General features: G+C 69.8%; 49 protein-coding genes (1 of these 49 running past the window's edge). 21 read left to right on the top strand and 28 right to left on the bottom strand.

Annotation, left to right across the window (positions count from 1 at the left end; genetic code table 11):
- The 4 genes from AB0B57_RS35115 to accC all read left to right on the top strand — a co-directional run.
- Positions 1 to 110, top strand: partial view of a TetR/AcrR family transcriptional regulator gene (locus tag AB0B57_RS35115; RefSeq protein WP_357080185.1) — the 3' end only. The gene continues 517 nt to the left of window position 1, outside the view; the window shows 110 of its 627 coding nt (coding positions 518-627); its start codon lies beyond the left edge, outside the window; it ends in the stop codon at positions 108 to 110.
- A 166-nt stretch (positions 111 to 276) separates the two neighbouring features.
- A complete protein-coding gene (locus AB0B57_RS35110) occupies positions 277 to 1419 on the top strand; it encodes a hydrolase (protein WP_357080182.1) in 1143 nt (380 codons plus the stop codon).
- A 27-nt stretch (positions 1420 to 1446) separates the two neighbouring features.
- Positions 1447 to 3150 carry an acetyl-CoA carboxylase carboxyltransferase subunit alpha gene (locus AB0B57_RS35105; RefSeq protein ID WP_357080179.1) on the top strand — a complete coding sequence of 568 codons (1704 nt, stop codon included), beginning with the start codon at positions 1447 to 1449 and terminating at the stop codon, positions 3148 to 3150.
- 1 nt (position 3151) lies between these two features.
- The gene (accC, locus tag AB0B57_RS35100) at positions 3152 to 4507 is read left to right on the top strand and encodes an acetyl-CoA carboxylase biotin carboxylase subunit (protein ID WP_357080176.1); all 1356 of its coding nucleotides are present in this window, start codon (positions 3152 to 3154) and stop codon (positions 4505 to 4507) included.
- A 47-nt stretch (positions 4508 to 4554) separates the two neighbouring features.
- Here accC and AB0B57_RS35095 read toward each other — a convergent pair whose 3' ends face one another.
- The gene (locus AB0B57_RS35095; RefSeq protein WP_357080173.1) at positions 4555 to 6117 is read right to left on the bottom strand and encodes an FAD-binding protein; all 1563 of its coding nucleotides are present in this window, start codon (positions 6115 to 6117) and stop codon (positions 4555 to 4557) included.
- Between the two features lie 892 nt (positions 6118 to 7009).
- Between AB0B57_RS35095 and AB0B57_RS35090 the strand changes: the two genes are divergently transcribed.
- Positions 7010 to 7795: an AfsR/SARP family transcriptional regulator gene (locus tag AB0B57_RS35090; RefSeq protein WP_357080170.1), complete on the top strand. Its 786-nt coding sequence runs from the start codon at positions 7010 to 7012 to the stop codon at positions 7793 to 7795.
- Positions 7796 to 7849: 54 nt separating this feature from the next.
- On the opposite strand, the gene AB0B57_RS35085 is transcribed toward AB0B57_RS35090, so the two are convergent.
- Together AB0B57_RS35085 and AB0B57_RS35080 are read right to left on the bottom strand one after the other, a co-directional pair.
- Complete coding sequence (locus tag AB0B57_RS35085; protein ID WP_357080166.1) at positions 7850 to 8386, bottom strand: acetyl-CoA carboxylase biotin carboxyl carrier protein subunit; 537 nt, start codon at positions 8384 to 8386, stop codon at positions 7850 to 7852.
- Between the two features lie 78 nt (positions 8387 to 8464).
- The gene (locus AB0B57_RS35080) at positions 8465 to 9247 is read right to left on the bottom strand and encodes an SDR family NAD(P)-dependent oxidoreductase (protein ID WP_357080163.1); all 783 of its coding nucleotides are present in this window, start codon (positions 9245 to 9247) and stop codon (positions 8465 to 8467) included.
- Positions 9248 to 9420: 173 nt separating this feature from the next.
- On the opposite strand from AB0B57_RS35080, the gene AB0B57_RS35075 reads away from it, so the two are divergent.
- Positions 9421 to 9852: a nuclear transport factor 2 family protein gene (locus AB0B57_RS35075; protein WP_357080160.1), complete on the top strand. Its 432-nt coding sequence runs from the start codon at positions 9421 to 9423 to the stop codon at positions 9850 to 9852.
- A gap of 144 nt (positions 9853 to 9996) precedes the next feature.
- Here the strand turns inward: AB0B57_RS35075 and AB0B57_RS35070 are convergent, their stop codons facing one another.
- The 13 genes from AB0B57_RS35070 to AB0B57_RS35010 all read right to left on the bottom strand — a co-directional run bounded on the left by AB0B57_RS35070 (position 9997) and on the right by AB0B57_RS35010 (position 22972).
- Positions 9997 to 10476 (bottom strand): nuclear transport factor 2 family protein, encoded by a 480-nt coding sequence (locus AB0B57_RS35070; protein WP_357080156.1) that lies wholly within the window; start codon positions 10474 to 10476, stop codon positions 9997 to 9999.
- Between the two features lie 206 nt (positions 10477 to 10682).
- Complete coding sequence (locus AB0B57_RS35065) at positions 10683 to 12074, bottom strand: nitrate/nitrite transporter (RefSeq protein WP_357080153.1); 1392 nt, start codon at positions 12072 to 12074, stop codon at positions 10683 to 10685.
- Positions 12075 to 12127: 53 nt separating this feature from the next.
- On the bottom strand, positions 12128 to 12457 hold the full coding sequence (locus tag AB0B57_RS35060; protein ID WP_357080150.1) for a Rieske (2Fe-2S) protein: 330 nt from the start codon (positions 12455 to 12457) through the stop codon (positions 12128 to 12130).
- On the bottom strand, positions 12457 to 15114 hold the full coding sequence (gene nirB, locus AB0B57_RS35055; protein WP_357080147.1) for a nitrite reductase large subunit NirB: 2658 nt from the start codon (positions 15112 to 15114) through the stop codon (positions 12457 to 12459). The genes AB0B57_RS35060 and nirB overlap by 1 nt, the downstream gene beginning before the upstream one ends.
- A complete protein-coding gene (locus tag AB0B57_RS35050; RefSeq protein ID WP_357080144.1) occupies positions 15114 to 15461 on the bottom strand; it encodes a molybdopterin oxidoreductase in 348 nt (115 codons plus the stop codon). Before AB0B57_RS35050 ends, nirB begins: the two co-directional genes overlap by 1 nt.
- A gap of 16 nt (positions 15462 to 15477) precedes the next feature.
- Positions 15478 to 17604 carry a molybdopterin oxidoreductase family protein gene (locus AB0B57_RS35045; protein WP_357080206.1) on the bottom strand — a complete coding sequence of 709 codons (2127 nt, stop codon included), beginning with the start codon at positions 17602 to 17604 and terminating at the stop codon, positions 15478 to 15480.
- A gap of 11 nt (positions 17605 to 17615) precedes the next feature.
- A complete protein-coding gene (locus tag AB0B57_RS35040) occupies positions 17616 to 18128 on the bottom strand; it encodes a MerR family transcriptional regulator (RefSeq protein ID WP_357080141.1) in 513 nt (170 codons plus the stop codon).
- Positions 18125 to 18457, bottom strand: a complete 333-nt coding sequence (locus AB0B57_RS35035) for a hypothetical protein (protein WP_357080138.1) — start codon at positions 18455 to 18457, stop codon at positions 18125 to 18127. The genes AB0B57_RS35040 and AB0B57_RS35035 overlap by 4 nt, the downstream gene beginning before the upstream one ends.
- Before the next feature lie 96 nt (positions 18458 to 18553).
- Positions 18554 to 19807, bottom strand: coding sequence for an MFS transporter (locus tag AB0B57_RS35030; RefSeq protein WP_357080135.1), 1254 nt, complete (start codon positions 19805 to 19807; stop codon positions 18554 to 18556).
- Positions 19807 to 21225: an FAD-dependent oxidoreductase gene (locus AB0B57_RS35025; protein ID WP_357080132.1), complete on the bottom strand. Its 1419-nt coding sequence runs from the start codon at positions 21223 to 21225 to the stop codon at positions 19807 to 19809. Before AB0B57_RS35025 ends, AB0B57_RS35030 begins: the two co-directional genes overlap by 1 nt.
- Positions 21226 to 21300: 75 nt before the next feature.
- Entirely contained in the window at positions 21301 to 22542 is a 1242-nt protein-coding gene (locus tag AB0B57_RS35020) for a M28 family peptidase (protein WP_357080130.1), read from the bottom strand.
- Positions 22539 to 22799, bottom strand: coding sequence for a hypothetical protein (locus AB0B57_RS35015; RefSeq protein WP_357080127.1), 261 nt, complete (start codon positions 22797 to 22799; stop codon positions 22539 to 22541). The genes AB0B57_RS35020 and AB0B57_RS35015 overlap by 4 nt, the downstream gene beginning before the upstream one ends.
- Before the next feature lie 23 nt (positions 22800 to 22822).
- Positions 22823 to 22972: a hypothetical protein gene (locus AB0B57_RS35010; protein ID WP_357080123.1), complete on the bottom strand. Its 150-nt coding sequence runs from the start codon at positions 22970 to 22972 to the stop codon at positions 22823 to 22825.
- Positions 22973 to 23056: 84 nt separating this feature from the next.
- On the opposite strand from AB0B57_RS35010, the gene AB0B57_RS35005 reads away from it, so the two are divergent.
- Together AB0B57_RS35005 and AB0B57_RS35000 are read left to right on the top strand one after the other, a co-directional pair.
- Positions 23057 to 23434, top strand: coding sequence for a metalloregulator ArsR/SmtB family transcription factor (locus tag AB0B57_RS35005; RefSeq protein ID WP_357080120.1), 378 nt, complete (start codon positions 23057 to 23059; stop codon positions 23432 to 23434).
- Between the two features lie 139 nt (positions 23435 to 23573).
- Complete coding sequence (locus AB0B57_RS35000; RefSeq protein ID WP_357080117.1) at positions 23574 to 24035, top strand: helix-turn-helix domain-containing protein; 462 nt, start codon at positions 23574 to 23576, stop codon at positions 24033 to 24035.
- Positions 24036 to 24350: 315 nt separating this feature from the next.
- Here AB0B57_RS35000 and AB0B57_RS34995 read toward each other — a convergent pair whose 3' ends face one another.
- On the bottom strand, positions 24351 to 27443 hold the full coding sequence (locus tag AB0B57_RS34995) for an NACHT domain-containing protein (RefSeq protein WP_357080115.1): 3093 nt from the start codon (positions 27441 to 27443) through the stop codon (positions 24351 to 24353).
- Between the two features lie 1012 nt (positions 27444 to 28455).
- On the opposite strand from AB0B57_RS34995, the gene AB0B57_RS34990 reads away from it, so the two are divergent.
- Positions 28456 to 29925, top strand: coding sequence for an NAD(P)/FAD-dependent oxidoreductase (locus AB0B57_RS34990; RefSeq protein WP_357080112.1), 1470 nt, complete (start codon positions 28456 to 28458; stop codon positions 29923 to 29925).
- Positions 29926 to 30037: 112 nt separating this feature from the next.
- Here the strand turns inward: AB0B57_RS34990 and AB0B57_RS34985 are convergent, their stop codons facing one another.
- From AB0B57_RS34985 to AB0B57_RS34955, 7 genes are all read right to left on the bottom strand, one after another.
- On the bottom strand, positions 30038 to 31870 hold the full coding sequence (locus AB0B57_RS34985) for an acyl-CoA dehydrogenase (RefSeq protein WP_357080109.1): 1833 nt from the start codon (positions 31868 to 31870) through the stop codon (positions 30038 to 30040).
- Positions 31871 to 31907: 37 nt separating this feature from the next.
- Positions 31908 to 32570 (bottom strand): TylF/MycF/NovP-related O-methyltransferase, encoded by a 663-nt coding sequence (locus tag AB0B57_RS34980; protein WP_357080106.1) that lies wholly within the window; start codon positions 32568 to 32570, stop codon positions 31908 to 31910.
- Between the two features lies 1 nt (position 32571).
- Complete coding sequence (locus AB0B57_RS34975; RefSeq protein ID WP_357080103.1) at positions 32572 to 33621, bottom strand: transposase; 1050 nt, start codon at positions 33619 to 33621, stop codon at positions 32572 to 32574.
- A 337-nt stretch (positions 33622 to 33958) separates the two neighbouring features.
- A complete protein-coding gene (locus AB0B57_RS34970; RefSeq protein WP_357080100.1) occupies positions 33959 to 35344 on the bottom strand; it encodes an NAD(P)/FAD-dependent oxidoreductase in 1386 nt (461 codons plus the stop codon).
- Positions 35341 to 37092, bottom strand: coding sequence for a thiamine pyrophosphate-binding protein (locus tag AB0B57_RS34965; RefSeq protein WP_357080097.1), 1752 nt, complete (start codon positions 37090 to 37092; stop codon positions 35341 to 35343). The genes AB0B57_RS34970 and AB0B57_RS34965 overlap by 4 nt, the downstream gene beginning before the upstream one ends.
- Entirely contained in the window at positions 37089 to 38114 is a 1026-nt protein-coding gene (locus AB0B57_RS34960; protein WP_357080094.1) for a 3-oxoacyl-[acyl-carrier-protein] synthase III C-terminal domain-containing protein, read from the bottom strand. The genes AB0B57_RS34965 and AB0B57_RS34960 overlap by 4 nt, the downstream gene beginning before the upstream one ends.
- Positions 38111 to 38650 carry an SRPBCC family protein gene (locus tag AB0B57_RS34955; protein WP_357080091.1) on the bottom strand — a complete coding sequence of 180 codons (540 nt, stop codon included), beginning with the start codon at positions 38648 to 38650 and terminating at the stop codon, positions 38111 to 38113. The genes AB0B57_RS34960 and AB0B57_RS34955 overlap by 4 nt, the downstream gene beginning before the upstream one ends.
- A 358-nt stretch (positions 38651 to 39008) precedes the next feature.
- On the opposite strand from AB0B57_RS34955, the gene AB0B57_RS34950 reads away from it, so the two are divergent.
- The 8 genes from AB0B57_RS34950 (at position 39009) to AB0B57_RS34915 (ending at position 46707) form a co-directional block, all read left to right on the top strand.
- The gene (locus AB0B57_RS34950) at positions 39009 to 39236 is read left to right on the top strand and encodes an acyl carrier protein (RefSeq protein WP_357080088.1); all 228 of its coding nucleotides are present in this window, start codon (positions 39009 to 39011) and stop codon (positions 39234 to 39236) included.
- Entirely contained in the window at positions 39233 to 40102 is an 870-nt protein-coding gene (locus AB0B57_RS34945; RefSeq protein ID WP_357080085.1) for a cyclopropane-fatty-acyl-phospholipid synthase family protein, read from the top strand. Before AB0B57_RS34950 ends, AB0B57_RS34945 begins: the two co-directional genes overlap by 4 nt.
- Positions 40102 to 41433, top strand: coding sequence for an FAD-binding oxidoreductase (locus AB0B57_RS34940; RefSeq protein ID WP_357080082.1), 1332 nt, complete (start codon positions 40102 to 40104; stop codon positions 41431 to 41433). Before AB0B57_RS34945 ends, AB0B57_RS34940 begins: the two co-directional genes overlap by 1 nt.
- Entirely contained in the window at positions 41430 to 42422 is a 993-nt protein-coding gene (locus AB0B57_RS34935) for an SDR family oxidoreductase (RefSeq protein WP_357080079.1), read from the top strand. The genes AB0B57_RS34940 and AB0B57_RS34935 overlap by 4 nt, the downstream gene beginning before the upstream one ends.
- Before the next feature lie 11 nt (positions 42423 to 42433).
- Complete coding sequence (locus AB0B57_RS34930; protein ID WP_357080076.1) at positions 42434 to 43369, top strand: SDR family NAD(P)-dependent oxidoreductase; 936 nt, start codon at positions 42434 to 42436, stop codon at positions 43367 to 43369.
- A complete protein-coding gene (locus AB0B57_RS34925; RefSeq protein ID WP_357080073.1) occupies positions 43366 to 44364 on the top strand; it encodes an acyl-CoA desaturase in 999 nt (332 codons plus the stop codon). The genes AB0B57_RS34930 and AB0B57_RS34925 overlap by 4 nt, the downstream gene beginning before the upstream one ends.
- A gap of 13 nt (positions 44365 to 44377) precedes the next feature.
- A complete protein-coding gene (locus AB0B57_RS34920) occupies positions 44378 to 46000 on the top strand; it encodes an AMP-binding protein (protein WP_357080070.1) in 1623 nt (540 codons plus the stop codon).
- A gap of 62 nt (positions 46001 to 46062) precedes the next feature.
- A complete protein-coding gene (locus AB0B57_RS34915) occupies positions 46063 to 46707 on the top strand; it encodes a hemerythrin domain-containing protein (protein WP_357080067.1) in 645 nt (214 codons plus the stop codon).
- Positions 46708 to 46749: 42 nt separating this feature from the next.
- On the opposite strand, the gene AB0B57_RS34910 is transcribed toward AB0B57_RS34915, so the two are convergent.
- A complete protein-coding gene (locus AB0B57_RS34910) occupies positions 46750 to 47319 on the bottom strand; it encodes a TetR family transcriptional regulator (RefSeq protein ID WP_357080064.1) in 570 nt (189 codons plus the stop codon).
- 236 nt (positions 47320 to 47555) lie between these two features.
- Here AB0B57_RS34910 and AB0B57_RS34905 point away from each other — a divergent pair, with 236 nt between their 5' ends.
- Together AB0B57_RS34905 and AB0B57_RS34900 are read left to right on the top strand one after the other, a co-directional pair.
- Positions 47556 to 48992: an MFS transporter gene (locus AB0B57_RS34905; RefSeq protein WP_357080061.1), complete on the top strand. Its 1437-nt coding sequence runs from the start codon at positions 47556 to 47558 to the stop codon at positions 48990 to 48992.
- Positions 48993 to 49142: 150 nt separating this feature from the next.
- Complete coding sequence (locus AB0B57_RS34900; protein WP_357080058.1) at positions 49143 to 49535, top strand: hypothetical protein; 393 nt, start codon at positions 49143 to 49145, stop codon at positions 49533 to 49535.
- A gap of 45 nt (positions 49536 to 49580) precedes the next feature.
- Here AB0B57_RS34900 and AB0B57_RS34895 read toward each other — a convergent pair whose 3' ends face one another.
- Positions 49581 to 50642: an NAD(+)/NADH kinase gene (locus AB0B57_RS34895; protein ID WP_357080055.1), complete on the bottom strand. Its 1062-nt coding sequence runs from the start codon at positions 50640 to 50642 to the stop codon at positions 49581 to 49583.
- A gap of 217 nt (positions 50643 to 50859) precedes the next feature.
- On the opposite strand from AB0B57_RS34895, the gene AB0B57_RS34890 reads away from it, so the two are divergent.
- Positions 50860 to 53907: a tetratricopeptide repeat protein gene (locus AB0B57_RS34890; protein WP_357080052.1), complete on the top strand. Its 3048-nt coding sequence runs from the start codon at positions 50860 to 50862 to the stop codon at positions 53905 to 53907.
- 20 nt (positions 53908 to 53927) lie between these two features.
- Here the strand turns inward: AB0B57_RS34890 and AB0B57_RS34885 are convergent, their stop codons facing one another.
- Positions 53928 to 55130: a low temperature requirement protein A gene (locus AB0B57_RS34885; RefSeq protein ID WP_357080049.1), complete on the bottom strand. Its 1203-nt coding sequence runs from the start codon at positions 55128 to 55130 to the stop codon at positions 53928 to 53930.
- 351 nt (positions 55131 to 55481) lie between these two features.
- Between AB0B57_RS34885 and AB0B57_RS34880 the strand changes: the two genes are divergently transcribed.
- A complete protein-coding gene (locus AB0B57_RS34880; protein WP_357080046.1) occupies positions 55482 to 56492 on the top strand; it encodes a mechanosensitive ion channel domain-containing protein in 1011 nt (336 codons plus the stop codon).
- Between the two features lie 91 nt (positions 56493 to 56583).
- Here the strand turns inward: AB0B57_RS34880 and AB0B57_RS34875 are convergent, their stop codons facing one another.
- Entirely contained in the window at positions 56584 to 57357 is a 774-nt protein-coding gene (locus AB0B57_RS34875) for a hypothetical protein (RefSeq protein WP_357080043.1), read from the bottom strand.
- Positions 57358 to 57671: the final 314 nt, after the last annotated feature.

Here is a 57671-nt window from a genome sequence, read left to right as displayed (position 1 = left end):
TGCTCGCGCCGGTCTCGGCCACCCTGATCAGTTACCAGCTGCGCGAGCGCGGCCTCGGCACCGACGTGCTCAAGAGCGGTCTCGACGACCTGCTGCGCCTCAACCTCTGAGCGTCTCCGCCGGCCGTCCCGCTCCCGCGTCGAGCCACCCTCCAGCCTTGGTCGAGCGGTCTTCGACCGCGCCGCGCCATGGTCGTCGGGCGGGCGCGGGCCCGGTCGGCCACGTCGCCGCATCCGCCTGCCGACCGCGGTCCGCACCGACGAGGAGGCCAACAGGATGCTCGTTCCATCGCCCAGCCCCACCGATCTCATCGCCGACGCCGAGGATCTCGCCGTGGTCGCGGCTCGCTGCGCGTCGCAGTCCGAGGCGGAGCGCCGGCTGTCCGGCGACGTCGTGGAAGCGTTGCGCGCCGGCGGCTTCGCGGCGCACTTCGTGCCCGCCGCGCACGGCGGCAAGGAAGGAACCTTCACCGAGCTGAGCGAGGCCGTCGCCCGGGTCGGGCAGTCGTGCGCGGCGACCGCCTGGTGTGCGTCCCTGGTGGCCAACCTCGGCCGGATGGCCGGCCTGCTGCCCGCCGCTGGGCAGGCCGAGGTCTGGGCCACCGGTCCCGGCGCGGTGGTCGTCGGGTCGCTGGCGCCGACCGGTACGGCGCAGCGGGTGAGTGGCGGCTGGCAGGTCTCCGGCGCCTGGCCGTACATCAGCGCCGTCGACTTCTCCGACTGGGCCCTGCTCTGCGCCCGGGTACCGGCCGACGGGCCGGAGGCGGCTCGGATGTTCGCGGTCCCGCGCTCGGCTTACCAGATCGCCGACACCTGGTCCAACGTCGGAATGAGCGGTACCGGTAGCAACACGGTGACCCTCGAGGCGACAGTGGTGCCCGAGGCGCGCTCCTTCGAAAGGCAGAACCTCTTCACCGGTACGCCCGCGGCTTCCACCGCCGCCTGCCACGTGGTTCCGCTGCTGGCGGTCAACGGACTGTCGTTCGTGGCACCCGTGCTGGGCGCCGCCCGCGGCGCCCAGCGGGCGTGGACCGCATATGTGGGCGACAAGATCCGCGGCGCGGCCGCCCGGCCCGGCGCGCCGGCCATCGAGCGCGGCCCGTACGACCTGGTCCTGGCGCGGGCCAGCGGCGAGATCGATGCCGCCGAGCTACTGGTACGGCGGGCCGCGCAGGTCGCCGACCAGGGCGCCGGCATCACGCCGTTCGAGGTCAGCCGCAACCTGCGGGACTGCTCGCTGGCGATGGAGACCACGGTCACGGCGGTGAACCGGTTGTTCCGCGCGGCGGGCACCTCCGGACACACCACCGGTAGCCCCGTGCAGCGGGTGTGGCGCGACGTCAACAGCGCCGCCAGCCACATCGCCGTGCAGTTCGAGCCCGCCGCCGCGGCGTACGCAACCCAGGTCTTCAAGATCTGAAGCTGGACGAAGCAGAGGGGGACGACGATGACCCGAACCATCGCGCGTGAGAGCAGTGCGGACTGGGTGCTCTGTCCTGGCTGCCACGTGCCGGTCTATGGCAAGCGCCTGCACCGCAACGCCCGGGTGTGCCCCGAGTGCCAGGTGCACCTGCCGCTCACCGCCGAGCAACGACTCACCCAGTTGGCCGACGACGGCCGTTACGAACTGCTGCCGCTCGAAGTGACAGGCAACGATCCACTGCGCTTCACCGACACCGTGCCCTACTCGGTTCGGTTGGACCAGGCACGCCGGCGGACCGGTCTCAACGAGGCGGTGCTCTGCGCGCGGGCGTTCATCGGCGGCAGCCCGGTGGTCATGGCGGTGATGGACTTCCGGTTCCTCGGCGGCAGCCTGGGCACCGCGGTGGGCGAGCTGATCACCCTGGCGGCCGAGACCGCGCTGGTGGAGCGTACGCCGCTGCTGATCGTCACCGCCTCGGGCGGGGCACGGATGCAGGAGGGCGCGCTGTCGCTGATGCAGATGGCCAAGACCAGCGCGGCACTCGGTGAGCTGGACCGGGCCGGGATCCTCACCATCGCGCTCATCACCGACCCGACCTTCGGCGGCGTCGCCGCGTCGTTCGCCACGCTGACCGACGTGATCGTCGCCGAGCCTCGCGCGCGGCTGGGATTCGCCGGTCGTCGGGTGATCGAGCAGACCATCCACCAACAGCTGCCGCCGGAGTTCCAGACGGCCGAGTTCCTGCTCGACCGAGGCTTCATCGACATGATCGTCGAGCGTCGTCGGTTGCGGCTGGCACTCGGTCGCCTGTTACGGGTCGGTGCCGGCCCGCAGCAGCCGACCGCGCCCGAGGTGGCCGATCCGGTGATCCGCTCCCACCAGCAGTTGTCGGAGCAGGACCCGTGGCGCAGCGTCGGCGAGGCGCGCGACATCCAACGGCCGACCACTCTGGACTACCTCTCGATGATCTTCGAGGATTTCCTGGAGCTGCACGGCGACCGGATCTCCGGCGAGTGCCCGGCGGTCGTCGGTGGGCTCGCCTGGCTCGACGGCCGACCGGTCATGGTGATCGGTCAGCAGAAGGGCCACGATTCCACCGAACTGATTCGGCGGAACTTCGGGATGCCCCGGCCGGCCGGATACCGCAAGGCGGCGCGGTTGATGCGCCTCGCCGAGAAGCTCGGCGTGCCCGTGGTAACGCTTGTGGACACGCCCGGTGCCTACCCCGGCGCGGACGCCGAGGAGCAGGGGCAGGCGGTGGCGATCGCGGAAAACCTGCGCCTGATGGCCGCGCTGACCATTCCGGTGGTCAGCGTCGTCATAGGTGAGGGTGGCAGCGGTGGCGCCCTCGGGCTGGCGGTGGCGAACCGGGTGCTGATCTTCGCCAGCGGCGTCTACTCCGTGATCAGCCCGGAGGGGTGCGCGGCGATCGTCTGGAAGGACCCCGCCAGAGCACCGGAGGCCGCTCGCGCGCTGGGCCTCGACGCCCGAACGTTGCTGCGGCTGGGCGTCGTCGACGGCGTGATCCCGGAACCCGCCGGTGGCACCGGGGCCGATCGGCTGCTCGCCGCCGACCGGCTGGGCGCCGCGTTGCGGCACAGCCTGTACGGGCTCAGCCAACTGAGCCGTCGGGAGTTGGGCATCGACCGCCGGGCCCGGTTCCGCCAGTTCGGTTCGGCCGTGACGATCGAGGCCGAGCTGCGGACGATGAGCGAAGAGGCGCACTGATATGTTCCGCAGAATTCTGATCGCGAATCGGGGCGAGATCGCCGTTCGGGTCGCTCGAACCTGCCGGGAGATGGGCATTCCCACGGTGGCGGTGCACTCCACCGCCGACCGCGAGTCGACAGTGGTCCGGTTGGCCGACGAAGCCGTGCAAATCGGCCCGCCGCCACCGTCCCAGAGCTATCTCAACGCGGCTGCTGTGCTGCAGGCGGCGGACCAGACCGGAGCCGACGCCATCCATCCCGGCTACGGGTTCCTGTCCGAGTCACCGGACTTCGCCGACGCGTGCGAGGCGCTTGGCATCACCCTTATCGGGCCGCCGGCGTCGGTCATGGCGGTCCTCGGTGACAAGACCTCGGCGCGAGCCCTGATGTCCCGTGCCGGCCTGCCGCTGCTGCCGGGAAGCCTCGACCCGCTCGACGCGGAGGCCGCGCGGGACCTGGCCTCGACGATCGGCTTTCCGGTCATCATCAAGGCGGCGGCGGGCGGCGGCGGACGCGGCATGCAGGTGGTGCACGGTGCGGCCGAGTTCGTCGACGCCTTCCGGCGCACCCAGGCCACCGCACAGATGCTGTTCGGGGACGGCCGGGTCTACGTGGAGCGCTATCTCGCCAAGGCACGTCATGTCGAGATACAGGTCCTCTGCGACGGCCACGGCAACGCCGTACACCTGGGGGAGCGGGACTGCACGGTGCAGCGACGTCACCAGAAGCTGATCGAGGAGACGCCGGCGCCCAACCTGCCGGACGGCCTGGCCGAGCGGATGGGGCAGGCTGCGGTGCAGGGTGCTCTGGCGGCCGGCTACGTCGGCGCGGGGACCTTCGAGTTCCTGGTCGACCCGGATGGCTCCTTCTATTTCATGGAGGTCAACTGCCGGATCCAGGTCGAGCATCCGGTGACCGAGATGGTCACCGGCGTGGATCTGGTCCGTGAGCAGATCCTGATCGCGGCGGGCCAGCGGCTGAGGATGACTCAGGACGACGTGCACCGCCGCGGCGTGTCGATCGAGTGCCGGATCAACGCCGAGGACCCGGCGCAGAACTTCGCGCCCACCCCGGGAACTGTCGACGAGTTCGTGCCGGCCGGCGGCGCCTTCGTCCGGGTCGACACCCACGTGTACCCGGGTTACCGGATCCCGCCCAACTACGATTCCCTCCTGGCCAAGCTGGTGATCTGGGCGCCGCACCGGGATGAGGCCATTGAGCGGATGCGTCGTGCGCTCGCCGAGTTCCGGGTACGCGGCCCGCGAGTCAGCACCACCCAGGAGTTCCTCGCCGCCGTTCTGAACGACCCTCGGTTCCGTTCCGCGGGACACACCACCTCCCTGGTCGACGAACTGCTCGGCGAGGAGCACCCGTAGCCACCGCGTCGGCCGGCCGGCGCCTCGGTGCGCCGGCCGGCCGTTGCTCACGGCAGTTCGATCGACTGCGAGTGACGGAAGGTGTTCAGCGGATCCCAGCGCGCCTTCGCCCGCTGCAGGCCCGCGTAGTTGCCCTTGTAGTACAGCGTCGACCAGGGCAGCCCGGAGCGGTTGATGGCCGGGTCACGAATGTCCATGTCCGGTGAGTTGATGTAACAACCGTCGGTCTGCAGATTCGGCACCGGGTAGCCACCGGTCTCCGCGAACGTCTGGTGATAGATGTCGCGCAGCCAACCGACGTGCGCGGCATCCTGCGAGGGATCCATCCAGAAGTTCTCGAACAGCGTCAGGAAGCTCGCGTTGCGGTGCGGGTAGGCCGTGGCCGTCTCGGACAGTGAGTTCACCCTGCCGCCAGCCACGCCGGTCAGTTGCACCGTGGCGTTGGGGTTCGCGTAGTCCGTGCGGGTCAGGCCGCGCCACAGCGCCGCGATCTGCGAGTCGGTGAAGCCCTTCCTCATGTACGCCGACTTCACCGTGCTGCGCATCGTGGGATCCAGCATGGTCGCCGGGTTGCTGGTGCCGATCAAGCGGGTGGCAGCCAGCCAGCGCAGCCTGCGGGGTGGGTACGGCGCGACGATGCCGGTGCCCTGGGTGATGGCGGCGAGGTATTCGTCGAGCATCCGGGCGGCGTCCGGCACCGCCGCGTCGATCTGAGTCACCAGGCCGAAGCCGCCGGCCGACCGGTGGGTGATGAACGCTGCCCCGGACAGTGCCGTGTACGGCGAGGACGGGTCGGCATTGCGCTCGTACCAGGTGCCGAAGTTGCGGACCAGTGTGGTGAAAGCCTCCTGAGTCAGCGTGGGCCAGCCGACCGGCAGCGAACTGACCAGCACCTCGGCCGGGGGTTGCGGCAGTTGCTGGCCCGGAGTGGTCCCGCTGGCGCCGACCGAGCGGAACCAGTACTTGGTCACGATGCCGAAGTTGCCGCCGCCCCCGCCTGCGGCAGCCCACCAGAGGTCCCTGTTGACGTCGGCCGAGTTGCGCGAGGCAACCACGACCCGGGCGACACCGAGCCTGTCGACCACCACCATTTCGACGGCTTCCAGGTGATCGGCGACCACTCCGTAGCGCCGGGAGAGAAGGCCGTAGCCGCCGCCGGCGACATGCCCCCCAATGCCCACGGTCGGGCACACCCCGCCGGGCAGAGTGACGTTCCAACCTTTCTTGAGCGTCTCGTAGACCTGGCCCAACAGGGCGCCCGGCTGGATGGCGAAGGCGTTGCGGGTCTGGTCGTAGCCGATGGCGTTCATCGCCGACATGTCGATGATGACCTTGGTGGACGAGTGGTAGACGAAGTCGGCGTAGCAGTGGCCTCCGCTGCGTACGGAGATCCGCTTGCCGGCCCGCACGGCCTTCTGGACGGCGTCGAGCACCTGCTGCGTGGAGCCGGCGAGGAAGACCGCCTCGGGTGCCGCGACGAAGCGCTGGTTGTTGCCGACCACCACGTCGGGGTAGCGGGCGTCGCCCGGGGTCACGACGCGGGCCGCCGGGACTGCGGGGTCGGTCTGCTCATCCGCCAGGGCCGCCGCGGCACCCACTCCGGCCGTCATTGCACCTGTCGCCGCGGCTGCGCCGACAAGGAGTCCTCTTCTACTGATTGTTGCCATTCCAGTCCTTCCTGGACAGCTGAGCCGGCGCCACACTGCGCCGGCGGATGTGCGGAGCGCCGAGGGCGCTGGTACGCACGGGAAGCAGTCCGATCCGCACCGCAAAGAAACAGATCAGAAAGATTTCAAAACAAAAGAACCCCGCAGCCGGAACGAGCGCACTCCACGGCTGCGGACGAATCCCCCCGTGCATCCGCCAGTGTAATAAATTCGATCAAGGCCGGGCATCGTCACTCAGCTGTCAAAGGGTCGGCCGAATGGCGGATTCGTGCGGGGATCGGCGTTGGTCCGGTCGGATCCTGAGGGATCCCGTCGGTTGACTGTTGGATATGCGACTTTCGCGCCAGGCTTCGGCCCCGGTCCGCGCGGCTCGGCAGTTATTCCCCATGTCGAATATCCGCATTAGAAGGGCCTCAAGTCGATGTGCAGTTCATCACAGCGCTGAGTACGAAAGGGTGAATTGACCGGTGTGTCCAGCGCGGCTGCGCGGCTGAAACAATCTGTTAACCGGAAATTTCCGACGCCCGCTGGGGCGGATGCGGATGCCCCATTGCGATGACGGAGCGGCTGTGTAAAATTACCCCTCGTAGCTGTAAGCGGAATGATTTCCGCTACGCGGCCAGGGCGGATCGCCAGGCGCGGGCAGGGGGCATGGCCCGACGCGGGGGGCACGCGGGAGTTTTGATCAGCGACGCCGGGTTTGGTTAGAGGCTCGTCAGGGCCCATCCAGGGAATACGAACACATCGATGTATCTGTCCGTAGCGGCTCTGTGGCAGATCACTTGCCTGCGGCCCTCCGCATAGTCGCCTACATGACACACACGGGGAGTGTGACGTGCAGTTCAAGATTCTGGGACCGATGGAGATCGTCACCGGCGAAAGATCGTCTTTCTCGGTCAATGCTTCGAAGACCAGCCAGGTGCTTGCGCTGTTGCTGGTGCAGTGCCCGGAGAATGTTGGCGTCGACACGATCATCGCCGAGCTGTGGGGCGAGAAGCCGCCACGGAGTGCCGTGACGACTTTGCAGACCTACATCTATCACGCGCGCCGCATGTTGACCCGGGAAATGGTCGACGGCAATAGGAACATCGTCGTCACCCGGCCACCTGGATACGGCGTTCAGGTGCACCCTGACGACATTGACGTCAACGTCTTCATTCAGTCCGTGCGCCGCGGGCGTGAACTGCTCGAAAAGGGCCACCCCCAGCAGGCGGTCGACTATCTCAACGCCGGATTGGCGCTGTGGCGAGGGCCGGCGTTCGCCGGCCTGGTTATCGGCGAGGTGTTGGGCGGGCGAGTGGCTCACCTCGACGAGTTGCGGATCCAGGCGGTCGGCCTACGGATTACGGCCGAGAGGAGTCTCGGGCGCCACCTCGAGCTCGTGCCGCAACTGCGCTCCCTGGTCTCCGCGCACCCCCTGAACGAGTCGTTCCATGCTCATTTGATCGAGGTGCTCTTCGAGTCCGGCCGGCGGGCCGAGGCCCTGCAGGCCTATCAGGACCTACGCCGGATCCTGGATCGGGAGCTCGGTGTCGAGCCGACCATCGAGATGCAGCGGTTGCAACTCGCGGTCCTGCAGGGCGAGAGCAGCAGCGCCCGCCGGTACCCCGCCGTCGCCTGAACCGCGCGGGCGGCCGCCGGCGCGCTGCCGTGCCGGTCGCCCGCGTCACCGGATTCAGGACCCGGTCGGGTCGATCCGGAACAGCGGCTCGTCGAACTCCACGGCGTCACCGTCGTCCTTGAGAACCGCGGTCACGGTGCCGGCGCAGCCCGAGTTCACCGGGATCATCAGCTTCATCACCTCGACGATCCCGATCTGTTGGCCAGCCTCCACCCGGTCACCGACCTTGACGAACGGCGCGGCACCCGGCGACGGGCAATGAAACAGCACGCCGACCGCAGGCGCGCGCACCTCGACGCCCGCCGGCACCACCGGACCGTCCAGCGTCGCTACGGACGGCGCCGTGGCGGTCGGCAGCGTGATCGGATGGGCCGGCAGCGGTTGCCCGGTGGGCCACTCCGCCTCGACGGTCACCCCGCCGGCCCGGATCCGCAACACGCTGGGCGCGTGGCTGAAGCCCTTCAGTAGCTGCAAGGCGTTGGTCCGGACCAGTTCCAACGAAGCCTCGATGTCCGAGACGGCCGGGGACTCCGGCCCGTTGGCGTCCTCGCCGGCGGGCATCCGGGTCGGGTCCGCGGTGTCCTGGGACATGGCTGTGCCTCCCTCGAGATTCTGATCACGTGCGGATGGACGATGCTGTCGGCATACCGGCGATGGCTCGCGCAGGCCCTAGTAGTTGCCGAGCCCGCCGCAGACGTTGAGAGCCTGCGCGGTGACCGCCCCCGCCCCATCGCTGATCAGGTAGTTGACCATCGCGGCCACCTCCTGGACCTCGACGTAGCGGCCGATCGGCACCCGGGCGGTGATACGGGCGTGCGTCTCGGCTTCGTCCACGCCCCAGATCGCGGCGTAGTGCTCCCGAACGCGCTCGGCCATCGGTGTCTCCACGAAGCCCGGGCAGACGGCGTTGACGGTGATCCCCGTCTTGGCCAACTCCAGGCCGAGCGCCTTGCTGAAGCCGACCACGCCGTGTTTGGACGCCGAGTACGGCGCCGCGTGCACCACACCCTGCTTGCCGCCGGTGGACGCGATGTTGACGATCCGACCCCACCCCTTGTCGAGCATGCCGCCCGTGTTGAGCACCCGCTTGGTCATCAGGAAGACGCTGTTGAGGTTGGTGTTGATGACGTCCAGCCAAAGCTCGTCGTCGATCTCCGCGGTCGCTCCGCCGCCGGGGCGGCCCGCGTTGTTGACCAGAATGTCGACCGATCCGTACCGGTCGACCGCCGCGCGGACGAACCGGTCCACGTCCTCGGCGGAGCGCACGTCGCAGCTGCGGCCGTCCACGTCGTACCCCTGGTCCTGCAACTCCTTGACCGTGGCGGCGACCGCCGCGTCGCGTCGGGAACAGAGATAGACCTGGGTGCCCTTCTCGGCGAGTGAGCGTGCGATCTCCAGGCCCATCCCGCTGGTGGCTCCCGAGACGATGGCCACCCGCCGGTTCTCCGTCATGGTCTCCCCATTCATGCTGACGTGTCGGACGTCGCCCAGAGTCGGCCGTGCGGCTCGAACGGCGATCGAGGTTGTCTTGGACCGGGCGCCGGGCGTCGTTCGAGCGACCTTCGAGCCGGATGCCGCACCGTGAAGTGGACGCAGTTCCTGAGCCGATCGCACCGGAGGACCGCATGGCGCCGACCCGCACATTCACCGACCTCTACGTGGAGGTGCAGCAGTTCTACGCCCGCCAGATGCGCCAGCTCGACGACCGCAAGCTGGAGGCGTACGCGGAGACATTTACCGAAGACGCGGAGTTCGGGCACACTCCCGGTCGGGAACCGGCGCGGACCCGCGCCGGAATCGTCGCCGACCTGTTCGATTTCCACAAGAAGTTCGAGAACGACCCGGTGCAGCGCAGGCACTGGTTCAACATGATCGACGTTGAGCCGCAGGACGACGGGTCGATCCGCTCGACCTGCTACGCGCTGGTGGTCACCACCCGGCCGAACGGCACGCCGACGATCGCGCCCAGCTGCGTGGTCAGTGACATTCTGGTGCGCGGCGCCGACGACGCGCTGCTCACCAAGTACCGCCGGGTGGATCACGACCAGCTGTTCTGACGAGGGCCGCCGAGCGCGAGGGCCTGTGTCGGTCCGCCGCCCGGACTCCGCCTCGGCTCGACCGAGGACTTCGACACAGGCCCTGTGCCCGGCCGCCCCGAACAGTGACCGCCCTCAGCGGGCCTGGCGTTCGACCAACACCGACTACGCGCCGGGCGAGGGGATCAGGGCAGCCTCGCTCACCGGCGAGCTCCACGACGGCAGGATGGCGAGGAGAGAGATCCGCCAGCCGACCGTGGTGCGGACGATCCCGAAGCGGTAGTGGCCGACCAGCACCCGGGTAGCGGCCTGCTCTCCTGCGGAGATGAAGACGGCCACCAGATGCGCCCGCGCGCTGGCCTGGTCGCCGTCGATGTCCACCAGCACGTTCGAGACGAAGTGTTGCAGCCGTGCATAGTCGGCGTGCGCACGCCGGGCGCCGTCGACGACGACGTCGAAGCCCTCCTGCCGGCCGACTGGGGTCTCCGCCACCACATCGGCGGCGAACAGTTCACCGGGATCCTCCAGGCAGTGCCCGTCCAGCCACACACCCAGGCGGGTGATCAGGTCGGTGATCTCGGACCGATCGCTCAGCTCGCGCAGCTGGCGACGCAGACCGTCGAACTCGCTCTCGTCGAGCGCCATGCTCATCACTCCTCGGCTGTCTCGTGACACGGCAATCCCTTGACGCCGACGCGCCGGTGGTCCGGGCACGGACGAGCCCGATGCTGCCACACCGCGCTCGAAAGACGCTCGAACGAGCTGCGGTGGCGAACTGGTTCCGGTCTCGGCTGACGCGTCGGCCGGGCCTCCTCGTCCCCGCTGCGGGGCCCTGGGCTGGACACCGGGCCTCAGACGCCCTCAAGTCTCCCGGGTGCCGGGCGCAGGTACACGAACCAGGTGATGACGAAGCAGATCGCGTAGAAGGCGATGAAGGCGATGTAGGCCGCGTCCGCTGTCCGGTAGGCCAGGAACGACTGCCGGAAGGCAAGATTGACGAGGACCCCGCCGAACGCGCCGATGGCACCGGCGACGCCGATGAGCGCGCCGGAGAGGCGCCGGGCCTCGTGCTCCGCCGCCCGGTCGTGCGGGTCGTCCGGGCCGCCGGCGGTCGACCGCACACCGCACCTGGCCCGGAAGATCGCCGGGATCATCTTGTACGTCGAGCCGTTGCCGATGCCGCTGAACACGAACAACGCGATGAAGCCGACCAGGTACAACGGCAGCGAACGTTGCTGGGAGGCGAGCAGGACGATGGACGCGCCGGCCGCCATCGCCACGAAGTTCACGAAGGTGACCCGGGCCCCGCCGAGCCGGTCGGCCAGGACACCGCCCACGGGACGGATGAGCGAGCCGAGCAGCGGTCCGAGGAACGTCAGGTACGCGGCCTTCACCGGAGTGTTGAAGGTGTCGGCGAACTGCACCTGAAGCACCTGGCCGAAGGCGAACCCGAAGCCGATGAACGACCCGAACGTGCCGATGTAGAGCAGCGACATGATCCAGGTGTGCGGTTCGCGGGTGACGTCCCGCATGGCCCGTTTCTCGTTGCGGGCCTGGCTGAGGTTGTCCATGAACATCGCGGACCCGAGTGCGGCCAGCACGATCGCCGGCAGGTAGATGCCGGCGACGATGCCGGGACTGCCCGCCCCCAGGACCGCCAGCACGAACAGGCCGACGAGTTGGACCGCGGCGACGCCGAGGTTGCCGCCGCCGGCGTTGATGCCGAGCGCCCAGCCCTTGAGCCGGTCGGGGTAGAACGCGTTGATGTTCGCCATCGAGGAGGCGAAGTTCCCGCCGCCGACCCCGGCCAGCGCGGCGATGAGCACCAGCGTCGAGTACGAGACGCCGGGTCGGATCAGGAAGGCGCCGAACAGGCATGGGATCAGCAGCAGCGACGCGCTGATGATCGTCCAGTTGCGGCCGCCGAACCGGGCCACGGCAAGGGTGTACGGGATCCGCAGCACCGACCCGACAAGTGCGGGCACGGCGGTGAGCAGGAATTTCCCGGCCGGGTCGATGCCGTACTGCGGCCCGAGGAACAGCACGAGGACCGACCACATCGTCCAGATGGAGAAGCCGATGTGTTCGGAGAAGATGGAGAAGATCAGGTTGCGTCGGGCGATGCGGGATCCCCGGCGTTGCCAGAAGATGGGGTCCTCGGGCCGCCAGTCGTCGATCCAGTGTCCGCGAAGGGTCCGGCTGCGCCGGTCCTGCTCGATGCTGTCGGGCACGGCCGTGGTCATGGTTCCTCCCAGGTGAGTCCTCGGTCCGCTCGACACCGTGAGTGGTTCGCTCCTCAGGCCGGCGGCAGACCCACCACCAGGCGTCCGTCGGCGTCGGCGCGGACCGGATACACGGTGAGTGGGGGCTGTCCGGTGGTCGAACAGCCGGTCGCCAACTCGAAGGTGTTCTGGTGCAGAGGGCAGACGACGACCCGCATGTCCACCAGGCCGTCCGCGAGCGGCCCGCCGGCGTGCGGGCAGACCGCCGACAGCGCGCGCAGGCTGCCGTCACGCAGCCGGAAGATGGCGATCATCTCGTCACCCACGGCGTAGGCACGCCCCTCCCCGAGGGGGATCTCGTCGACCGGCCCGAGCCGGTGTTCCACGGCGACGAGCCTGGCCATCACGCCCGCCTCGGGGACGCCGGACCGGCACCGGTCCCGTTGTCGCCGCGCCCCTCGTGGCCGTTGCCACCGCGCGCCTCGTGGCTGTTGCCACCGTGCCCGTTGCCGGCCGAGCCGCCCCCCGGCACGGCGGAGCCGATCGACGGCACCACCGGTCCCGGGACCGAGACCGGCACGGCTTCGCGGACCGGCACCTGAGGCAGGACCGTCAACGGCAGGGAGGTGCGGAACTGCCCCGGAGTGACCGGGTCCCGCCGTTCCAGCCACGGGTCCCGGTACGCGGCGACGGAGGCAGCCATGGCCGCGTCGAGCCGCGCCGCGATGCCGTCGCTGTCGTCGACGACCACCGCCCGGATGTGGTCGATGCCGAGCCGGGGCACCCACGCGTACGTGCGTTCCAACCAGTTCGCGCTCTCCCGGTAGTACTGCAGGAACCGGCCGGTCAGCGTGATGACCTCGTCGGGCGAGTCGACGACGGCGAGGAGGTCCCCCTTGCGTACGTGGGCGCCGGCGGCCCCGCCGACGTAGATCTCCCACCTGCCGCCCTCGATGGCCACCACACCAAGATCCTTCACGTACGCCTCGGCGCAGTTACGGGGGCAGCCGGTGACGGCGAGCTTCATCTTGCCGGGGCCCTCGATGGCCTTGAACCGGTCCTCGATCGCGATGCCGAGAGCTGTGGAGTCGCCGACGCCGAAGCGGCAGAAGTCGGAGCCGACGCAGGTCTTGACCGTCCGGAAGCTCTTGCCGTACGCGTACCCGGAGGGCATGTCGAGGTCCGCCCACACCCTCGGCAGGTCTTCCTTGCGGATGCCGAGCAGATCGATGCGCTGGCCGCCGGTGATCTTCACCAGTGGTACGGAGTATTTCTCGGCGACCTCGGCGATCCGCTTGAGCTGGGCCGGTGTGGTCACGCCGCCCTTGATCTGGGGGACGACCGAGAAGGTGCCGTCGCGCTGGATGTTGGCGTGCACCCGGTCGTTGATGAAGCGGGCGTCGCGTTCGTCGACGTACTCGTCGCCCCACATCATCCGCAGCAGCGAGGCCAGGCCCATCTTGCTCTTCGCGTCCTCCTCGCCGCCGGGCACCAGGGTGGCGAACACCGCGGAGACGGATTTCAGGCCGTGTTCGCGGATCACCGCCATCAGCTCCGACTTGGGCATCGGCACACCGGGGACGTACCAGCTCGCGGCCGGGTCGTCCTCGACCCTGCCGTCAGCGGCCCACTCGACGATCTGGGCGACCAGGCCCTTGCACGACCCGCAGCCCTTGCCGGCGCGGGTGGCGTCCATGACACCGGTGAGCGTCTTCACGCCGCCCCGCACGGTGCCGACCAGCGCCCGCTTGGTGACGCCGTTGCAGTTGCACACCTGCACGTCGTCGCCGAGCTCCGCGGCACTCACGTCGGCCGACGGCGCGCCGAGGTCGAACAGCATCTCGACCCGCTCCTTCGGCAGGGCGAGCCCATGGTCGAAGGCCTGCATGAGGAACGCGACCTTCCGCACGTCGCCGAGGAGAGTCGCGCCGACGAGCCGGTCGTCGCGGATGACGATGCTCTTGTAGACGCCCTTGCGCGGCTCGGCGAAGACGATCGTCTCGTCGTCGTCGCGTTCCGCCTCCTTCAGGCCCATCGAGGCGACGTCCACGCCCGCCACCTTGAGCTTCGTGGCCAGCCGAGAGCCGTGGTACGCCGCTTTCGGGTTCGTCCCGGTGATGTGGTCGGCGAGCACCCGCGCCTGCTCCCACAGCGGAGCCACCAGGCCGTACGTCTCGCCGCGGTGCTGGGCGCACTCGCCGACCGAGTAGATGTCGACCTCGTCCTGCACGCGCATCTGGTCGTCCACGACGATGCCCCGCTCCACCGGCAGCCCGCTGGTCGCGGCCATCTCGGCGTTCGCCCGGATGCCGGCGGCCACGACGACGACGTCGCAGGCGATGGTCCGACCGTCCTTGAGCTTGACCCCGGTCACGGCGTGCTTGCCGAGCACCTCGGTGGTGTGCGCGCCGAGAACGACCTCGATGCCGAGTCGCTCGATGCTGCGCCGCAGGATCGCGCCCGCCTGAGCGTCCAACTGAGCGTTCATCAGATGGCCGGCGGCGTGCACCAGGGTCACGTGGGCCAGGTGATTCTGCAGGCCGCGGGCGGCCTCCAGACCCAGCAGGCCGCCGCCGATCACCACCGCGCGCTCGTGCTCGCGGGCGTACCGGATCATGTTGCGGGTGTCGTCGATGGTGCGGAACGCGAACACTCCCTGGTGGTAGCCGCGCCCAGGGCGGTGGAGGCCGGGAATCGGCGGGACGAACGCCCGGCTGCCGGTGGCGATGATCAGCTTGTCGTACGGCGTCTCGGTGCCGTCGTCCGCGTAGATCCGTCGCGCGAAGCGGTCGATGCGGGTGACCCGGGTGCCGGCGTGCAGGGTGATGCCGTTCTCCGCATACCACGACATGTCGTTGAGGAAGATGCCCGACTCGTCGTCGACCCCGGAGAGCACGTTGGAGAGCAGGATGCGGTTGTAGTTGCCGTACGGCTCCTCGCCGAACATCGTGATGGCGAACTGGTCACCCCCGCCGCGTTCGAGGATCTCCTCGACCGTGCGGGCGCCGGCCATCCCGTTGCCCACCACGACGAGGCGCCGGCGCTTGTCGACGGCGTCCATCAGACCTCGACCAGCCCCAGGTCGACGATCACGGTGCCGGACACCCCGGCGGGCGCCGCCACGTGCAGCTCGAGACCGGTGCCGGAGTCGAGGTCCTCGACCACCCGCAGCGGCACGTGGACGTCGGACTTGGCGCCGATCGGGAAGTACCGCATCGGCTGGCCGTCGCGCACGAGCAGGACACAGATCAACTCGTCACTGGCGTTGCCGCCGCGGAAGTAGACCGGCTGGGCGACGACGCCGCCCGGCACCACGTAGCTGAGCGAGCCGTCGACGAGGCCGGGCCGGTCGAGGCCCTTGCCCTCAAAGTTGTAGACGCCTTGCAAGAAACGGGGAGTGGTGTGCACAGCGACGCTCCCTTGCTCATTGAGATGTTGGATTGGGCGGTGGGTTGGTCAACAGGTCGGTGTCGTCCGGCCCGCCCGCGCGGGCGATCGACACCGCGCAGGCCTTGAAGGCCGGCATCCGCGAGTGGCGGTCCAGCGTCGGGTCGGTCAGCGCGTTCACGGCGGAGCTGCCGGCCCAGTGGAACGGTGCGAAGATGGTGTCCCGGCGGATGCCGTTGGTGAGGCGCGCCCGAAAGAGCGCCCGCCCGCGTCGGCTGCGCAGTTCCACCACGTCGTTGTCGGCGATGCCGTGTCGGCGGGCGAGATCCGGGTGCAGCTCCGCCCGGGCGTCCGGCAGTGCCATGGTCAGGGCGCCGACCCGGCGGGTCTGGTTGCCGCTCTGGTACTGCTGCATGTTGCGGCCGGTGGTCAGCACGTACGGATAGTCGGCGTCGGGCACTTCCGCCGGATCGCGGTGCTCCACCCGGAAGAACCTCGCCCGCCCGTCGGCGGTCGGGAACCGGTCGATGAACAGCCGTGGCGTGCCGGGATGGTCCTCGCTCGGGCACGGCCAGAAGACCCCCTGCTCCGCCTCGATGCGCTCGTACGTGATTCCGGCGTAGTCGGCTGTCCCGCCGGCGCTGGCCCGGCGCAACTCGTCGAAGACACGGCGCGGATCGTCGTCGAAGTAGCGGCCGCGCCCGAGCCGGCCGGCGAGGTCGGCGAGCATCCGTAGGTCGGTGCGGACCTGCGGCGGCGGCGACAGGGCCCGCTTACGGCGGATGACGCGCCCCTCCAGATTCGTCATCGTGCCCTCCTCCTCCGCCCACTGGGCCGTGGGCAGCACCACGTCGGCCACGGCTGCGGTCTCGGAGAGGAAGATGTCGGAGACGACCAGCAGGTCCAGCGCCTGCAGCCGGTCCATCACCCGGTTGGCGTGCGGGGCCGACACGGCGATGTTGCTGGCCAGCACGAGCAGCACGCGTACTCCGTCGTCGGTCCCGAGCCGGTCGAGCATCTCCCAGGCCGACCGGCCGGGCCGGGGCAACTCGTCCGGGTCGATGCCCCAGACGGCCGCGACGTGTGCGCGCGCCGCGGGGTCGTCCAGGCGTCGGTAGCCGGGCAGTTGATCGGCCTTCTGCCCATGCTCGCGGCCACCCTGCCCGTTGCCCTGCCCGGTGATCGTGCCGTAGCCGGAGAAGGGCCGTCCGGGAAGGCCCAGGGCGAGGGCCAGATTGAGGTACGCCTGCGCGGTGTCCGTGCCGTTGCTGTGCTGCTCGGCGCCGCGAGCGGTGAGCACCATCGCCGACGTCGCGGTCGCCAGCAGCCGTACCGTCTCCCGCAGGTCCCGTTCCGGTACGCCGGTCATCCGCTCCACCCGGTCCGGCCAGTACGCCGCCACGGTGGCCCGGACCGCGTCGAAACCGCTCGTGCGGTCACGCACGTACGTCTCGTCGACCAGGCCCTCGCGGATCGCGATGTGCAGCAGCCCGTTCGCCAGTGCGAGGTCCGTGCCCGGCAGTGGCTGCAGGTGGAGGTGAGCGCCCCCGGCGGTGGTCGTACGGCGGGGGTCGACGACGATGTGCCGCGCACCGGCGGCCCGTCCGGCGTCGAAGTACTGCATGGACGGCGGCAGCGCGTCAGCCGGATTCGCGCCGACCAGCAGCACGGCCTGCGCCTGGGCGATGTCGGCCAGGGGGAACGGCAGGCCACGGTCGATCCCGAGGGAGCGGTTCGAGGCGGTCGCCGCGGACGACATGCAGAACCGGCCGTTGTAGTCGATCGACGCCGACCGCAGCGCCACCCGGACGAACTTGCCCAGCGCGTACGCCTTCTCGTTGGTCAGCCCGCCGCCACCGAAGGCCCCGACGCTGTCCGGGCCGTACCGGTGTTGGCTGGCGCGGATGGCGTCGACGATGCGGTCCAGGGCCTCGTCCCAGCCTGCCGGTCGCAACGGGCTGGTGCGGTCGGCGGGATCCTTACGGACGAGCGGGCTCAGCAGCCGGTCACCGTGGTCGAGAAGGTCGGCAGCCGTCCATCCCTTGGCGCACAGACCGCCCCTGTTGACCGGGAATTCGGTGGGCGCCAGTCGAGGCGGCCCGTCGCCGGTCGTCAGGGATATTCCGCACTGCATGGCGCAGTAGGGACAGTGCGTATCGATCATAGACGATGCGCTCACCCGTCCGATGCTTGCCGGGCACTGTTTCCGATCCATACCAAGGTCGTAACGCTCTGCGACCCGCGGTCAACGGGCTTCGGCATCGGAGGCTCCCCCGCGATGGTGGCGAACGGGATGGGGCAGCACGGCTGGCCGGCGCACGTGACGAGGTCGTCGCAGCCGGCGTCCACCGCGGCGCGCAGGGTGTCGGCGATGACGTGCAGGTCGGCGATCTTCGCCTCGATTTCGGCGAGTTTGGTGCGGGCGCGGAGCCGCAGACCGGTGTCGGGGTGGCGGCCATGGCGATGTCGGCCCGCGTCGAGCAGGTCGGCGACCTCGTCGAGGGTGAACCCGAGCGCCTGCGCCGCCTTGATCACCCGCAGCACGGTGACCGCTTCGGCGGGGTAGAGGCGGTGCCCGCCCAGGGTGCGCTCTGGTTCGGCGAGCAGGCCCCGGCGTTCGTAGTAGCGCAGCGTCTGCGGGTTCACCCCGGCCGCTGCGGCGACCTGGCCGCTGCGCAGCCCGCTCACGCCGTCATCCCGGCGGTGGCCCGCTGGGCGAGCGCGTCGAGGACGTCGACGTGCGTGGCCGGCACCTGCACGTCGAGGCGCAGCACACCGGTGTCGGCGGTGATCGTGAAGGTGAAGAACGAGCAGCAGGAGCTTTCCCGGCCGGTCAGGTCCCGGGCGGTCGTCTCGGCGGCCGGGTCGAGGCGCCACCGCAGGTGGGTGGGGGACAGGCGCTGCTGCCCTCGCAGGGCGGTGGTGAACAGGTCGTCGAACTCGGCCAGCCGCAGCGGTTGTTGCCCGCTCGGCAGGGTGCACGCCTCGGGTACCCATGTCTGGTCGTCAGCGGTCATACCGATGACGGTAAGCCGGTACCCGGGTATCGGATGCAAGCCCAATTGATCGACGAAGGCCGCCGTGGCGGCGCCCGGCCGCCGTGGCCGGCGAGATCAGACGCTGGGGTTCGGCGCCGTGGTGGTGGCGCGGGTGAGCATGCCGGTGGCGGCGAGGGCGCAGCATGCGGCGACGGCGGCGAGTAGTGGTGTGTATCCGGCGGTGGTGTGCAGGAGGGTGGCGGCGGCGAGGGGCGCGGCGGCTTTGGCGATGGTGACGGGGGCGGCGAGTCGGCCGGCGATGGTGGCGTAGGCGGTGGTGCCGTACCGGGCGGTGAGCAGGGCGGGGGTGGCGAGGCTGGTGATGCCGAAGCCGAGTCCGAAGCCGATGACGGTGATGATCGCGCCAGTGCGGGTGCCGGCGAGCAGGGGCATGGTGAGCACGGCGGCGGCCTGGGTGGCGAACACCGCGGCGACGATGGTGGTGACGCGCAGGTGTCGGCGGGCGGCGGTGAGGACGAGTCGTCCGGTGACCGAGAGGACGCCGAGCAGTCCGGCCATGGTGGCGGCGATGGTGGCCGGGTGGCCGCGGCTGGTGAGGTAGCCGATGAGGTGCACGGTCATGGTGCTGGTTGCCGCGCCGTGGGCGATCAGGGTGGCGGCGAGGATCCAGAACCGGGCATCGCGCATCGCGGTCTGGGCGACGGCGCGCCGTTGGGCGTGCCCGGACCGCTCGGTGCCGGCGGGTGCCGTGGTCGTTGCCGGCCGGGGCCGGCGGATGGTGAGGGCGTGCAGGGGCACGGTGACCGCGCCGTGGATGGCGGCGAGGACGAGCAGCGCGCCGCGCCAGCCGAGGTGGTCGGCCAGGAGCCCGGTCAGGGGCATGAAGATGGTGCTGGCGAACCCGGCCACGATCGTGACGACCAGCAGGGCGGTGGCGCGCCGGTCAGGGGTGAACCAGGCGACGATGACGGCGAACGCGGGTTCGTAGAGGACCATCGCGCCGGTGATCCCGATGCCGATCATGACGGCGTAGAGCTGTTCGATGGTGTGGACCTGGGACCAGGCCACCAACAGGCCCGTGGCGGTGATCGAGCCGGCCGTCATCAGCGCCCGTCCACCGCGGTGGTCCAGCCACCGGCCGACGGGGATCGCCGCGAGGGCGCCGGCCAGGACGGAGGCGGTGAGCGCGCCGGTGACGGCGGTGGTGGAGGTGTCGAGGGTGGCGGCCATCGGGGTGAGCAGGACGGCGTAGGCGTAGTAGAGGGTGCCGTAGCCGATGGTGGAGGTGACGGCGAGGGCGGCGACGATGCGCCAGCGGTGGTGCCCACCGACGGTGGGGTCGGCGGGCGTCGTGGTGGTGGTGGGCATCAGCTGGCGCAGCAGCTGCCGGCCTGCGTGTCGGCGGGTGCGGCATTGAGGCGGACCAGGGTGAGCGGCGCGGCCAGCAGACCACCGGAGATGCCGGTGGCCAGTCCGCGTCCCGCCGGCGCGACGGATGACGCGGGCCCGCAGCAGCTGTCGCCGGTCGCCGACTCGTCCGGGTTGCTGTTGCACACGCCGGTCTCGGGTAGGTCGAGTTGGACGTCGCGGGCGGCGCTCCAGTCGCCGGCCAGGGCGGCGGCGACGGAGCGGACCTGCTCGTAGCCGGTGGCCATCAGGAAGGTCGGCGCCCGCCCGTAGGACTTCATGCCGACGGCGTAGTAACCCACCTCAGGGTGGGTGAGCTCGGTGACACCGTGTGGGGGCACGGTGCCGCAGGAGTGCTCGTTCGGGTCGATCAGCGGGGCCAGGGCGCGGGTGGCACCCAGGACCGGGTCAAGGTCGAGGCGCAGCTCGGCGGCGATCGAGTGGTCGGGGCGGAAGCCGGTGGCCGCGACGATGCGGTCCACGGTGGTCTGCTCTTCGCTGCCGTCGGCGTGGCGCACGACCACGCTGACCCGGCCGTCGGTGGGGGTGAGGGCGTGCACGGCGAACCCGGTGAGCAGGCGGATCCGGCCGGCGTCGACGTGCGCGCGTAGCCGGGAGCCGAGCGCGCCGCGGGCGGGTAGCGCGTCGGCGTCGCCGCCGCCGAAGGTGCGCGCCGGTGAGGTGGTGCGGATCGCCCAGGTCACCTCGGTGCCCGGGGCGGATTCGGCCAGTTCGGCGAGGGAGAGCAGGGTGTTGGCGGCGGAGTGGCCGGCGCCGACGACGAGGGTGTGCCGGTCGGCGAAGCGGTCCCGGTCGGCGCCGAGGACGTCGGGCAACGCGTGGTCGAGGTGCGCCGCGACATCGGCCTCGCCTCGGGCGGGCAGCCCGGAGGAGCCGAGGACGTTCGGGGTACCCCAGGTGCCGGAGGCGTCGATGACGGCGCGGGCGTGGATCTCCTCGCCGTCGGCGAGGCGAACGAGGAACGGCGTGGTGTCGCGGCCGGTGGTGCGCAGGCGGTCCAGGCCGAGGCGGCTGATCGCCCCGACGCGGGCGCCGTAGCGCAGGTGCGGCTTGAGCTGCGGCAGCTCCGCCAGGGGCTGGAGGTAGTCGTCGGCCAGCTCGGCGCCGGTGGGCAGGCCCTCCAGGTCGGGGGCGACCCACCCGGCGTCGTCGAGCAGGCGGCGGGCGGCGGGGTCGATGTTGTAGCGCCAGGGGGAGAAGACCCGGACGTGTCCCCACTGCCGTACTGCGGCGGCGGGGGTGTCGCCGGCTTCCAGAACGAGGAACGGTAGGCCACGCTCGTGTAGGTGCGCGGCGGCGGCCAGGCCGACCGGGCCGGCGCCGATCACCACGACGGGCAGGTCGTCCGGGGCGTTCATCAGGTGTCTCCTCTGTCTGGAGAGTTGTCGAAGCAAACAGGTAGGCGGCGGCCGAGCGTCAGCGTCGGGGGTTGGTCAGGTCGACGATGAATCTGTGGCGGGGGCGGAAGCGGCCAGGCGGACGGTGGCGACAACGAGGCGGGCGATTGCGTCGAGGGTGTGCGGGTCGACGCGGTCCGGGGTGTCGGCGGGGCTGTGGTAGCCGGCCATGCCGGCGCCGACGCCCACCGCCGCGAGACCGACGGCGGCGTAGCGGCGGTTGTCGGAGGCGACCGGCCCGGCGGCGAGCGGAAGGCCGGTGTGCCGCCCGGCCTGGTCGAGCAGGGCGAGTAGCGCGTGGGCCGGACCGCCGGCCTCGACCGCGGCGGCCTGGTCGAGCAGCCCGGCGCCGTCGACGTTGATGATCAGCGGCCGAACGTCGCCGACGTGCAGCTGCTGGCTGTGGTGGGCCGAGCCCAACGCACCGACCTCCTCGGCGTCGAGCAGCGCGACCGCCAGTCCGAGCCCTGCAGGACGGGCGGCGGTTAGGATTCGAGCGGCTTCCAGGACCACCGCGACGCCGCTGGCGTTGTCCGACGCGCCGGGCTGACGCAGGCCGGGATGGTCGCCGACGCCGTCGTAGTGCGCGGTCAGCAACACCTCGATCCCACCCGGCTCAGCCGCCGGGAACCTCGCGTGGATGTTGGCGCCCGTCACGTCGCGGCGGTGCAGCGGGGTGTTGGCGCTCCACCAGCCGGCACCGGTGGCGGCGGCCAGGGCGGCGCGGTGGGTGCTGGCGTCGAGGGTCAGGATGGGCAGCGGTCCCGGGTCCGGGCCGGCGAGGAGCGTGTACTGCCAGCCGTCGGCGTCGACAGCCCGGCTCACCAGCAGACCCGCCGCGCCCGAGGCAGCGCGGGCGGCGTCGGAGAGGTGCATACCCGTGGGCACCACCAGCCATCGGCCGGTCGGGTCGCCGCTGTCGGCCACACCCAACGGGCCACGCCTGACCTCAGAAGTGTCGGCTGAGGCGCAGTGGACCGCGACCTCGCGGCCGAAGGTCAGCCGCGTCGAGGTCGCACCTTCGCCCCAGACAACCGTCGGCGCCGCGTACAGCTCGGGTACGGCGCGGACCGGGAAGTCGTCGGTGTCGACCATCGCGCCGAGGTCGGCAAGGTGCGCGACGAGCCAGGCGCGGGCGGCGGCACCGCCGGCCGTGCCGACCCGCCGGCCAGTGAATTCAGCCGAGGCGAGTGCAGTGACTGTGCAGGCCATCCGCTCGGCCGACACCAGCGGCAGTATCGCGTCCAGGTGGGCGGCCGATTCCGACGGGGCGGTCATCCGCAGCACCGCTGACCCGTCGTGACGGCTGCGCTCTTCGCCTCGGTGCCGCAGCAGGAGTCAGCCGCTTCGGCGGCCTGCTGGCTGCCGCAGCACGGTCCCGCCGTCGGCGACTGCCCGGCGGGCGGGAGGATCGAGCCGACCGCCTGCGCGGGGCTGCCACAGCAGGAACCGGAGCCGGTCACCTCCAGTGCGGCGCCCGGATCACCGGCGAACCCGCCCGCCGTCGCGGGGCTGGTCTGGGTGTTCTCGCTCATCACACAACCTTTCGATCAGGGGGTTACCGGACGCCGATCAGGGCGTAGGCGGTGTCACGGACCTGGTCGTAGCGCCGCTGCGCCCGCTGCGCCGCGGTGGACACCCGGGCGCAGGAGTCACAGAACCGCGCTCCCGCCTGGGCCTGGGCTGAACGCCGTGCCGTGCCGAACATGACGACCCCTTCCCACGACGTCTGTCTTGACGTTCGTCGAATCAGAGAGTTGCACGCTGCTTAGACACCTGTCAACCTAGAGGCATGTCAAAGCAGGCCGGGTTGCTACCCGTCATCGACCTCACCGCCGACACGCCGTGCTGCCCGCCGCTGGCGCAGAGCCGGGTGCCGGCGCAGACCGCCGCGGTGCTCGCGCCGGCGTTCAAGGCGCTCGGCGACCCGGTGCGGCTGCAGCTGATGTCGATGATCGCTTCCGCGGAGGGCGGGGAGGCGTGCGTCTGCGACCTGACCCCGGCCTTCGGCCTGACCGGGCCGACGATCTCGCACCATCTCAAGACGCTGCGCGAGGCCGGCCTCGTCGACGCCGAACGCCGCGGCACCTGGGTGTACTACCGGGCCCGGCCGGCCATCCTGCGCCAGCTCGCCGGACTGCTCAGCGTCGAACCGGCCCCCGTGGCCTGAGGCCTGACCGGCGACCCGCGCCGGTTAGGCGCTCGGCCAGCGCGGTGGCGTCGCGGCGACCCCCGGCCACCCGGCCGTCCGTTGACACTTGCACGATAGCTCAGTAATTGTAGAGTCAATTACTACTGAGCTTGCTTCCTTGCAGGGGCGTGCCCGGATCCACGCCGCGCTCGGCGACCCGGCGCGCCTGGCGATCGTGGACGCGCTCACCCTCGGCGACGCCTCGCCCGGAGAAATCGCCCACGACCTGCAGATGCCGACGAACCTGGTTGCCCACCACGTCAAAGTCCTCACCGAGGCAGGCCTCGTCGTCCGCGGGCGCTCCGAGGGCGACCGGCGCCGCACCTACCTGCGGCTGCGCCCCGAAGCCCGCACCGCACTGCACCCCGCGCCCCTGACCGGCGTGGGGCGGGTGGTGTTCGTGTGCACCCGCAACTCCGCCCGCTCGCAACTCGCCGCCGCTCTGTGGTCCGAGCGCACCCACACCCCGGCCGCGTCCGCGCGGGGGTTGACCCGATGTCTCAGCAGACGATCTGGTTGTTGCCCCACCGACGCCCCTCGCCCACACCGGTCGCGGTCTTGTACAGGACGTATCCGTTGATGAAGTAGTTGCGGAGGATGGTGGCGCCTCCCGGCCCCTGATATTGGTCGGGGACTTCGCCTGGTGGGCTGGTGTCGTCCCGATCGCACTCGACAGCAGCGACACCAGTAGAGCCAAAGCCCAGGCGACGCGCCTCCTTCCAGATGCATTCATGATTTTCCCTGCATCGATTGTTGTGGCGAGGGAAGTATGTGACCGCGACATGACGGGGGCGGCGTCGTCACAAATAGTGATCTTGTCCGGTAGCGGATATTCGCGGGATGCCAAGATTCCCGCCAGTCGCAGCAAAGAGATTCGACGTCCCGCAGCGCCTACTCACCCTGGGGAATCCTCGGCAAGCCGCTCCTTCAACTCCCGATGGCGGAACTGGTAGGCGGCGCCCGAGCTGCGCAGCATCTGTTTCGCGCGGTGCGCGTCATCGAGGAACGTCATGGACCGCCACGGCAGGAGGCCGTGGTAGGCCAACCGGATGCGGGCCACGAGGAAGGTCGGGAACCGCGTCGACGTCTCGGCGATCACCAGTCCGGCGGACAGCCCGTAGGTGAGGATCGTGCCCAGCCCGGCGAGGAGCGCGACGGGGACGGAGCCGACGACCGACATGGCGCGCGCCACCACGGCCAGGCCGATGACCAGCGCCACCACGGCGGTGAGGAACAGTGACGCGGCCCGGTCCTGCCGGTACGAGCCCAGCGGGGACACGGGTGCCGTCCGCTCCGGGTCGCGCGCGTCGACGCCGAAGGTGAATGCGCCGGCCACACCGCTGGTGACACCGATGGCCAGCAGCCACACCGGCGCGGTGCCGTTGTAGGCGGCGCCCATGAGCGGCACGCCACCGAGCAGGATGCCGGCTCCCGCGCCGCGCAACGACGGCCGGGGCGAGGTGCCGGAGGGCTGCCGGCGACGGGCGATGTCCCGCGCCACCCGGCAGCCGAGTGCGGCGACGACGCCGACCAGCACGCCGTACGCGAACCCCGCGAGGATCCCGACGAGCGACAGCGCGAAGACGCCCACCTCGACCGGGGACGCACCTGCGGCACTGGTCTCGACGTGGCGCTGTGCCCGCCGCGCGGTCAGGAAGACCAGCACCAGCCCGATGCCGACCGCGGTCGCGACGCCCCGCGCGACGCCCGCGGAGACCGCGTCGAGCGCACCGGCAAGGAGTGCGATCGCGACGGCGGGAGCGAACCGCAGGAGGTGCCGTGGCGGCGGGGGAGTCCCGTCGACTCCGCGGCCGGGTGTCCCCCGCCCGGCCAGGTCGAGAGCGAGCCAGACGAGCGCGGCGCTGCAGATCGCTTCGGACAGGGCGCGGGACCAGCCGAAGTGGATGTCGGTGCGGGTGGAGTAGCCGACGGTGTGGAGGATGCAGGCCACGACTCCGACAACCACGCCGGCCAATGGCGGCCGGGGCAGCCGACGTGTCCTGGTGGGCTCGGACCACAGGTGGATCCAGTGCGACACCCACCACACGGCGAGTCCGGCGGCGAAGCCGTCGGCGGGGGCGATCAGCCAGGCATGCTCCACCTTGCCGAAGCGGTCTGCCCAGGAGTTGACCGCGGTGACCACGACACCGACCGCCAACCCGTGCACCAACGGACGAGCGAGCCAACCCCGTACCCGAAGGGCGACCCGCCCACGGTCGACGATCAGGCCTGCCCAGGCGGTCAGTGTCACGACCAGTCCGGTCGCCAGGAAACCGTTGACCTCCTCGTCCCAGCGGCTGGTGAAGCCGTCGACCGAGCCGCTGGCGAAGCCCGTGGTCAGTGAGGGTGTCAACGGGAACAGCTCGCCGGCGCCCCGGATCGCCGCGGCGGCGACCGCCGCCGCCACTCCGACGAGCACCGCGTTCCGTAGTCTGCCGCGACGCACCCGCGGAAGCTCGTCATGCCAGGAGAAGCGCCACGAGAAGCCGACGACGAGCCCGATGACGACCGCCAGGTCGTACGTGCCACTCAGGCAGCCGGCGATGTAGGCACCGACGGACGCCAGGACCGCGTCGCTGTAGGCGCCGGTCAGATAGAGGATGGCGAGGTACACGAGCAGTGCCGCCGCGGAGATCCGCAGCGCGTGGGTCACGCCGGTGTATGGCTCGGTGAAGATCCATTCGTTGAGGAGGCCGGCCGACAGGGCCGTCCAGGCGACGACGACGAACGCCGTTGCCACGTTGCGGACCCACACGCCCTGGGTTGCCGCGGCTGGCACCGGCAGGTCCCACCAGCGTATGTCGTCCGAGTCGGTCGCGGCGGCCAGGTATCCAAGCCACCGACGGGCCTGCCCGACCCGGGGCCATCCGCTGGAGCGGTCCGTCGGATACCGTGCCGTCACGACGTCACCGAGGAGGTGGTGCGCCAGCGCGGCGCCGTCCTGGTAGGCGAGAAGGTCGCTCGGCTCGGGGACGTTGCTGCCGTCCTTGCGGCTCGGCTCGGCGTTGTAGATGGCGTCGGCGAGCGTGACCATCAGCGGCGTCTCGAACGCCTTCGTCAGGACGGTGGCCCGTGGAATGCGATTCTCCACGTCGGCCCACCGCTCGGGCGACTCGCTGCGGTTCTTCAGGTAGCGCATCACCTGCTCTCGCCGTTGAGGTTTGATCACGATGCCACGAGCGTCGGTGAGCACTCTGCCGACGTTGCGCAGCGCCTGGTATTCCGAGGTCCGGCAGCTCAACATGACCGACCAGGCCGAGGGGAGGGTGTTGAGGCTGCGCAACACGTCGGCCCGGTGCTCCGGCGCGATCTCGTCGAACCCGTCCAGGATGAAGATCAGCCGGTTGTCCTCCGCGAGCGCGTGCGCAAGCGTCCGTCCGTCCTCGGCGGAAACGGGTTGTCTGAGGAAGCCGTGGTTGGTGGTCAGCCAGTCCACGAGCCAGCGCCGTGGGTCGTCCGCCGATCGCCACGCGGTCATCGGGACGAAGACCGGGACCCGCCGGTCTTCGCCGGACCTTTCCAGCAGCGCCTGGAAGGCGCCGACGAGCAGCTCGGTCTTGCCGCTGCCCGCTTCGCCGAGGACCACCAGACGCGACGGTGCGCCGGTGGCGGTCACCAACGCGGCGAGGCGGGCGCCGTCCCCAGGGTGCTTGCGCTCCTGCCAGGCCCGATTGTTGGCCGGGAAGAGCGCGGTGGGGGCGGCGTCCCAGCGGACGGGCAACCGGTCGCCGTCGCGCACGCTCCGCCACACCGGATCGGTCATCCACCGCCGCTGCAGATCCCGCCGAAGCGACGTGGCGGCCCGACCCACCGGGTCCTTCTCCGCCGGGCGCCCGAGCCGCCAAGCCGTCGCGCCACCCACGATGCTGACAAGGAGCAGCGCCATCCAGATCGCGATGCGGCCGAATGCGCCTTTCACTTCGACGCCGGCCGTCGCGACGTTGATGAGCACACCGACAACCGCGGTGATCAGCGGTATCACCAGCACAATGACGACCGCGCGGTATCGAGGGCGCAACCGTTTCCCCTCTGGACTGCTCGCCGGCCCCCAATCTCCCATCCCGGCCCAACCGTCCGGTGTCATCTGTCGGGGAGTTGACGAAGTCGCCGTGGCCGGGGCGCTTTCCCTCAACGACAGCGGCAGCTGCCCGCAGTCGCCGCCCGACACGTCGGTGCTGCGCAGGCTGCCGACAAAACGGTAAGTCGCCGGGCAGGTTTACTGCACGTCGTTGACCTCTCACCAGGAACACCGCCTTGCGTTCCGAGTACGTCCGGTCCGAAATTGTTAACCGATCCCATAAGAGCCACAACTGAGGAAGGATGCGCGAAACGAATACGGCCATCGCGCATCCCGGGTGCTAATCGTGTTGCGGGCCAAGGATGAATGGGTGGCCGGTCATCGGCAGGCCCTCCCCGCGTGAAGTCCGGTGGCGGCGCAGGGCCAAAACGGCTCCCGGAGCTCCACCCTGCGCGGTCGGCCCGCGGCTGGGCGACAAGGTTGCGGTGCAAGCAGATGCGCCGGTCAACGGCGATGTTCCCCTATTCTGCTCCGGCGCGGAACGCGGGCACGTCGGCAGGCGCCGGGCCGCTGTCGGACCGACATCGAACGGACTCTCCAAGTGCGTACGAGTCCACCATTTACGCACTTCGAGAATTGACGATGACGGGTCCACCGATTCCCGCGCGACCACGTTAGACTGCCCAGGGCGGTTCCATCGCGGATGGCGCAGCGACGACCCGGGGAGTGCTGTGCACAAACGCGAGCTGAGGGCATTCGTCGCAAAAGTGGAGGCCAGCCGGATGGACCCTGCCGCCATCGCGCTCGGCTATTCCCCACCGGCGATCAGTTGTCAGATCAGGTCTCGGGAACGAGCTCGGCATTCAGCTGTTCTCCCACCATCCGCGTGCCCGGCGCCGCGGCGTGACCGACTGTGGACAGCCGCGCCCGCGCCGCAGATTCACCCTTCCTCATCACCGACGTGCGATCGGGGTTCACGCGCATGGAGAGGTTCACCGCAGGACCGGGCCGGGGCGACGTCGCCGATGCCACGATCGCCGTGCTCGGCGCCGGTGTGGCCGGGCTGGTCGCGGCGTACGAACTCGCCCGCCGTGGGCACCGCGTCGTGGTACTGGAGGCCGACTCACGGGTGGGTGGCCGGATATTCACCCACCGGTTCGGCGAGGGCGCCGGACCGGTGGTCGAACTCGGCGCGATGCGGATCCCCGGCGACCACGAGCTGACTCTGCGCTACATCGACGAGTTGGGCCTGAGCGACCAACTGCGTCCGTTCACGAACGTTCTCACCGATCCCGACAATCTGCTTCGTATCGGCACGCGGTTCGTGCGGGCACGCGATGCCGCGGACGCACTCGTTCGCGAGACGGCACGATCCTGCCCGGGAGCGGCCCACCGGTCCGACGCACTGCTCTTCGTGGGCTGGATGCACGCCATGGTGCGGGCGCTGGCGCCACGCGAACAGCGCGACATCATGCGCGCCGATCTGGCGGGTCTGCTCGACGTGGTGGGCGGCCTGGACGTGACACCGTTTCTCCGGGACGGACGCGCCGACCTCAGCGCGGCGTTCCGCCGGCACCCAGAGCTTCGCGCCGCCTGCAGCGGTGCCCTGAAGGGCTTCCTCGACGACATTCTGCGCAGGTTCAGCACCGGGATGGTGTGCCTTCCCCACGGCATGGATCAGCTACCCAACGGTCTGGCGAGCCGACTGCCGGGCCGGATACACCTGCGTCACGAGGTGACCGCCATCGACGTACGTCCGGAGGGTGTGACGGTCGGGCTGGCCACCGAGCGGGGGCGGACGGCGGTGACCTACCCCGTCGTCCTCTGCACCCTCCCCTTCTCCGTCCTGCGGAACCTCCCGCTGCGGGGATTCGACGCCGACAAGGTGGAGACCATCAAACGGCTGGACTACGGGTCCGCCACCAAGGTGGGGCTGCTCTGCGCGGAGGCCTTCTGGAACCGGCACCGCACCGTCGGCGGCGGATCAGCATCGGGCGGCAGCATCCGGCAGACCTACTACCCGGCTCCGATCACCGATCCGGCCGGTGGGGCGGCACTTCTCGGCAGCTACACCATCGCCGAGGACGCCGACCAACTCGGTCGGCTCTCCGTCGAGGAGCGGCACCGGATCGTCGTGGACGAGTTGACGGCGATGCACCCCGAGCTGCGGGCCGCGGGAATGATCCAGGACGTCGTCAGCATCGCCTGGGGCGAACGGCGCTGGAGCCGAGGGTGCGCGGCGGTCCGGCAGGGGCTCACCGGCGCCGAGCTCGAGCAGGACGCCGCTCAGGCCATCCGCGCGCAGGGCGGTCTGTTCTTCGCCGGCGAGCACTGCTCCGTGACACCGGCCTGGATCCAGGCCGGCATCGAGACCGCACTGACCGCGGTACAACAGATCGACCGGTTCCCCGCCGTGGTCGCCGAGCACCGGAGCAGCACGGCACTCCGGTGAACGTCCTCGATCCCGGTCCCCGCCGCGGTTGCCGGAGCTTGCCGGGTGCGGTTCGGCGAAAGCCCCGCCGTACCGGTGGGTGCGGCGGGGCCGGATCGGTCGCGAACGGTCGTCAGAGTTCCGCGGCACTCATCGCCATCAGGGTGCCGCCGCTGTTCTCCACCAGCCGGCGCCGCACGGACAGCTCGGGCAGCACCGTTGTCGCGAAGTACGTCGCCACCGCGACCTTTCCCCGATAGAAGTCGGCGTCCGGCCCCGACGCCCCGGCGTCCAGCGCGACGATGGCGACATCCGCCTGGCGCAGCAGCAACCAGCCGATGACCAGGTCACCGATGCTCATCATGAACCGGACGGTGTGCTCTCCGACGGCCAGCATCTGGTCCGGGTCGCTCTGTACGGCGAAGAGACGCTCGGCCAGCTTGGCGAGCATGGCCTCGATGTCGTCGGCCGCCTCGCCCAGAAAGCCCCGTCCCTCCTTGAGCCTGCCGTTGCCGGCCTCGCCGCTGCTGAAGGCGCGGATGTCGCTGATCAGCGCGGTCAGCGTCTGCGCGTTGTCCCGGACGATCTTGCGGAACAGCAGATCCATGGACTGGATCGCGGTCGTGCCTTCGTAGAGCGAGTCGATCCGCTGGTCCCGCACGTACTGTTCGAGCGGATAGTCCTGCAGAAAGCCGGAGCCGCCGAAGATCTGCAGGGCGTGTTGCAGTTGCTCTGCGGCCCGTTCCGCGCCCACACCCTTCACCAGCGGCAGCAGCAGATCGTTGAGGCTGCTGGCGAGCCGCACGTCACCCTCGTTCGCCTCCACCTGGTCCAGGAGGGTGGCGGCGTACAGGTACAGCGCCCGCAGACCTTCCGCGTACGCCTTCTGCAGCAGCAACGAACGTCGTACCTCGGGGTGGTCGACGATGGGAATGCGCGGCGCCCCCTTCTCGAAGATCCGCCGCAGGTCCGAGCCCTGCACCCGTTGCTTGGCGTATTCGACGGCGTTCAGGTGGCCGGTGGAGAGCGTGCCGATGGCCTTGATGCCGACCGTCATCCGGGCCCACGAGATGACCTGGAACATCTGGGCGATGCCCTCGTGCACGTCGCCGAGGAGCCAGCCCTGGGCCGGCACATCGTGTTGACCGAAGGACAACTCGCAGGTGGCGGACCCGCGAATGCCCATCTTCGACTCCAGGTTTGTCGCGTACACACCGTTGCGTGCCCCGGGAGCGCCGGATTCCGGGTCGAAGAGGAACTTGGGCACGAGGAAGAGGCTCAGCCCTTTCGTGCCCGGCCGTGACGTGATGCCGGGGCCCTCCGGGCGGGCCAGGACGAGGTGCAGGATGTTCTCGGTGATGTCGTGGTCACCGCCGGTGATGAATCGCTTCACCCCGTCGAGGTGCCAGGAGCCGTCGGGTTGCCGGATCGCCCGGGTCCGGGCAGCACCGACCTCGGACCCCGCGTCGGGCTCGGTGATCACCATCGTGGCGCTCCAGCCCCGCTCCACCATGAACCGCGCCCATCGCCGCTGCTCCTCGGTGCCGGTACGGTCGATGATGGCGGCGCAGTTCGGCGCGGCGCTGAAATACAGGTGCAGTGCCGGGTTGGCGCTGACCAGCAGCTCGACCGCAGCCCACTGGACGCTGGGGGGCACGCCGAACCCGCCCAGCTCGGTGGGGAGCATGAGACGGTGCCAGTCATCGGCCCACAGTTGGCGGTACATCCGGGCCAGCGAGGGCGTGACCGTCACACTGTGTGACTGCGGGTCGAACACCGGTGGGTTGCGGTCGGCGTCCGCGAAGCAGTCGGCCACTGCCCCGGAGGCCAGCGCCGCTGTCTCCCGTAGGAGACGCCGCGCGGTGTCGGCGTCCGTCTGCGCGAACGGCCCCCGGCCGATTCCGGTGTCGAAGACCTCGAAGAGGTTGAACTCCAGGTCCCGTACGTTGCTGCGGTAGTGCCCCAAGACTCTCGTCCCCGTTTCTGTGCATGGCGTCGGCTGATCAGTGCCCCGGGGGCGCCACCCAGCCCTTACGGATGTAGCCGAAAGCGAGGTCGCCCGACCCGACCAGCACGGACACCTTCTCCGGCTTGTCGGCGAAGAACTCGTCGCACGCTCGCTTCGGGCCGGAGAACCGGTCGAACGCCTGCGGATTGCGCCCGCTGTCGCAGTAGTCGTCGACGATGAGGATGCCGCCGTCGCTGAGTCGCGGGTAGATGTGCTCGAGGCTGACCTGGATCGATTCGTAGTAGTCGCCGTCGAGATAGGCGAAGCAGACCCGGTCGGGCAGCTGGGTGGGCAGTGTCTCGTCGAACCACCCGGCGTGGACGTTCGGGAGCGGCAGCTCCCACTTCTCGAACGTGGCCTTCAGGTCGGTGAGATCCACCTTGAGCGCGCCCTCGGTGAGGAACGTGTCGTGTTCGCTCGGCTTCGGCAGGCCCTCGAAAGAGTCGTAGAGGTGTAACTCGCGCTCGGGTGCGAACTCCTCGATGAGCCGTTGCAGGAAGACACTCGTGTTGCCGGCATGGCAGCCGGCCTCCACCACGTCCCCCGCTACCCCCTGCACCAGGGTGCTGGACAGTGCCCAGTAAATGTTCACCAGGCGGTCGACATCGCCGTACTCGACGTTGTCGGCCGCCAGCTTGAGGATCATGTCGTTGTCCACGTCAGGCTCCGAGTTCTCCGTCAGCCGGACCGGTCAGGGTCAGCTCGTTGGCCAGCTGCACAGTCATGGCGAAAGTCATGTGCCGGTACCAGCCACGCCAGCTGCGCACCTCGTACCGGTCCATCCGGATGTCGCTCCGGATGTCCTTCCAGCGCCGCTCGACGTAGCGACGCTCGGCGATGCTGCGGACCACGTCGTTGGTGAACATCGAGTAGCCCGCTCTGGCCTGGTAAGGGCTGGCACCGCGGCCATCCCGGCTGCTCGCCGGGGCGAACCGCACGGTGACGGGGCCGCGCGGGAGAGCTTCACGGCCGCGCTGTGCGGTCTCACCCGAACGCCGTGCGTCGTCGCGCATCGCCGGCACCGCCGCGTCGATCCGGGCCACCCTGCTCAGGTCGTCGAGGCTGAGGCCGGCCAGCTGCGGGATCTGACGCTGCTGCAACGCTTCCAGCACGCCCGGGTTGTCCCTGCAGTGCAAGGACAGGTAGACCCGGTCGGGTCGGAAACCGCTGTCGATGGCAGAGAGGATCAGGTCCCGAGCTATCGCTGATTTCGACCGATAGGTCAGGCCGTCCGGGATCCGTCCGCGCGCCCGCCGGTCGCGGTCGGTGATCCAGGCGGGCGGCAGGTAGAGGTCGAGGTCCAGCATGAACAATCGGATATCCGGCGTGACGTGCAGCAGGAACAGCGCACACTGGCAATTCTGTGCCCGCCCGCTCTCGGGCCGGTACTGATAATCCACTCCGGCCGGGGCGTTGCCCTTCTTGGGAAACGTCGCCTCGACGACGTAGAGGCAGCCCGCCGCTCCGACGCTGGACCGGACGACCTCGCGCAGCTTGCGTCGCGCGTCGGCGTCGTCCCACTGCGCGGTGGTGAGCAGTCGCTGTGCGCCGTCCGCGCGTGCCTCGCGTGAGTAGCTGGCGACATTCCGTCGGCCGGCCGCATCGACGCCGGATCCCCCGGCGAGGCCGAGGAGGTACTGCAACGCTCGTTCCCGCGGTTCCGCTCGGGCGAAGCAGCCGGAGATCCGGCCGTGCAGTCGCCGCAGCATCGTCTCCACATTCAAAGCCAGGTTGGGATAGACGTTCCCCAGCCTCGGATCACGGTCCAATTTGTCGAGTTCCCGAACCATCTGCAATGGATATCCCCATCCCCGATTGGAGCTATCTTCTACGCGTTGAGAATTCCGCGACCTGCACTGGAATTGATCAACTTCGTGTTCCAGTCACCCCGGGTTGCGCCCCCCATCTCTCTTGATCAAGAGTGTCGGCTCCCCCGGGGCCCCCTCCGGATGGAACGTGAAACGATCAATCCACCCTGAATGGTGGCACGGTAACGACTTCCCGCAGTGATACCAAGCCGAAAGCGCGGATATGGCAGGCTCGGCCTCAGAGCGGAACCCTCGACCATCGGCCCGCGCGAGCGGCCGCTCTCTCGGCCCGACCGCCTTGCCAGGCACGTTGCCACACTCGACGCGCCATCGCCGCCATCGTTATCAGGGAAACGGCGATATCCGCGCCACAGCGGCGCAACAGGCGGTCCTGCCGCTCGGCCCGCGCCACGCAATCCATATACGGCACGGCAGAGTGAGCGATCATCGTGTATATGGGCACAATCCGGCCACCTGACCGCCTATACAGCCAATGCAGCAGATACTTGCGGGCCGCCACCCGGTGCTGCGGACCGGACTCGCGCATCTCCGCGAAGTTGTCGAGGGACAGCTTCGCCAGAATCGCGCTCTGCGGCTCCCTGCGTCGCTGGTACGTGGCGAACGCGGTCGCCCGGTCGGGGGTTTCCGCGACGCACCGGCTGAGCTCCAGGCAATCCTCGAACCCGGCGTTCATTCCCTGCCCGAAGAACGGCACGACACTGTGGCAGGCATCGCCCACCAGCACCACCGTGTCGCCGTGGTACCACTGCGACGTGAGCATGGTCGGAAACGCGGAGACCGGGCTTCTGGATACCTGTTCCTCCAGGTCGGGAATGAGCCTGGAGACGTCACCGAAGGTCTCGTCGAAGCAGCGACGGATCCGTTCCGGCGTGTCCAGCGCGTCGAAGCCGTCCGCTCCGCCGGCCGGCAACACGCACACACCGTTGAACGTGCCGTCCACGTTGGGCAGGGCGAACATCATCCGGTCCCCGCGGGGCCACGCGTGCAGCACGGTCGGGTCGAGTTCCCCCTTGATGACGATCTCCTTGTACCGCCAGGGCACGTAGTGCATCTGGAGGTCGGCGAACGCGCCGTGCTGGACGTACCGGCGGACCGTCGAATGGGTGCCGTCGGCGCCGACAACGAGATCACCGGTGAAGCGCCGACGCCGGCCGGTGGCCGTCTCCAAACCGACCACTGCGGGCGCCGTCCGGTCCACCTCCAGGCATTTCACCCCGAAATGAAACCGTACGCCGTGGCAGTTCTCCGCCGCGTCGACGAGCAGGGAGGACAACCCGGCACGGGACACCGCGTAGAGCACCTGCTCTCCGTTGTGCCCGTACGGCAGCAGGTTGACCGCGCCACTCGCCAGGTGTACGGCACGAGCGCGCAACGGTTGCCCAAGTTTGGTGATCACCTCCTGCTCAAGCCCCACTTCGCGCAGCGCGCGCAGGCCACGTTCCGACAGGGTCAGGTTGACCGACCGCAGCGTCCGCTCGCCGCCGAGCCGCAGGTCGGGCCGGCCCTCGATGATGTCCACCTCGTAGCCACGACGCGCCAGGAGCATGCCGAGCAGCGGACCGGTGAGGCCCGCACCGACGATCACCACTCGGCCGGCTGTCATGATCGGTCTCCCGGACGCACCCGCCGCCCGGTCAGCGCATGGGTGGGTGCGTCCGCGGCCACGAACGGCATCATGGGCGGAATCTCGTCGCGAAGTAGCCGCAGCTCCAGCACCCCGGGCCGATCGTCGTGGCCCGCGTGGTAATCCGCCAGCAGTGCGCGCAGCTCGGGCAGCGCCCCGGCGGAACCTACCCAGAGATCGTCAGGCCGCCCCAGTCCTCGCGCCACCGAGACGACGTCCACCGGGTGGTAGAGAGAGCCTTCGATCCGGCCACCGAACATCTGCCGTTGCCGGGACGCGCACATGGCGTGTCCCGCGTTGTTGAAGACGACGTACAGGATCGGCAGGCCCAACTCGACCGCCGTGTGGATCTCCAGGCCGTTCATGAGGAAGGCGCCGTCACCGAGCATGACCACGGTGCGCCCGGAGGGGGCTCCCAGTTGCATGCCGATCGCGGCGGGCACCGTGTACCCCATCCCGCCCATGCCGAAGGCCGTGAACGCCCGCCCTCCCGGCGGGAGCGTGATCAGGTGGGCGGCTGCCGCCCCGCAGTTGCCCGCGTCGGTGAGCACCCGGTCACCCGGCCGCAGGTACTCGCCCAGCAGGTCGATCGCCTCGCTGGCCAGCAGGGAGTCCTCCGCCGGCACGACGCTCTCCACCTCCAGCTCCGGCGTGTAGTGGCGCAGCTCGTACTCGAATGGTGGGGCTTGAAAGGGCTCAGCGGTGAGCAGGTCGCCGAGGGCCCGGAACATCCGACCGGCATCGGCCTCGAGAACCAGGTCCGCCGAGGCGGACCGGCGGGCGACCGACCCGTCGTGAGCGATCACGACCACGCGGTCGGGCTTCAGGTCGAGGATCGGGCCCCGGGTCAGGAAACCCAGGTCGGAGCCGGCCGCCACCACGAGATCGGCCTGTTCGAGCAGATACCGGTGCACCGACGGGTGGCCGGCGACGCCGACGACGCCGAGGTACAGCGGATCGTCCTCGTCGACGTCGCCGCGGTTGGACATCGAGGTCGCCACCGGAATGCGGGCCCGGCGAGCGAAGGCGACCACCGCGTCCCCGTCCGGCGACGAGCGCAGTTCCGGGCCGAGGAGCAGCACCGGCGCGACGGCCCGGCTCAAGGCGTCGAAGACCTCCCGCAACGGCTCCGGGGGCACCTCCTGGCGCGCGGCGAACTCCGACAACCCGGCCGGCCAGTCCGCCGGTGCCGGGCCGGCCGGCGCCGCGAACACGTCCCGCGGCACCAGGAGCGCCGCCGGGCCGGGCCGGCCGGACAGGGCCGCCGTCAGCGCCGCCCGCAACTGCACCCAGCAGTCGTCGCTGCCGGTGATCCGGCCCGTGTATTTGGTGATCGACCGCAGCAGGCCGTGCGCGTCGACCGTGCCGGGCCGGCCGGTGGACTCCTGGAAGGCGCCGAGCCCGTCGGAGACGGCGGGCGACTGACCCACCAGGGCGAGCACCGGGATCCCGTCGTTGTGCGCCTCGGCCAGCCCGACAGCCAGATTCATCATGCCGCCACCGGACGTGCAACAGCACACACCAAGCGTGCCGTAGGCCCGGGCGATGCCGTCGGCCATGAACGCCGCGCCGTCCTCCCGCTTGGCCAGAAACGAGCTGATCCGGCCGGCACCCCGCTGGTGCAGTGCGTCGAACACGTGCTCGATGTTGGCCCCGCCGACCCCGAACACGTGCCGTACGCCCAGGTCGTCGAGGGCATCGATGAGCGCGCCGGCGATCGTCCTCATGCCGCGGCCCTCCACCGCAGGGCCGCGGCTGCCGCCAGGTCTCCGGCATGGGCGAAGCCCGCCACGACGACCAGCGCGCCGGCCGGGATCGTGTCCTCCTCGATCGCGTGGGACAACGTGATCGGCGCTCCGGCACCGAACAGGTTGCCGTACCGGTCGAAGGTGTCCAGGTGCCGGCCCGGTGGCAGTTGCAGCGCCTCGGACCAGTTGCGGAGGAACATCCGGTTCGGCTGGTTGGTGACGAGGACGTCGATCTCGCTGGTCTTGGCGCCGATCCGCTGGCAGACCGTTTCGACGACCTCGGGGACGAGGCGGTTGCCCCGCGAAATGATCTTCGCAACGCTGGCCTCGGTGAACTTCACGTTCAGTTCGGCCTCGCCCGGCTCCCAGTACAGGCTGCCGTCCTCGCGCTCGATCTGCATGTCCGGCGCCGCCTCCGGCCGGTTCACCACCTCGACATCGAGGACCGGCGACTCGGCAGAGGCGGTCACGTAGGCCACCGCGGCGCCGTCGCCGGGGATGGCCGACGGCGGATTGCGCAGGTTGTTCGGCTGGGTGAAGACCAGTCCGGCAGAGTTCTGCACGTTGCAGAGCAGGGCCGAGCGCGCCGGCGTCGTTTCGATGAGCATCTTGGCGAGCCGCAGCATCACGACGAACGAGGCGCAGCCCGCGTTGTGGATGTCCAGGACCCAACTGGGGCTCGCACCGAGCCGGTGTGCCACCGTCGCACCGGCACCGGCGTGCGGCATGTCCGGCAACAGCACGTTGGTGAGGACGATGTCCACGTCCCGGCGGGCCTGCCCGCCCAACCTGGCGAAGAGCGTGTCCGCAGCCCGTTCGATCATGTCCGCGGCGGTGGTGTCCCGATCGACGAGATGTCGCGACTTCGGCGGCACGAACATGGGATTTTCCCAGTTCAGCCTGCTGTCCGCAGCGATTCGCTCGGCGAAGTACTCCGTGCCGACCGGCTCGCCGGGGAGATACCGGGCGATGTCGACGATACTGACCGGCGTGGTGGTCACTGGGCGACCTGCCGTGCCCCGCTCCCGTGCCGCCGCTCCAGAATCGCCTTGAGATTGGCCAGCTCCACCGCGTGGCCGGCGTAGAAGAGACCCCACATGTCACCGACCCAGGTCCGGTTGGGGCTCGGCGAGAGTTCGGGGTACGGGTTCTTGTCGTAGTTGGGGTGGTGGCAGTTCGTCCACACCAGGACCGTTCCCGGCCGGTTGAGAACGACATTCGCGTCGATGAGCCTGATCAGATAGACCATCCAGAGGTCTTTGCCCTGGTCCCAGGCGCAGTGGTAGTCGAGCGTGCGGGCCTGCGGGTCAGCCTGGACTCGCATGTAGATCTTCGTGTCGTCGACCAGGGTGTCCACTCCCACGAACAACCCGGCCTCGTCCGTCTCGTCGAACCCCCGGGTGCTGTACGTCCACTCGTTGAGGTTCTGGATGTCGGCCAGGTAGTCGTAGACCTCGTCGATCGGCGCGTCGATGTAGTCCTGGAGCGTGCAGAACTGGCCGTAGATCTGCTCATGCGAATAGACCGCACGCGTCATGTCGGCGGCCAGGGCGAATCCCTCGTCCCGGGTCGTCGTCTCGCACCGGATAAGGCCCGGGATCTCCGCTAATTCAATTTTCTGATATGCCATTACAAACCCCTCACCTGAGCCCGACGCTCGCTGAACGGCTCACGTAACCACAGGGCGGCGAGATCAGGCAACGGCTTACGGTGGCTAAACAAGGGAATGGCGACAAGCGCGTAATTAGCGGCTGGGCACTCCCGCAACCGCAGCTATACGGCCTTGCCCGCGCCCGGCCCTCCGTGTCAGGCTCTGACCACAGGATCGACTGAGTTAATTCAGTTAGAAACCAAAATTTGGGGAGACCACTGTGTCGGTTACGGTTCAGGATGTCGTGGATCTGATCAACGCGAAGCTCGGCAGCCACGCCGACCACGGCCTCGACGCTAATTCCTCACTTCGCGACATCGGCCTTTCAAGTCTGCAGACGGCGGACATCGTATTCACCATCGAGGACCGCCTGGGAATCGAGTTCGACGCCGGCCGGGCAGCCGACATCGTTACCATCGGCGACCTCGTCGAACTGGCGAACAGCACCGCCCTGACCGAAACCCAGTCATGACGACGGCGTACCTCGGAGCAACCGCCAAGGCCATCACCCACCACTACGACGTCTCCAACGAGTTCTTCGGGCTGTGGCTGGACGAAAGCCGCACCTACACCTGCGCCCTGTGGGAACCCGGCGACACCCTTGAGCGCGCCCAGCAGCGCAAGCTGGACTACCTGCTGAACGGCGCCAGGGCCAGCATCGCGGAGCGGCTGCTGGACGTGGGCTGCGGCTGGGGCAGTGCGCTACGCCGGGCGGGGTACGGATACGGCGTGCGGCAGCCGATCGGCCTGACGTTGAGTCCCTCCCAGGCCGAGTGGGTACGCGACCAGGCGCAGCCGCCGGGCCTCGATGTCCGCGTCGAGAACTGGATCGATCACCGTCCGGACGCGCCGTACGACGCCATTGTGTCCATCGGCGCGTTCGAGCACTTCGCGCGGTTCGACCTGCCCCGGGTCGAGCGGATGCGCGCCTACCGTTCGTTCTTCGAGTTCTGCCGCGAGTCGATGCGCCAGCCCGGCAATCGGCTGGCCCTGCAGACCAACGTCAAGGGCAACAACAACCGGATGGACCGGCAGACGGTCCGGGACATGATGTTCATCATCGAGACGATCTTCCCGGAGTCGGTCCTGCCGACCATGACGGAACTCGTGGAGGCCAGCGAGAACCTGTTCGAGGTGGTCTCCGTGCGCAACGATCCGGATCACTACGTGTCGACCCTTCAGGAATGGCTGCGCCGGCTGAAGCGCAACCGTAGCGAGGCGATCGCGATCGTCGGGCCCGAGGTGGTGGCGGACTACGAGCGCTACCTGAGCGCGGCCGCCGAACAGTTCCAGCGCCGGCACCTGGGCCTGGCCCGAGTGATCTACGAGGCGGTGTGATGGCCACGCGGACTTCGACGCCGCGCCGCAGCCCGATCTTCTGGCAGGACGGCACCACGGACGCCCCCGCCGCGCCGCTGGCGGGCACGACGACCGCGGATGTGTGCATCGTCGGCGGCGGCTTCACCGGGTTGTGGACGGCCTACCTCCTCAAACAGGAGGCTCCGGCACTGAACGTCTGCGTGGTCGAACGCGACCTGGTGGGCGGTGCCGCATCGGGCACGGCCGACGGCTTCGTCACGCCGACGATCGGCAAGGACCTCGAACAGATCGTCCGCCTGCACGGCACGGAGCGGGCCGCCGCGGCCTGCGACGCCATCGGCCGGTCGATCCTCGACATCGGGCGGTTCCTGCGCCGCCACAGCGTCAACGCCGACTACGAGGCCAACAACTACCTCATGGTGGCCGTGAACCGGGCCCAGGTCGACCGGCTCAAGCAGGGCCAGGCCCTGGCCGCGCGGATCGGCCCCCGGTTCGAGATGACAGTGCTCGACGCCGCGGCGGCGCGGGAACACATCGGGTCGCCGGCGATCCAGGCCGCCGTGCTCACCGGAGGCGCGATCGTCAACCCGTTCAAACTGGCCCGTGGTCTGTACGCGACGGTACGCGCCATGGGCGTCGCCGTGTACGAACAGACGCCGGCCGACGCGGTCGAGCCCGCAGCCGGCGGCTGGCGGGTCCGCACACCGCACGGCCGGGTCGACGCCCCGAAGGTCGTGCTCGCCACCAGCGCGGCACAGCACCGGCTCCCCGGGTACGGCCGTCAGGTCCTCCCGGTGTGGAGCTACGCCATGGTCAGCGAGCCGTTGACCGACGAGCAACGGGCCAGGGTGCACTGGCCTCGGCGCGAAGGCCTGGTGGAGGCCCGGACCTTCCTCAACTGTGGTCGGTTCACCGCCGACAACCGCGTCATGTGGGCCGGTGGCCCGGCCCGGTACCACCTCCGCCGCGACATGGGTGCTCAGCGGGCAAGCGACGCAGCGGTCTTCGCCGATCTGCGGGCGTCCTTCGCGCGCTACTTCCCGATGTGGTCCGACGTGCGGTTCAGCCACACGTACGGCGGCTGTGTCGACATCACCCGGGACCTCGTCCCGCACTTCGGCAGCCGCCAGCCGGGCCTCTACCACGGCTACGGCTACTGCGGTAACGGCATCGCCGCCAGTCACCTCGGCGGCAAGGTGCTGCGCGACCTCGTACTGGAGAAGGACTCCGACTTCACCAACCTGTTCTTCGTCAACGGCCGGGAGCCTCGCTTCCCGCCGGAGCCGCTCGCCTTCGTCGGGGTACGGGCGATGAGCCGGCTGATCGAGTGGAGGGAAGCGAACAGATGACCGCGCGAGCCATCCTGCTCACGGGAGCCGCCGGGGTGGTCGGGCAGGCCCTGCTGGCCGAACTGACCGGTCAACCGGTGATCTGCCTGCTGCGGCGCGGCAGGCTGCCCGCCGCCGGGCCGGAGGTGGTGACCGGTGACATCTCCCGTCCGAGCTTCGGCCTCCCACCGGAGGTGTACGAGTCCCTGACGCGCCGCGTGGGCACCGTCATCCACTCCGCCGCGCTCACCGAGTGGGGACGGCCGGCCGAGGACTACGAGGGCGTCAACATCGCCGGCACCAGGCACGTCATCGACTTCGCGCGGGCCGCCGGGGCCTCCGTCCACTACATCAGTACGGCGTTCGTCGCCGCGCTGGCCGGCGAGTCGCCCGTGCGGCTGCGCCCCGACAACGTGACCACGAACTACGTACTGTCGAAGCGGGCATCCGAGCTGCTGCTCGCGGAGTCCGGTGTACCGCACAGCGTGTACCGGCCGACCAATCTGATCGGCCACTCGACGACCGGCTGGACCAGCAAGCCACAGATCGTCCAACTGGTCGCCGACTGGGTGGGCCGGGGTCGCGCCGATGTCTTCCCGGCGCACCCGGGCAACCTCATCGACGTCGTCGCACAGGATCTGTGCGCCAAGGCGGTGGCCGAGGCGATCCGCCGGGATGACGTGGGGCGCCAGTTCTGGCTGACCTACGGCAAGGCGGCGATGACCGTCGACGAGGCCGTCGATCTCCTCATCGAGCACGCCCGGTCGACGGGCCGCCGGATCCGGATCCCCCGCATCGTTCATCCCGCCGACCTCGACGACGCGGAACTGAACGCGCTGCCGCCGTCCTCACGGCGGTTCGTGCAGGTCCTCGGCGATGTCAGCGAGGTGACCGCGGCCAGCGGCGGCATCCTGCCGAGCTCCATGAGCGAGCTCGTCGAGGAGTACGGACTGCCCGAGATCGGCGACAAGGACGCGTTCCGGCGCAGCCTGCTGGCCGCGGCCAACTGACGGAGGAGAATGTGCAGGACGTTTGGCAAGCACCCGATCTGCGGTCCGTGGTGGCCGTGGTCACCGGCGCCAGCCGCGGGGTGGGCAAGGGCGTGGCCATCGCGCTGGGATCGGCCGGTGCGACCGTGTACGTGACCGGACGCAGCACCAAGGGCAAACCGACCACCGAGGACCTTCCCGGCACGGTCGACGACACCGCCGCCGCCGTGTCCCAGGCCGGCGGAACCGGTATCGCGGTGCGCTGTGACCACACCGACGAGGGCGAGATCGCCGCACTGTTCGATCGGGTCGAGGACGGGCACGGGCGGGTCGACCTGCTGGTCAACAACGCCTGGGCCGGGTACGAACGGTCCACCGACGCGAAGTTCGACGCCCCGTTCTGGAAGCAACCGGCCTGGCGGTACGACCTGTTCGCGGCTTCGCTGCGCGGCCAGTACGTCACCAGTCAGCACGCCGCCCGGCTGATGGTCGCCGCGAAACGCGGCCTGATCGTGTCGATGAGCTACCAGGACGGCGACACCTACCTCGGCCAGGTCGCCTACGACACGTGCAAGTTCGCGGCCACCCGGCAGACCTTCGGGATGGCCCGGGAACTGGCCCGGCACGGGGTGGCAGCGGTCAGCCTGCTGCCCGGCTTCGTGCGTACCGAACGCGTGGAGGCCGCCTGGTCGGCGCTGGGCGAGGGGCCCGCCGCGGTGATGCACACGCCGCAGTACGTCGGCCGCGCCGTCGCCGCCCTGATGGCCGATCCGGACCTGGTCCGCCACTCCGGCAGCACCCTCGCGGTCGGTGACCTGGCGGCGGAGTACGGCTTCACGGACGTCGACGGCCGGCAGCCTCCGGCGTTCCGGTTGGAAGGGCTGATGTCCCTGGCCACCCGCATGGATCGACTCAACCGGGTGGTCGCCGCCGCGGACGCCCGAACCAGAAAGGAAGACGCCGCATGAACGGCAGAGAACACCGTTGGTTCATCCTGGCCGCGTCGGTCATCCCGCTGTTCGGCATCGCCGCCGCGATGGCGCTGCTGTGGAACCGCATGTTCGGCTTGTCGGACGTGGCCGCCCTCGCCACCATGTACGTCCTCTGTGGGCTCGGTATCTCGATGGGCTATCACCGGCTCTTCGCGCACCGCGCCTTCGAGACGACCAAGGTGATCCGGTACTCGCTGGCCACGGTCGGCTCGATGGCCGGGCAGGGACCGCCCCTGATCTGGGTGTCGCACCACCGGCACCACCACCGGGTGGCCGACCGGCCCGGTGACCCGCACAGTCCGCATCTCGATTTCGAGCCCGGCTTCCGCGGCATGATGGCCGGCCTCTGGCACGCGCATCTGGGCTGGCTGTTCAACGAGAACCTGGAATCCAGTCCGATGCGGTACTGCCCCGACCTGGTGCGGGAGAAGCCGATGCGGTGGATCAGCGAGCACTTCGTCGGCATCGTGCTGGCCGGCATCGTGCTGCCGGGAATCATCGGCGCGGCCATCGGGCAGAGCGTGACGGCGTTCCTCACCGGCATGCTGTGGGGCGGGCTCGTCCGGATCTTCCTGGTCAATCACATCACGTACGCCGTGAACTCCGTCGGTCACTACTTCGGCAAGCGGGCGTACCCGACAGAGGACGAGTCGCGCAACGTGGCCTGGCTCGCCCTGCCCTCGTTCGGCGAGGCCTGGCACAACAACCACCACGCCTTCCCCCGCTCCGCCCGGCACGGTCTGCTCTGGTGGCAGATCGACGTGACCGCGTCAGTCGTCTGGGCCCTGGAGCGGGTGCACCTCGTGACGAAGGTGATCCGGATCGACCCGGAACGAATGGCGATCAAGGCGGCCGGTGGCAGCCTCGTCGCGGCCGCCGCGGACCGCGGGGTGTCGTTCCCGGTCGCCCCGGACATCCCGCTCGCCAATCGTGACCGGACGCACGTCATGGCCGTCACGGACGTGGAGTGACAGTGGTGTCATCGTGCTGATCTGGGACATGCTGACCAGCGGTCGGCCCCGCCGTTCACTGCGCACCTGGGTGGACGGGCAGTGGGCCGAGCTGCCCTGGGCCGAGGTCATCGACCGTGCGTACCGGGCCGCGACCCACCTGCGCGAGCAGGGTGTACGCCCGGGCAGCCGGGTTGCCTGCGTACTCACCAACACGGCGGATGCCGTCGCCGGACTGCTCGCCGTGTGGCTGGCCGGGGGAGTGGTCGCCTCGCTGCCGCTGCCGAGCCGCGGGATGAGCGGGGAGGAGTACGCCGGGCTGGTGAACCGGATCATCGACGAGCTGGACGCCGAACTGTTGCTGCTCGACGACGACGTGCGCGCGAAACTGGGTGACAAACCACCGGACGCGGTCACCACGCGGTCCTGGGCCTCGCTCGCGGGCCCCGGCGAGCGCATCGACCCGGCGCTGCCCGCCGGCAACGAGATCTGTTTCATCCAGTTCTCCTCGGGAAGCACCGGACGGCCGAAGGGTTGCGCGCTGACGGCCGACGCGGTGTCACGCCAGCTTTCCATGATCCACTCGATGCTGGGGGCGGAGCATCGCACGGAACGGGTGGCGTCCTGGCTTCCGCTCTCCCACGACATGGGCATCTTCGGCTGCCTGCTGTACACCTTCGGCTTCGACAGCGACATCTGGCTCTCCTCGCCGGAACGGCTGTTCTCGTCACCCCGGAGCTGGTTCCGCGACCTCGCCGAGCACGGCATCACGATGACCGCGGGCACGAGCACCGGGCTGCATCTGGCGACCAGGGCACAGGGCAGGCATCCGCTGTCGAGGCAACTGGCGCTGCGGGTGTGCGTACTCGGTGCCGAACGCGTTGACCACGCGGTGCTGGCCGCCGCGGTGGCGACCTTCGGATCGTCCGGGCTGCGGATGGAACACTTCATGCCGGCATACGGCCTCGCCGAGGCGACGTTGGCGGTCACCGCTTGCGACCACCGCGAGAAGCCGCGGACGATTGTCCTGGACGCGGTCGAGCTGGCCGACGGGCGGATCGTCGAGACGTCCGCGGAGCACGAGCACGCCACAGTCGTGGTGTCCGTGGGCCGGCCGTGTACGGGGGTGACTGTGGAAACGGCGGAGCCTGGCCGGCTCGCGGAGATCATCGTCAGGTCACCGAGTCTGGCCGAGGGCTACCACAACGATCCGGAGCGGACCGCGAGAGTGTTCACCGGCGGTCGCCTCCGTACCGGAGATCTCGGGTTCCTCGCCGACGGCGAGCTGTACATGGTGGGCCGGACCGACGACATGCTCTCCGTCGGCGGTCGCAAGGTGTACGCCAGGGAGTTGGAGGCCACGGTGGAGAGTCTCGGCACGGTGCGGGAGGGTTGCTCCGTGGTGCTGGACGAGCCGGGTGTCAGCCCGGGCCTGGTCCTGCTGGCGGAGCTGAAGCGCACGTCGAGCGACGCGAGACTGGTGGCCGCGGAGGCCGCGGCCGCCATTCGGGTCAAGTGCGGGATCGCCCTGACTCGTTGCCTCTTCGTCAACAGGAACGGACTGCCCCGGACGCCGAGCGGGAAGATCCAGCGGTTCCAGACCCGGTGGCTGCTGGAGCAGCAACGCCTGCCGGTCACCGCCACGGTGGACTTCTAGGGCCCCCGAGCAGCTCACCAGCGCAGTTAGAATTTCCCAAACCAATCGAAGGAGGCAGACCATTGGGCACGACAACCGAACCGGTGGCAAACGGCTACCTCGTGATGGTCGTCGTCCACCGGGCGATGGCGCGCGACCTGCAACAGATCAGCGACGCCGCGCGGGAGTTGTCGCAGAGACCGGACGATCGGCGGACGGCGGCCCTCATCCAGTACGCGGACCGGGTCTTCCAACTCATCGATCACCATCACGAGGGCGAGGACGACGTCCTGTGGCCGATGCTGCGCGACCGCGGAGCCCCGGCCGAGGCACTGGAGCTGATGACCTCCGAGCACCACGAGCTGGCCGAACTGCTCCATCAGCTACAGAAGACCATCGGCTCGGCGGGTGACGACCCGGCGGTGCTCGCCGAGATCGCCGACAAGACGGCGACGTTGCGGCAGTTGTTGGTGGTGCACACCGCCGACGAGGAGCGTGAGCTCAACGGCCGGCTGAAGCCCGCTCTGGGCAAGAAGGAATGGGACGTCTTCGAGCGCCAGATGGTCAAGTCGGCGCCGAAGTGGACGCTGAGGTTCATGCCGCCGTGGATGGCATCGGCCGCCACGACTCCGGTGGAGCGCAAGGCGCTGCCCGCCGCGCCGGTCGCCTGGCTGATGCGCGGCTGGCTCCAGCGGCAGCGAGAGGCGGCGTTTGGCGCCTCGGCGTGAGCCGGCACCGAGTCACCTCCCCTCGGCCACTCACCTGTTCGATCAGTGAGTGGCCGAGGCATCTCCGGTCACCGCCCGCAGGAGGCGGGTCAGGAATGTGGCCAGTTCACCGCCGTCCATACCGCTCGGATTGATCAGCAGGCCCAGCAGGACACCGTCGAACGCGGACATGAAGAACCTGGCCGCGCCGACGGGATCGACGGCTCCCATCTGAGCCATCATCGGCTCCAGGAGCTGAATGAAGTTTCCACGCCAGTGCGCCACGGCAGCTCCGGCATGCTCCGGCCGCCGGGCGGTGTAGAGGAAGATCTCGTACCGCGCCAGGGAGAGGGCCCTGCTGCGGCCCACGAACTCCTCGACCAGGCCGGCCAGGAGGCGGCCGACCTCCTGCTCCGTGGCCGCCTCGCGGAGCAGCTCCAGGATGGGGGACTGCGCCAGCGCGGCCTGATCGCGCTCGGCGAGATGTTGCAGGACGGCGGCGATGAGCCCGTCCTGATGCTTGAAGTAGTAGATCGTCGAGCCGTGCGAGGCCGAGGCTGCCTCTTCGATCGCGCGGAAGGTCAGCGCACGGAGGCCGTCACGCGCGATGATCTCGATCGCCGCGTCGAGCATGCGGGTGCGAGTCGATGACACAAGTCCGGCTCCATTCATCCAGTGCGGATCAAGGTACACCGCCGGAACACCACAAACGTGGCACGAGTGCCCGGATGGGTTGACGGCTCATACCGTGCGTCCTAATCTCTTCTCCAGTTGGAGTAATACTCCACTTGGAGAAGAGCGGGGAGAGTGCGCTCAGCACGGGACACGTCAGCCAAGGAAGGCCCTCCATGTCGGTGACAAAGCCCAGGGTGTCAGCCACCCGCACCCTGCGCCCCGGACTGGTGCTCGGCATCACCTGCACCGCGCAGTTCCTGGTGATCGTCGACGAGACGGTGGTCAACGTCGCGTTGCCGTCGATCAGCGGCGACCTCCACTTCGCCAACCCGTCCGCGTTGGCCTGGGTTGTCGGCGCCTACATGGTGCTGTTCGGTGGCTTTCTCATGCTCGGCGGACGCGGGGCGGACCTCTTCGGTCGCCGCAACGTGTTCGTCGCCGGGCTGCTGCTGTTCGTCGGCTCGTCTCTCGGCGCGGGTCTGGCGGACACCTCGACCCAGCTCATCGTCGCCCGCGCCGCCCAGGGTCTGGGTGCGGCACTGATGAGTCCCGCGGCACTCAGCCTTCTGGTCGCCACCATGACGGACCCGGCCAGACGCCGCCAGGCACTCGGATTGTGGGGCGGCCTGTCCGGCATCGCCGGGGTCTCCGGCGTCGTCCTCGGCGGCCTGCTCACCGAGTCGGTGAGCTGGCGGTGGGTCTTCTGGGTCAACGTGCCGATCGGCATCGTCCTGGCCGCCGCCACCCTGACCCAGCTCCCCAGGGATCCCGGCCTCCGCGGATCCGGTACGAGCGGCACGAAACTCGACTGGCTCGGCGGCGTTCTCATCAGCGGCGGTCTGGTCCTGCTGCTGTACACGGTCATCAACACCGAACATCGCTCCTGGGGCGACTCGCTGACCATCGGCGGGCTCGTCGGAGCGGCCCTCCTTCTGCTCGCATTCGTTCTCCACGAGCGTCGCACCGCCGATCCCCTGCTCCGGCTCGGCATCTTCCGGCACCGCGCCGTGTCGGTCGCCAACGGGCTGATGCTGCTCGCCGCGGCCGGGCTGTACGGGATGTTCTTCTTCACGACCCTGTACCTGCAACTGGTCCTGGGCTGGGAGCCCTTGCAGGCCGGCCTGGCCTTCATCCCGATCGGCGTCAGCATCGCCGTGCTCAGCGGCGTGGCCATCCAGCTGATGCCCCGGATCGGCGCCCGTGCGCTCCTGGTACTGGGCCTGACCGCCGCCGCCGGAGGGCAACTTCTGCTGCTGCGGACGACCACGGAGGGCAGCTACGTCGGCCAGATGCTGCCTGCCCTGGTGCTGTCCGGTTGCGGATTCGGGCTGTCCCTGGTGCCGGTGATCAATGCCGCCGTCAGCGGACTGCGCCGTGACGAGACCGGCGCCGGATCGGGCTTGATCAACGTCTCCCAGCAGGCCGGAGGCGCGATCGGAGTGGCGGTCCTGGCCGCCGTCGCCACCAACCAGTTCGAAAAGAGTCTCGCCGGTTCCACACCACCGGCCGCGATGCTCGACGGCTTCCACACCGCCTTCACCGTCGGTGCCTGCCTCACCCTGGCCGCCGCCCTGCTCGCGTTCGCCCTGCCCGCGCTGCGCAAGGAGGTTGATCTGGAAGCGATGGTGTGACGGACCCACGGTCCGACCGTGGCCACCCCGCCACCCATCTCCTCCGGCTGACCCGCCACCCTGAACGAGCGCGCCGCCAGAACCCCCGTTTCTGGCGGCGCGCTCCCGTGCGGCCACCTCGACCATCGCGAGCGCGCCGGCCAGGGCCGGATGATGATTGGTGACCGACCCCGCGAACACAACCGCCCCATCTGCGTCCAGCAGGGCGTGGCTCAGTGCCCGCCCCGGCAGATGATGTGGACGGTTCCGGGCGGCGGCTCGGTCACCACCCGGTTTGCGCTCGACGATGCCGAGGACACCCGGGTGACCGGGTCGTTCGAGGTGCGGGGCGGCTGCTCGCCGGTGGTCGAATGGACGATCACCGCACAGGGTCGGACGATCGCCGGTGCCAGAACGCGGGTCCGGCTGGTGGACGAGCAGTTCCTCGGCGAGGCCCGGCTGCTGCCGGGCGACCGGGCCGTGACCCTCGCCGCGCGGCGCACCGATCGCGGCTCCTGCGAGGCCGTACTCGTGTGGAACGCCGCGGGTACGACGACTGACTAGTGACCCTGCGGGGCAGCCCCCGACGCGGGGCTGGAGGCGTGCGGCTCAGGCCGGATCGGACTCCGCTGCCGGCAGGTGCAGGTGTTGTAGGTCCTCCGGTACCGGTAGGTCCGGCCGGTAGACCAGCAGCGGGGGCTGGCTGTCGGTGTCGGCGCGGGCCGCGGGAGCATCGGCCAGCGAGAACTGGTCGCGGAGCCGGCCGAAGAAGTCGTCGACGTCGGCGACGATGAGCTTCGCGCGGCGTCGGGCAGGGTAGACGGCGACCCAGTCGCCGGGGTCGAGGATTCCGTGTACGCGCCCGTCGACGACGACGGCGACCTGACCCGATCGCGGAAGCACCTGGACACCCACGGGTTCGTCCGGAGCGGTGACCATGCTGCGGTTGAACGCCATGTGCGGGGCGACCGGGGTGAAGACGAGGGCGTTGAGGCGCGGCGACAGGACCGGTCCGCCGGCGGCGAACGAGTACGCGGTGGAGCCCGTCGGCGAGGCCACCAGGACGCCGTCGGCGGAGTAGGTGGCGAACAGCCGCCCGGACAGGTACACCGCCACGCTCGTCTGCCGGTCCCGGCCAAGCTTCTCGAACACGACGTCGTTGAGGGCGCTGAGGCCCAGCGGGACACCCCAACCCACCTGGTCGGACGTGCCCGGTCGGGGGATGGGCTGGGCGGGTGCGGGACCGCGGCCGTAGCGCAGCAGGGTTCGCAGCTCCGGCGGGACCTGCAGCGGGCGCGACGCCCGCAGGGTGAGGAGCATGCGTTGCTGGATGGGTGCGCGGCCGGTCAGGGCGGCGCCGAGCACCCTCGGCAGGTCCGTCGCGGCGAACGGGGTGAGGAAGCCGACCCGGCCGGCCTTCACGCCGAGAACGGGTGCGTCGGCCTCGACGGCAACGGCCAGTCCGCGCAGGAGGGTTCCGTCGCCGCCGATGGTCACGACGAGCTGCGGTCGCCGCGTCATCTCGGCCAGCACGTCGGCCGGGCTCTGCTCGTCCTGCCAGACGTCCAGGGTCTGTGCCACGGCACCGTGCTCGGCGCAGATCCGCGACACCAGCTCCGCCGTCTCAGCGGCCTGCGGCCTGGTCGGGTGTACGACGACGCCAACGAGCATCCGACTACCCACGTCCTCTCGGCTGTCGACGTCACCTGACGTGACCACTGCGGAAATACTCTACGGACAACAGGCATGGGCACCTCACCACTGGCGCAGTTGGGTCCCGCCGGCGGCGCGGGCGACCGCGTTCGGCGAGCGGAGGGACCGCGGACGCTACAGTCCACAGCAGCTGCGCGTGAGGCGGTCGCGTGGCCCAGAAGAGGAGCCGGGTGGCATGGGTGCGAGACGATCGCGCGACCGCCGGATCATCCTCGCCGTCGCCGGACTCGCGCTGCTGACGGCGACGCCCGCGTCCCTGGTCGCGGCGAACGTCACAAATCTGTGGATCGTCGCGGGGGTGACGGCGATCGCCGCCGTCGCTGCCGCGCTGGGAGCGATCTGGCAGGGGCGGGCGCAGCGGTACGGGCAGCGCCGCGACGACCAACAGTTGGGCGTCGTCGACGGTTGCCTGGTGCTGCGGGGCCGGCTGCCCCGGGTCCGGGATGTTGGCAGGCCGACCTGGCTGGGCGTCAACCCGGCGGTGGCGGCAGCCGACACGTCGGCACCGGAACGTCTGCCGCCGTACGTGCCCAGGGACATCGACGCCGAACTGCGCCGGCAGCTGACCGGAAGCGTGTTCGTGCTGCTGGTCGGTGACTCGCTCGCCGGCAAGTCGCGTGCGGCGTACGAGGCGATACGGGATCTGCTGCCCAACCACGTCCTGGTGGCGCCCAGCACACGCGACGCGATCCCACACGCCGTCGTCGCCGCGGCGGGGAAACGCCGGAGTGTGCTGTGGCTCGACGACATCGAGCAGTTCCTCGGCCCAGGTGGGTTGACCCGAGCCGGTGTCGCCACCGTCCTCGGTGCGGGGCGCGGACACCGGGTCATCATCGCGACGCTGCGGGCGGTGGAGGCCGAGCGGTTGGATCCTGATCGAGTCGCCGCCGACGACGGACAGCGGCAGGCCCACAAGGAAGCGCGTTCCGCGCTCGCGCAGGCGCACCGGATTCGGGTGGAACGACAGTTCACCAGAGCCGAACGGACCCGCGCCCGAGGCATGGCCGGTGACCGGCGCATCGGTGACGCGCTCGCCGTGGCCGACGACTACGGCGTCGCCGAGTATCTCGGCGCCGGACCGGATCTGCTCAGCGCGTGGGAGAACGCGTGGAGCCCGAACCAGGACCCCCACGTACCCAGTCACCCGCGCGGCGCCGCGCTCGTCGCCGCCGCGGTCGACGTGCGGTGCGCCGGCTATCCGTCGCCGATCCCACGGGCGGTGCTGGAGCTGCTGCACCACCGCTACCTCGACGACCGTGGCGGTGAGCGCCTGCGGCCGGAGACGGTGGCCGAGGCGTGGAACTGGGCTACCCAGGCCCGCCGGGTCACCACCGCCCTGCTGCAACCGGCCGCCGACGAACGGATCAAGGTCTTCGACTACCTCGTCGACGCCGTCCAGCGCGGCCGCCCGCCCGACCAGCACGTCCCGGAGCCGGTGATCCGGGAAGTCCTGTCGATCAGCTCGGCCACCGAAGCCGACAGCATCGCCGCGGTCGCGCAGCAGCAGGGCCGCCCACACCTGGCCAGGCTCGCCTGGCTTGTCGCGTACGAGCAGCGCGTCGAGCAGCTCGGCCGAACCCACGCCGACACCATCGCGGCGCATGGCAGGCTCGCCAGCGCGGTACGGGATCTCGGGCACCGAGCCGAGGCGGAGGCCCTGTACCGCGCGGCCCTCGCGGACAGCACCGAGACGCTCGGCGTCACCCACCCCCAGACCCTGCTCCTGCGCGGCAACCTCTCCATCCTTCTCGTCGATGCCGGTGAGTACCGCAAAGCGGAGGGCGAGCTGCGCGACGTCCTCACCGTCTGCCTCGAAACCCTCGGTCCGGCACACCCGCACACCCTCCAGCTCAGAGCCAGCCTCGCGCTGGTCCTGCTGGCGACGCACCGCGCCGGCGATGCCGCAGCCGAGCTGACCGAGGTGGTGTCGGTCCGGACCCGCTTGAACGGACCCGACCACCCGGACACGCTGTCCGCCCGGCACCACCTGGCCGGCGCCCACGCCACGCTCGGCCACCAGGCGCAGGCCGAGACCGGCTACCGCGAGGTCCTGACCGCCCGCGCACGGGTTCTCGGCCCGAACCACCCGGCCACTCTCGGCACCCGCGAGGCACTCGGACTCCTCCTGGAGCCGGTGCCGTCGTTCAACGTCGTCCTGCTCGGCACCCAGGGCGCGGGAAAGTCGGTACTGCTGGCGTCGATGTTCACCCACCTTCGCCGCGACGCCGCGATCGACGGTGTGCGGGTACGCGGCGACATGGCCACCACCATCCAGCTCACGTCGCTGTATCAGGACGTGGTCGACCGGGACGGCTGGCCGCCAGGCACCGCCATCGCGGACCGGAAAGTCTTCTCGTTCGGGGTCCTCGCCCGTCACGAGCACGCCGAGAAGCCGATGCTCACCATCAACTTCCTCGACTACGCGGGCAGCCTGCTCGAATCGCGGGAGCCAGGAGACCCGGCCGTCGCCGAGCTGGCCACGGCGGTCGCCAGCGCCGACGCCCTGTTCGGAGTGCTCGACGGCCTGCGCCTGCGGCGCTGCCTACGCGGCGAACCGGTCGGCGAGCTGTACCTCGACAGCATCGTCGATCCTCTCCTGTCAGTCATGGCGTCGGCGAAGGTGCCAGCTCACCTGCTCATCACCAAGTGGGACGTGTTTGGTGGCACGGAGGGCAGCAGTGACCGTGAGGTTCTTCGGCGGATCCGTGACCTACTGATGCGGCGCCCGCACTTCCAGGACGTCGTGCGCGGCCAGCCGGTGCGGCTGATCCCGGTCAGTGCCGTCGGCCGCGGGTTCACCACCGTCGACGACGACGGCATGGTCCACAAACGCGCCGGTGGGCAGCCGGCACCGTTCAACGTCGAGATCCCGTTCTGCACGGTGGTACCGGACCTGTTCGACCGGATCGGCCGCAACCTGGAGAGCGCGCTTCGGGAGGCGACGGATCGAGGGCCCAGGTGGGACTGGCGGATGGCCAGCAGACTGCGGCAGGGCATCCTGGCGTACGTCGTCGCTCGCGCCGCACTTCGCAGGCGCGACAGCCGGTGGGACGATCTGGGCCCGATGCTCGACGACGAACTCGCCGCCACCGACGGCTCCCGGGCCCGACAGGCGCTGCTGCACCGGCTGCGATCCGTCATCGCCGCGTTCGAAGCCCAGTTCCCCGAGGCGATGGTCACCCGAAGCGGCAGCGACGATCCGACCAGGACCGAACGGCGGTGACGCCGCGGCCGGCTGCTTGCTCACGGGCGACGGGTCTGCGGGGGACGGCGGTGGGTTTCGAAGGTGTCGGCCATGTCGACGAGGGTGAGCACCACCGCGGTCGTGACCAGGACCGCCAGGCCCGGCAGTAGGCCCCCGAGGGGGACTGCCGCGACCAGCACCAGCGCCCCGGCCAATCGGCGGACGGACAGCCGCGCGAAGGCCTCGCGCTCGGCCCAACTCTGGGCGAGGAGGAACAGCGCCGCTCCACCGAGCATGATGACCGCCAGAGGCATCCCGCCCCGAGTGGTGGGGTGGGCGATGACCAGCTCGAATCCGACCGCGGTGGTCAGCACACTGGCGACTGTCACCAGGTGGGTGTAGGTCGCCGACTCGCCGAGTCGTCCCGGGGACGGCGCGACGCGGATCGCCTCGGGCAGCATGCGGCCGGCGCGGTGGAAGTAGATCCGCCAGAGCAGCACGGTGACGGCGAACGCGATCACGAAGGCGGCGACCTCGGCGATGGTGGTGAGTTGGTTGGCGCTGGAGGTCAGGCCGATAATCAGGATCGACTCGCCGAGGGCGATCAGGAACACCTGCTGGTAGCGCTCGACCAGGTGGACTCCGTTGAACTCCCACTGGTTCACCCGGGAGGCGCCGAGCCGGGGTATCGGCCAGCCGGTGACGAACCCGACGAACTCGATGCCCAGCGCGATCGCCCAGACCGTAGGGCGGACCTGCTCGCCCATCGCGGCGCCGACGAGCCAGGGCACTGCGGCGACCGCTGTCCAGATCGTGATCCGGGTGGTCACCTTCCGCCGTGGATGGCCTCGTAACGCCAGGGTGAGCAGCAGTGGCCGGCCGAGTTGGATGGTCACGTAGGTGCCCGCGAAGGCCACGGCCCGGCTGCTGAACGCGTGCGGCATGGTGATGGCCAGCATCAGCACGCCGAGCATGACGAAGATCACCAACGCTTGGACGAATGCCTGCTCCGGGTCGTAGAGGCTGGTGACCCAGGCCGCCAACATCCAGACCAACCAGAGTGCCAGGAAGAAGAACAGCGACTCGACGCCGCCCGCCACCACGTTGCGTTCCGGTTCGCTGGCGGTGACCTCGTTGATCAGTCGTTGGGAGACCCGAGTGAGGGCGAAGACGAAGGCCAGATCGAAGAACAGCTCGAGGAACGCCGCCCGGGATGAGGCGCGTGGGTCCCGCAGCAGCCCTGCTCCCCACACGTTCGGCATTCAGGACACCCCTCCGGCACTAACGATCACCCGGACTTCGGGGTTGCTGGCGAAGGCCGTGGGGCCGGCGGCAGCGTGGCCGAGCCCCGGGGCAACCGACGCTGGCGCTGCCGTTGCCCGAGTCGGCTTCCGGGGGACCCCAGGATGCGTCGTAGCCGCCCGTTCAGCAGGCGCTGTCCGTCGGCCGACAGGGCGGCGACCGCCGTCCGTTCAGCATTGGCTCTCAGGTGTGGTCGTCGGTTGTTCGCCGATGTTGGCCGCCTTCCACTGGACTGGGTGGCACCCTGGGCACGTGGAAGTGGGCAGGGAGTCGGGGGACGCTGGCATCGGGGTTACGGTGAACGGCCCCTGATGCGTACCCCGTTGGTCGTGGTAGCCGCGCTGGCGGCGGCGGTGGTCGTGGACCTGCTCTCTGGCGTGCTGGTCCGCCGCGTGGCCCATGGCCGCTACCAGTGGCTGCTGGAGCCGTTGCGGCATGCCTGCCGCCGCCCAGCGGCGACGGTCCTGCTGGTCGGGGCGCTGTACTACGCGCTGCCGTTGGGCCCGGCCGGGTGGCAGCGTCCACTGCGGCACGCTGTCCTGGTGTCGCTGGTGGTGGCCGGGGCATGGCTAGTGATCAGGGGACTGCACGTCGCCGAGGCGGTAGCGTTCAGTCGACTGCCGGGTGACGCGGTGGCGAGCCGGCGGGTCCGGCGGGCTCGGACGCAGATTCGTCCCGTGCGGCGGCTCACCGTCGCCGTGGTGACGATCGTCGCGATCGGCCTGATTCTGATCAGCTTTCGGCCGGTACGACTCTTCGGCGTCTCCGTGTTGACGTCGGCGGGAGTGGTCGGCGCGCTGATCGGCCTGTCGGCCCGTACGGCGCTCGGCAACGCGTTCGCCGGTGTCCAGGTCGCTTTCGCCGACGGTCTGCACGTTGGTGACGTGCTGGTGGTCGACGGCGAATGGGGCCGGGTCGAGGAGGTGAAGCTGACCAACGTGGTGATCCGGCTCTGGGACGAGCGGATGCTCATCCTGCCGACCACGTACTTCACCGAGCGGCCGTTCCAGAACTGGACCCGGAACGAGTCCAGAGTTGTCGGCAAGGTCCAGATTCATGTCGACCACACCGCTGACCTGGACGACCTGCGCCGCGAGGCGCGCCGGCTGGTCGAGTCCTCACCGCTGTGGGATCGCCACCAGTGGGTGCTCCAGATGGTCGATTCCACCCCGCAGACGGTGGTCGTCCAGGTGCAGGCCTCGGCCGCCGACGGTGCCAGCGCCTGGGACCTGCGTTGCGACCTGCGCGAGGGACTGGTCTGCTACCTGCGCGACAATCATCCGCAGTGGTTGCCCCGCACTCGCGGTCAGTATCAGCCCTGACCGGGCGGGTCCGACGGGCTGGGCCAGTCGAGACCTCGCGCAGCACGCGGTGGCGTGACGTGGCCTGCCACGCCATCACGGTGGACGTCGATCAGCCCTGCGGCTGTTGCCCCTGCGGTCCTGCCAGCCACGTCGTGACCTGCTTCACTGGCTGGCTGCTGTTGACGATCTTCTTCATCCGTTGCCACGCGGCTTGGGCCGGAGACCCGTTCAGCACGCCGCCGAGGCCCCCCACACCGCCGCCGGCAGCCGTCCCGCTGTTCTGAGCCAGTTGCTGGGTGGCCTGCCCGAGTTGTTGACCGACCTGCTGGGTGGCCTGCTGCAGCGTCTGCGACAGGGGACCGTCGGGCCCCAGCGCCTCCTGCGCCGTCTGCCCGACCCGGTTCACGGCCGTGTCCACCGTCTTTACCACCGACTCGATGATCTGCGGGTTGCGCTCGATTGTGCGGAGGGCACTGTCGAGAATGCCCCGGAGCTCATCGAGTCGAACCTCGAGCATCGCCTCGGCCTCGACGCCCTTGACGTCGATCTTCACCGTGCCGAGATGTGCCTGTACCCCCACGTCCAACTGGAGGAGGCTGCCCAGCCGGGCTCGCAGAGAAACAGAGGCGTCCAGATTGTCGACCTCTACGTAGATCTCATCGATCTTGACCTGCGGAATCTGGAGGACGACGTCCGGGTCCGACATCGTCTTGCTGCTGTGCCCGCCAGCCGGCTGGGGAAGGCCGTCCTTCCCGCTCTTCGGGACGACAGGGCGTTCGCCGGGTTCGGCGCCTTCCTCGGCGTCGCGCTGCCGATCAACCCGCTCACGCGGTTGCGCGGGCGACTCCCGTGCGCGCGTGTCCCGGCTCTCCGGTTCGGTCATCCCGCGCTCCTCGGGCCTCGCCCAACGTCCGGACCGGATGGAGTCCACCGTCAATATGAGGGCTCCGATGCTCGGCTCGCGTGCCAGCAGGGATTGATGTCCTTCGCACTGGGCGAGGGTGTGGCCTAGGTGCCGATCCGGCGGGGCTGGAGTTGTCCGGACCCTGGCCCGGTCAACTGCCAGAACTCCTGCGGCAACTGGTCAACAAAATCCCCGTACTCCTAATGAGTTCTGGGGAGCGGGCTATCCGGCAAGCTCCTGGTGGGTAGGTAGCCGCTGGCGGATGAGCACTTATGCCTCCTGGGCGTTGAGCC

This window comes from Micromonospora sp. NPDC049101 (genome assembly GCF_040648675.1).
In the GTDB taxonomy this organism is placed as follows: domain Bacteria; phylum Actinomycetota; class Actinomycetes; order Mycobacteriales; family Micromonosporaceae; genus Micromonospora.
This window is presented reverse-complemented; position numbering and strand designations above follow the sequence as displayed.

Excerpts from the sequence above, each read along its gene's own strand:
- AB0B57_RS34925 (WP_357080073.1), top strand. The coding sequence starts at position 43,366 with ATGAACGGCAGAGAACACCGTTGGTTCATCCTGGCCGCGTCGGTCATC.
- AB0B57_RS34975 (WP_357080103.1), bottom strand. The coding sequence starts at position 33,621 with ATGCTGCGGCGACTGCACGGCCGGATCTCCGGCTGCTTCGCCCGAGCG.
- AB0B57_RS34955 (WP_357080091.1), bottom strand. The coding sequence starts at position 38,650 with ATGACGCGTGCGGTCTATTCGCATGAGCAGATCTACGGCCAGTTCTGC.
- AB0B57_RS35005 (WP_357080120.1), top strand. The coding sequence starts at position 23,057 with ATGTCAAAGCAGGCCGGGTTGCTACCCGTCATCGACCTCACCGCCGAC.
- AB0B57_RS35030 (WP_357080135.1), bottom strand. The coding sequence starts at position 19,807 with ATGCCCACCACCACCACGACGCCCGCCGACCCCACCGTCGGTGGGCAC.
- AB0B57_RS34910 (WP_357080064.1), bottom strand. The coding sequence starts at position 47,319 with ATGCTCGACGCGGCGATCGAGATCATCGCGCGTGACGGCCTCCGTGCG.
- AB0B57_RS34965 (WP_357080097.1), bottom strand. The coding sequence starts at position 37,092 with ATGAGGACGATCGCCGGCGCGCTCATCGATGCCCTCGACGACCTGGGC.
- AB0B57_RS34990 (WP_357080112.1), top strand. The coding sequence starts at position 28,456 with ATGGAGAGGTTCACCGCAGGACCGGGCCGGGGCGACGTCGCCGATGCC.
- AB0B57_RS35065 (WP_357080153.1), bottom strand. The coding sequence starts at position 12,074 with ATGACCACGGCCGTGCCCGACAGCATCGAGCAGGACCGGCGCAGCCGG.
- AB0B57_RS35085 (WP_357080166.1), bottom strand. The coding sequence starts at position 8,386 with ATGTCCCAGGACACCGCGGACCCGACCCGGATGCCCGCCGGCGAGGAC.
- AB0B57_RS35105 (WP_357080179.1), top strand. The coding sequence starts at position 1,447 with ATGACCCGAACCATCGCGCGTGAGAGCAGTGCGGACTGGGTGCTCTGT.
- AB0B57_RS34880 (WP_357080046.1), top strand. The coding sequence starts at position 55,482 with ATGCGTACCCCGTTGGTCGTGGTAGCCGCGCTGGCGGCGGCGGTGGTC.
- AB0B57_RS34900 (WP_357080058.1), top strand. The coding sequence starts at position 49,143 with ATGATGATTGGTGACCGACCCCGCGAACACAACCGCCCCATCTGCGTC.
- AB0B57_RS35045 (WP_357080206.1), bottom strand. The coding sequence starts at position 17,604 with ATGATCGATACGCACTGTCCCTACTGCGCCATGCAGTGCGGAATATCC.
- AB0B57_RS35010 (WP_357080123.1), bottom strand. The coding sequence starts at position 22,972 with ATGTTCGGCACGGCACGGCGTTCAGCCCAGGCCCAGGCGGGAGCGCGG.
- AB0B57_RS34945 (WP_357080085.1), top strand. The coding sequence starts at position 39,233 with ATGACGACGGCGTACCTCGGAGCAACCGCCAAGGCCATCACCCACCAC.
- AB0B57_RS34935 (WP_357080079.1), top strand. The coding sequence starts at position 41,430 with ATGACCGCGCGAGCCATCCTGCTCACGGGAGCCGCCGGGGTGGTCGGG.
- AB0B57_RS35075 (WP_357080160.1), top strand. The coding sequence starts at position 9,421 with ATGGCGCCGACCCGCACATTCACCGACCTCTACGTGGAGGTGCAGCAG.
- AB0B57_RS35095 (WP_357080173.1), bottom strand. The coding sequence starts at position 6,117 with ATGACGGCCGGAGTGGGTGCCGCGGCGGCCCTGGCGGATGAGCAGACC.
- nirB (WP_357080147.1), bottom strand. The coding sequence starts at position 15,114 with ATGGACGCCGTCGACAAGCGCCGGCGCCTCGTCGTGGTGGGCAACGGG.
- AB0B57_RS35015 (WP_357080127.1), bottom strand. The coding sequence starts at position 22,799 with ATGAGCGAGAACACCCAGACCAGCCCCGCGACGGCGGGCGGGTTCGCC.
- AB0B57_RS35110 (WP_357080182.1), top strand. The coding sequence starts at position 277 with ATGCTCGTTCCATCGCCCAGCCCCACCGATCTCATCGCCGACGCCGAG.
- AB0B57_RS35080 (WP_357080163.1), bottom strand. The coding sequence starts at position 9,247 with ATGACGGAGAACCGGCGGGTGGCCATCGTCTCGGGAGCCACCAGCGGG.
- accC (WP_357080176.1), top strand. The coding sequence starts at position 3,152 with ATGTTCCGCAGAATTCTGATCGCGAATCGGGGCGAGATCGCCGTTCGG.
- AB0B57_RS34895 (WP_357080055.1), bottom strand. The coding sequence starts at position 50,642 with ATGCTCGTTGGCGTCGTCGTACACCCGACCAGGCCGCAGGCCGCTGAG.
- AB0B57_RS34970 (WP_357080100.1), bottom strand. The coding sequence starts at position 35,344 with ATGACAGCCGGCCGAGTGGTGATCGTCGGTGCGGGCCTCACCGGTCCG.
- AB0B57_RS34875 (WP_357080043.1), bottom strand. The coding sequence starts at position 57,357 with ATGACCGAACCGGAGAGCCGGGACACGCGCGCACGGGAGTCGCCCGCG.
- AB0B57_RS35060 (WP_357080150.1), bottom strand. The coding sequence starts at position 12,457 with ATGGCCAGGCTCGTCGCCGTGGAACACCGGCTCGGGCCGGTCGACGAG.
- AB0B57_RS35070 (WP_357080156.1), bottom strand. The coding sequence starts at position 10,476 with ATGGCGCTCGACGAGAGCGAGTTCGACGGTCTGCGTCGCCAGCTGCGC.
- AB0B57_RS34940 (WP_357080082.1), top strand. The coding sequence starts at position 40,102 with ATGGCCACGCGGACTTCGACGCCGCGCCGCAGCCCGATCTTCTGGCAG.
- AB0B57_RS35020 (WP_357080130.1), bottom strand. The coding sequence starts at position 22,542 with ATGACCGCCCCGTCGGAATCGGCCGCCCACCTGGACGCGATACTGCCG.
- AB0B57_RS35035 (WP_357080138.1), bottom strand. The coding sequence starts at position 18,457 with ATGACCGCTGACGACCAGACATGGGTACCCGAGGCGTGCACCCTGCCG.
- AB0B57_RS35025 (WP_357080132.1), bottom strand. The coding sequence starts at position 21,225 with ATGAACGCCCCGGACGACCTGCCCGTCGTGGTGATCGGCGCCGGCCCG.
- AB0B57_RS34890 (WP_357080052.1), top strand. The coding sequence starts at position 50,860 with ATGGGTGCGAGACGATCGCGCGACCGCCGGATCATCCTCGCCGTCGCC.
- AB0B57_RS34885 (WP_357080049.1), bottom strand. The coding sequence starts at position 55,130 with ATGCCGAACGTGTGGGGAGCAGGGCTGCTGCGGGACCCACGCGCCTCA.